Consider the following 44148-nt stretch of genomic DNA (forward strand, 5'->3'; position numbering starts at 1 on the left):
ATCCCGCATATGAGAAGATCTCGCGTCGCTTCCTGGAGAACCCGGATCAGTTCGCGGACGCCTTCGCCCGTGCCTGGTTCAAGCTCACCCATCGCGACATGGGTCCGATCCAGCGCTATCTCGGCCCGCTGGTGCCGAAGGAGACGCTGATCTGGCAGGATCCGATCCCGGCCGTGAACCACGAGCTGGTCAGTGAGCAGGACATCGCGGCCCTCAAGTCGAAGATCCTGGCCTCGGGCCTGACGGTGCCGGAGTTGGTCTCGACGGCCTGGGCCTCGGCCTCGACGTTCCGCGGCTCGGACAAGCGCGGCGGCGCCAACGGTGCGCGCATCCGCCTTGCTCCGCAGAAGGACTGGGAGGTCAACGAGCCGGCTCAGCTCGCCAAGGTGCTCGGCAAGCTCGAAGCGATCCAGAAGGACTTCAACGCCTCATCCGGCGCCAAGAAGGTCTCGCTCGCCGACCTGATCGTGCTCGGCGGCACCGCCGCCGTCGAGAAGGCTGCCAAGGATGCCGGCGTCGACGTCAAGGTCGGCTTCACGCCGGGCCGCATGGATGCTTCGCAGGAGCAGACCGATGCGGCCTCCTTCGCCCCGCTGGAGCCGCGAGCCGATGGCTTCCGCAACTACATCGGCAAGCGGCATCAGTTCATGCAGCCCGAAGAGGCCCTCGTCGACCGCGCCCAGCTGCTGCGGCTGACCGGTCCGGAGATGACGGTGCTGGTCGGTGGCCTGCGTGTGCTCGGCGCCAATGCCGGCGGGTTGAAGCACGGCGTCTTCACCTCGAAGGTGGGAACGCTAAGCAACGACTATTTCGTCAACCTGCTCGACATGAGCACGCAGTGGGCACCGCCCGGTGCGGACGGCGTCTACGAAGGCCGCGACCGCAAGACCAACACCGTCAAGTGGACCGCAACGCGCGTCGATCTGATCTTCGGCTCGCACTCGCAGCTTCGCGCCTTCGCCGAGGTCTATGCCACCTCGGACTCCAAGGAGAAGTTCGTGAAGGACTTTGCGAAAGCCTGGACCAAGGTGATGAACCTCGACCGCTACGACATCGCGGCGCGATCCTGATCGGGGGCCCGCAAACAAAAGGGCGGCCGAGAGGCCGCCCTTTTTTCATCATCCCGGATCGGCGTTACACGTCGAGTGTGCCGGCCTTCGCGGCAGCGTAGCGCTCGCCCACCGCCTTCCAGTTCACCGTATTCCACCATGCCTTGAGATAATCGGCGCGCCGGTTCTGGTAGTTCAGATAGTAGGCGTGCTCCCAGACGTCGTTGCCGAGCAGGGCCCGCTTGCCGTCCATCATCGGATTGTCCTGATTGGGCCTCGTCTCGATTGCGAGCTTGCCGTCCTTGCTGACGGTCACGAACACCCAGCCCGAGCCGAATACGCGCCCGCCGGCAGCGTTGAAGTCGGCCTGAAACTTTTCCATGCCCCCGAGGTCGCTGTCGATCGCGGCGAGCAGGGCACCTTCCGGCTTGCCGCCGTTCGGTCCCATGATCTGCCAGAACATCGTGTGGTTGGCGTGGCCGCCCATGTTGTTGCGGACGCCGGTGCGGATCGCGTCGGGAATGGCCCCGAGATTGCCCAGCACCTCGCCGACCGGCTTTCCCGCGATCTGCGGATTGTCCTTGGCGAAATTGTTCAGGTTGGTGATGAACGCCTGATGATGGCGGTCGTGGTGGATTTCCATCGTCTTGGCATCGATATGCGGTTCCAGCGCATTCGCCGGATAGGCCAAAGGATCGAGCTTGAACGGCCCTGTGGCCGCCGCGCCGGCTTGCGCAAACGCCATGCGCGGGGCAGCGGCAGCCGCGACGAGGCCGGTTGCAGTGAACATGAGGCGGCGCCGGGATATGGACGTCATTTGGTTCTCCTGTCTTGGGACGATCCGCTGATGAAGCGTACGGCGGTCCGATAGCTACGCAAGACCAACCATTCCGGGTTTCGATCGCGGTCACTCCGACGCTGCGGCGGAAGCGCGCATGGCCCGCGATGATGCAGGCGGCATGGCAAAGAAAAAGGGCGGCCTCTCGGCCGCCCTTCGCGTTTCCGGACTGTCGCGAGGCCTTACTCGCCGGCGGCTTCGCGCGGGGCCTTCTCGCCCTCGCCGCCCTTGTCCTTGCCTTCGAGGTCTTCGCCCGTGGTCTGGTCGACCACCTTCATCGACAGGCGGGTCTTGCCGCGATCGTCGAAGCCGAGCAGCTTGACCTTGACCTTGTCGCCTTCCTTGACGACGTCGGAGGTCTTCTGCACGCGGTTGGCCGCGAGCTGGCTGATGTGGACGAGACCATCCTTGGAACCGAAGAAGTTCACGAAGGCGCCGAACTCCATCACCTTGACGACAGTGCCGTCATAGATCTGGCCGACTTCCGGATCGGACGCGATCGACTTGATCCACTTGATCGCCGCCTTCATCGCCTCGCCGTCGCTGGAGGCGACCTTCACGGTGCCGTCATCCTCGATGTTGACCTTGGCGCCGGTCTTCTCGACGATCTCGCGGATCACCTTGCCGCCGGTGCCGATCACCTCGCGGATCTTGTCGGTGGCGATCTTGAAGGTCTCGATGCGCGGCGCATATTCGCCGAGCTCGGCGCGGGCCGCGGTGAGGGCCTTGGCCATCTCGCCGAGGATATGGATGCGGCCGTCCTTGGCCTGAGCCAGCGCGACCTTCATGATCTCTTCGGTGATGCCCTCGATCTTGATGTCCATCTGGAGCGAGGTGATGCCCGCTTCCGTGCCGGCGACCTTGAAGTCCATGTCGCCGAGATGGTCCTCGTCGCCGAGGATGTCCGAGAGAACCGCAAAGCGCTTGTCTTCGAGGATCAGGCCCATCGCGATGCCCGCGGTCGGCCGCTTCAGCGGCACGCCCGCATCCATTAGCGCCAGCGAGGCGCCGCAGACCGAAGCCATCGAGGACGAGCCGTTGGACTCGGTGATCTCCGAGACCACGCGCGTGGTGTAGGGGAATTCATGGTGCGGCGGCAGCACCGGACGAATCGCGCGCCAGGCCAGCTTGCCGTGGCCGATCTCGCGGCGCTTGGTGCCGCCGAGGCGGCCGGTCTCGCCGACCGAATAGGGCGGGAAGTTGTAGTGCAGCAGGAACGTTTCCTTGTAGGTTCCGGACAGCGCGTCGATGTACTGCTCGTCCTCGCCGGTGCCGAGCGTGGTCACGACCATCGCCTGGGTCTCGCCGCGGGTGAACAGCGCCGAGCCGTGGGCGCGGGGCAGCACGCCGACCTCGGCGACGATGTTGCGCACCGTCTTGCTGTCGCGGCCGTCGATGCGCTTGCCGGTGTCGAGAATATTCCAGCGAACGATCTTGGCCTCGAGCTCCTTGAACACGCCGGCGACACGGAGCTTGTCGTATTTCGGCTCCTGGCCCTCCGGGAAGTAGTGGGCCATCACCTTTTCCTTGGCGACGCCGACGGCGGCATAACGCTCCTGCTTGATCGGAATCGCATAGGCGGCGCGCAGCTCCTGCTCGACCAGGCCGAGCATCTCCTTCTCGAGCGCGGCGTTGTCGATGACGGTGACTTCGCGCGGCTCCTTGGCGGCCTTCTCGGCGAGCTCGATGATCGCGTTGATGACAGGCTGGAAGTGGCGGTGACCAAACATCACCGCGCCGAGCATGATGTCTTCGTTCAGTTCCTTGGCTTCCGATTCCACCATCAGCACGGCGTCGGCAGTGCCGGCGACGACGAGGTCGAGCTGGGTGTCGACCATCTCGTCGAGCGTCGGATTGAGAATGAACTCGTCGTTGGCGAAGCCGACGCGGGCCGCGCCGATCGGGCCCTTGAACGGCACGCCGGACAGCGTCAGCGCCGCGGAGGCCGCGACCATCGCCACGACGTCGGGATCGTTCTCCATGTCGTGCGACAGCACGGTGACGATCACCTGGGTCTCGTTACGCCAGCCGTCGACGAACAGCGGGCGGATCGGTCGGTCGATCAGGCGGGAGACCAGCGTCTCCTTCTCGGTCGGACGGCCCTCGCGCTTGAAATAGCCGCCGGGAATGCGGCCCGCAGCGTAGGCCTTTTCCTGGTAATCGACGGTCAGCGGCAGGAAGTCGACGCCCTCGCGCGGCGCCTTCGCCGCGACGACGGTGGCGAGCACCACGGTCTCGCCATAGGTGGCGACGACGGCGCCGTCGGCCTGGCGGGCGATCTTGCCGGTTTCGAGCTTGAGTGGGCGTCCGCCCCAGTCGATTTCGACTGAATGCTTATTGAACATAGAGGTCTTCTTTCATGGGTTCTCGAAAGAAGGGACGGCTCTCGAAAAACAAAAACCATGCGCAAGATTGCGGGACGCTGATCGGAGCGGATGATCAGCGTCCTGCGATCCTGCCATGGTTTTTGGATGTCGGATGGCGTCCATCCTTTCGGGTCATACGGGCGCCTTGCCCGTTGTGCCCAGCCGCCGGATTGCTGCTGGACTGTCAGTCGGCACGACTGCGAACACCGAACCGCGGTCTTCGCCGTTCATGCCCGGATGCCGGCCGCCAACGACCTGCATCCGACGTGCGCGCAACCTCGATCAAAAAGCTTAAAACAAGCGCTTTCGTTCGAAACCACGCGCGAAAACGCGCGCCGGTGGCGCGCGCAGGAACTCTTAACGACGAATATTGTGCTTCTCGAGCAGCGCCTTGTACCGCGCCTCGTCCTTCTTCTTGAGGTAGTCGAGGAGCGAGCGGCGGGTCGAGACCAGCTTCAAGAGGCCACGACGCGAATGGTTGTCCTTCACGTGGGTCTTGAAATGGTTGGTGAGGTTGTTGATGCGTTCCGACAGGATCGCGACCTGAACCTCGGGCGAGCCGGTGTCGCCGGCCTTGGTGGCATTCGTCTTGATGACTTCCGCTTTGCGTTCTGCGGCAATCGACATCGTCAATTTCTCTCGTTGCGACCGGGGCTGGCAGTCAGGCCGGTCAGGTTGAACACACGCTTGGGGATGATTTCGCCATTGCCAACTTCGGCAAGCGCCAAAAGACGGCCTGCCACCGTGACATAGACTGTGCCGCTACAAGTGGGCGCATCCCGTCCGCGCAACAAAACGGCCTGGCCCCGATGGAGCCTTGCCGCATCAGCCCGAGTGACGGCCAGTGCCGGGATGTCGTCCAGCGCGGTCTCAACGGGCAAAAGCGCGTCGGCGAGGCTGCCCTCGCCGGACGCGGCTCTATCGCACAAAGACTCCAACTGATCCAGCGGAATCATGTCGTTTTCGCCAAATGGGCCGACCAGGGTCCGCCTCAGCGCGCAGATATGGCCGTAAGTGCCGAGAATCCGGCCCATATCGCGGGCGAGCGCCCGCACATAGGTGCCCTTGCCGCACTCGGCCTCGAACACGGCCCGGTCGTTATCTGGTTGATCGACAAGGGTTAAATGGTGAATCTCGACCGGGCGGGGCGCCAGTTCCACGATCTCGCCGTCGCGGGCGAGGTCATAGGCGCGCTCGCCCTGGACCTTGATCGCCGAATAGCGCGGCGGGATCTGCTCGATCACCCCGGTGAAGCGGGGCAGCAAAGCCAGGATGGCCTCCCGGCTCGGGCGCTGGTCCGAGGTCGCGGTCACTCGGCCCTCGATGTCGTCGGTGTCGCGCTCCTCGCCCCAGCAGACCGTGAAGCGGTAGCGCTTGCGGCCGTCCATCACGAAGGGGACGGTCTTGGTGGCTTCCCCGAGCGCGATCGGCAAGCCCCCCGAGGCGAGCGGATCGAGCGTGCCGGCGTGTCCGGCGCGCTTGGCGTTGAACAGGCGCTTGAGCACGGCGACCGCCTGCGTCGAGGTCATGCCGATCGGCTTGTCGAGCACGACCCAGCCATGGACGTCGCGGCGGTCGCGGCGGACCTGGTTGCCCTTCTGCTGCTTGGCCCGCGGATCGTTGTTGACGCGGCGCGGCTCCTGATGCGGCTGCGAATTGCCGCCCATCTCCGCGAAATCGTTGGTCTGCGCGTCGCGCTGATCGGTGTCGTTGCCGCCGATCGTGCCGTGAGCGGGGTCCATGGTCATTGCTCTTCTTCCCGATCCGAATGCGGATCCTGTTCCAAATCCTTCTGCACCGCAGGCGTTCGCAAAAGCTTCTCGATCCGTTCCGCTTCGTCGAATCGTTCGTCGACGCGGAAGCGAATGTCAGGTGCAAATTTCAGGTTAACGCGCCGCGCGACCTCGCCGCGCAAGAACTTCTTGTTGCGCTCGAGCGCAGCGATGACGATCTCGGTGTCGCGGCCACCGAGCGGCATCACGTAGACCGTCGCGAGCTTCAGGTCGGGCGACATCCGCACCTCCGGCACGGTGATGATGTGACCTTCGAGGTCGGCATCATGCACATTGCCTTGCGCCAGAATATCGGCCATCGCGTGGCGAACCTGCTCGCCGACGCGCAGCTGACGCTGCGAGCCGCCGGGCGCGGAACTCTTCTTCTGATGATGCCGTGGCATTTTTTCGAAAATCACCTCGTCATGCCCGCATCTGGGACACGGGCATTGTCATTTGTCCTGTTGAAACGAAGAGGGGGTGGATGGCCGGAAAAAACCGGCCATCGCACTCCCGCAATCTCAGTTCAAAAAGATCCGAACGCTTCGGTAAGATTTGGACTTACAGGGAGCGCTGGATCGTCTCCACGCGATAACACTCGATCACGTCACCGGCACGCATGTCGTGGTAGTTCTCGAAGGCCATGCCGCATTCCTGGCCGGATTGGACTTCCTTCACTTCGTCCTTGAAGCGCTTCAGCGTCGACAGCTTGCCTTCGTGCACGACGACGTTGTCGCGGATCAGGCGCACATTGGCGCCGCGTTCCACGGTGCCGTCGGTGACGCGGCAGCCGGCGACCTTGCCGACCTTGGAGATGTTGAAGATCTCCAGGATCTCGGCATTGCCCAGCATGGTTTCGCGCAAGGTCGGCGCGAGCAGACCGCTCATCGCCTTCTTCACGTCGTCCACGAGGTCGTAGATGATGTTGTAGTAGCGGATCTCGATGCCGTTGCGCTTGGCGGCCGCAGCGGCCTCCTTGTTGGCGCGAACCGAGAAGCCGATGATCGCGGCGTTGAAGCCTTCGGCCAGCGTCACGTCGGATTCCGAGATGCCGCCGACGCCGGCATGCAGGATGCGGGCGGCGACCTCGTCGGTGCCGAGCTTCTCCAGCGAGCCGAGGATGGCTTCCAGCGAGCCCTGCACGTCGGCCTTGACGATCAGCGGGAATTCCTTGCGGCCCGCCGTCTTCAATTGCGACATCATCTGCTCGAGCGAGCCGCGCATGCCGGAGATCGAGGCTGCCGCGTTCTCGCGCTTCTGGTGCGCGCGGTAGCTGGTGACCTGGCGGGCGCGGGCTTCGTTCTCGACCACCGCGAGACGATCGCCGGCCTCAGGCGGGCCGTTGAAGCCGAGCACCTCGACCGGCACCGAGGGGCCGGCCTCCTGCACGGTCTCGCCCTGATCGGAGATCAGCGCGCGGACGCGGCCCATTTCGGCACCGGCGACGATGATGTCGCCGACGCGAAGAGTGCCGCGCTGGACCAGCACGGTCGCGACCGGACCACGGCCGCGATCGAGCTTGGCCTCGATCACGGTGCCTTCGGCCGGACGCTCCGAATTGGTCTTGAGGTCGAGGATTTCGGCCTGCAGCGCGATCATCTCGAGCAGCTTGTCGAGATTGGTCTTGTTCTTGGCGGACACCTCGACGTCGACGACTTCGCCGCCGAAAGATTCCACCTGCACCTCGTGCTGGAGCAGCTCGGTGCGCACGCGCTCGGGCTTGGCATCGGGCTTGTCGATCTTGTTGATGGCAACGATGATCGGCACGCCGGCCGCCTTGGCGTGATTGATGGCTTCGACCGTCTGCGGCATCACGCCGTCATCGGCCGCGACCACCAGCACGACGATGTCGGTCACCTTGGCGCCGCGGGCGCGCATCGCGGTGAACGCTGCGTGGCCGGGCGTGTCGATGAAGGTGATCTTCTTGCCGGTTTCAGGCGATGTCACCTGATAGGCGCCGATGTGCTGGGTGATGCCGCCGGCTTCGCCGGAGACCACGTTGGCGTGACGGAGCGCGTCGAGCAGCGAGGTCTTGCCGTGGTCGACGTGACCCATGACGGTCACCACGGGCGAACGGGTCTCGGTGTCGGTCGAATCGTCGGTAGCGTCGAACAGACCTTCTTCAACGTCGGAGGCGGCAACGCGCTTGACGGTGTGGCCGAGCTCTTCGGCAATCAGCTGCGCGGTGTCGGCGTCGATCACGTCGGTGATCTTGTGCATCGCGCCCTGCTTCATCAGCATGCGGATGACGTCGACCGCGCGCTCGGACATGCGGTTGGCGAGTTCCTGGATGGTGATCGCTTCCGGAATGACCACTTCGCGGATGAGCTTTTCCTTGGGCTCGTTCGAAGCGTGGCCCTTCAGGCGCTGGGTGCGGCGGCGGAACGAGGCGATCGAGCGCTCGCGCACCTCATCGGCATTGAGCGCGGTGACGACGGTCAGGCGGCCGCGCTCCTTCTGCGGGCCGGGCTTGTGGGTGGGCTTGGGGGCCACCACGGGACGCGCGGCGCCGCCGGGACCGCGGCGGATCTGGCGCGGCGCCTCGTCGTCGTCAGCTTCGGCCGCAACGGCGGGGCCGCGGCCAGCCGGTCCACCCGGACGCTGCGCGGTCGTGGTTGCAGGGCGCGCCGTCGTGGTTCCAGGACGCGCTGTGGTGGTGGTTCCAGGCCGGGACGCAGGCGCACCGGGGCGCGGTGCGGAGGCGGCCGGTACCGCGGCGGCGGGACGCGGTGCGGACGGCTGCTCGCCTTCGCCAAAACGCTTCTTGGCCTCGGTCTCGGCCTTCCGCTTGGCTTCGTCCTCGTGACGGTGGCGCTCTTCCTCGGCCTTGCGGCGGGATTCGGCGGCTTCGCGCTCGGCGCGCTCGGCAGCCTCACGGGCGGCGCGGCGCTGGGCCTCTTCCTCGGCCTGGCGGCGTTCCTCGACCTCGCGCAGCTTGGCATCGGCCAGCGCACTGGCACGGGCCGAACGCTCATCCTCGGTGAGGGTGCGAAGCACCACGCCGGAACCGGCGTTGCGCGGCGGGGGCGGAGCCGGACGCGGCGGCGCGGCGGGTGCGGCCGGCGCCGGCTTTGCCGTCACCTCGGGCGCGTGCGGCTCGGGTCCATCGCCAATGCGGCGCTTGCCGCGCTTCTCGACCACGACCTGCTTGCTGCGGCCATGGCTGAAGCTCTGGCGCACGGTGCCCGTTTCGACGCGCGGCTTGAGCGATAGCGTCTTGCTCGGAACGCTCAGCTTCTTGTCGCCAGGGGTCTTGGTATCAACCATTCAGCAGTCCTAATCCTGATTTATCAGTGTTGTGCGTTGCCGCACCATCCAATCGGGTCGTCGTTGTCTCTCAGAAATCCTGGCCGGGTTTTTCGGCAGTCTTGTCGTCGTCCGCCATCCGGTATCGGACCAGGATCTGGCTACGTGACAGGAATGACTTGCTCGCCGGGCCCGCGAGCAGGGCAGCATGTATCACATTTGACCGGGTCAGTGCCAAATCCAATTCTACCGATTTCAGAGCGGTGACGACGGGAATCTGCGCCTTAGCACCGCGATTCCCGGCATTCTGACGCGCCAGCATGTCCAATTTGCGGATTCCGTCCGCGGCCCCGTCGCTGGCATGGATCAGGACCTCGACCGTTCCTTCCCGGAGGGCGCTCTCGACCTTGCCGAAGCCGGCCACGACCTGACCCGCCTTGGCGGCGATCCCAAGGGCTTCGGTCACGCTCCGGACCAGGAGCGCCTCGATGTCGGTGGGAAGCGTCTGAGGGATGCGCAGCTCGCGCTTGAAGGCCTTGCTAAATTGGTGACGCCGCACCGCTTCCGCAACCGTCTTGCGGGAGGCGGTGAGCCACATCCCGCGTCCGGGCAGCTTGCGCTTGAGATCGGGAACTATTTGTCCGTCAGGCGATGCAACGAAGCGGATCAGCTCGTCGATCGGCCGGACCTCGCGGCTGACCGCGCACATGCGCATGGTCGCGGACCTTTCGGTCCGCGGGCCATGGTCAAGTTCGAGGTCGGAATCTGCAAGCATCCGGGCGACATTCTCCTTTGCCCTTAAGCCGGTTGATCTTCGGTCGCCTCGGCCTCCTCGGTGGGCTTGGCGAGATCGGCTTCGGTGATCCAGCCGGCCTTGACGCGGGCCTGCATGATCATCGCTTCGGCGTCGTCACGGGAGATGTCGATGCCGTCGAGCGCGCCGGCGTGCTTGGTCGGCTCGCTGCCTTCCTTGCGCTCGGTCCAGCCGACCAGATCGTCGGTGGCGCAGCCGGCGAGGTCCTCGACGCTCTTGATGTCGTTCTCGCCGAACTTCACCAGCATCTTCGAGGTCACGCCGGGCACGTCCTTGAGCGCGTCCTCGACGCCGAGCTCCTTGCGCCTCGCCTCGAGCTCGGCTTCCTGCTGCTCCAGATATTCGCGGGCGCGATTCTGCAGCTCCTGCGCGGTCTCCTCGTCGAAGCCCTCGATGCCGGCGAGCTCCTTGACGTCCACCATCGCGAGCTCCTCGACCGAGGTGAAGCCCTCGGACGCCAGCAGCTGGCCGACCACTTCGTCGACGTTAAGCGATTCCATGAAGACCCGGGTCGAGTTCTCGAAGTCGGCCTGGCGGCGCTCCGATTCCTCCTGCTCGGTCAGGATGTCGATATCCCAGCCGGTGAGCTGCGAGGCCAGGCGCACGTTCTGGCCGCGGCGGCCGATCGCGAGCGAGAGCTGGTTGTTGGTGTCGGGCACCACGACCTCGATGCGCTCGCGGTCCTCGTCGATCACGACCTTGGAGACTTCCGCCGGCGCCAGCGCGTTGACCACGAAGGTCGCGATGTCGGGCGACCATGGAATGATGTCGATCTTCTCGCCCTGCAGCTCGTTGACCACGGCCTGCACGCGCGAGCCGCGCATGCCGACGCAGGCGCCGACCGGATCGACCGAGGAATCGCGGGAAATCACGCCGATTTTCGCGCGCGAGCCCGGATCGCGGGCCACCGCCTTGATCTCGACGATGCCGTCATAGATCTCCGGCACTTCCTGCGCGAACAGCTTCGCCATGAACTGGGGATGGGTGCGGGAGAGGAAGATCTGCGGGCCTCTCGTCTCGCGGCGGACGTCGAAGATGTAGGCGCGAACGCGGTCGCCGTTGCGGAACACCTCGCGCGGCAGCATCTCGTCGCGGCGGATGATGGCTTCGCCGCGGCCGAGATCGACGATCACGCTGCCATATTCGACGCGCTTGACGACGCCATTGACGATGTCGCCGATGCGGTCCTTGAATTCCTGGTACTGCCGGTCGCGCTCGGCCTCGCGCACCTTCTGCACGATGACCTGCTTGGCCGATTGCGCGGCGATGCGGCCATATTCCAGCGGCGGCAGGGTGTCGGCGATGGTGTCGCCGACCTGGGCGCCGGGATTGGCGCGCTGCGCGTCCACCAGCGAGATCTGGTTGGAGTGATTCTCGACCTTGTCGACCACCAGCATGTGGCGCGACAGCCGCAGCTCGCCCTTCTTCGGGTCGATCTCGGCATGAACGTCAGTCTCGCTGCCGTAACGTGCGCGCGCCGCCTTGGCGATGGCGTCCTCCATCGCCGCGATGACGATGCCGCGGTCGATCGACTTTTCGCGTGCGACGGCGTCGGCGATCTGAAGCAATTCGAGTCGGTTGGCGCTGACTGCCATGGCTAGTCTCCTTGGTCAGGCTCGATCTCGCCGCGCCGCGCGCGTTCGGCGGCAAGGCGATGTTTCTTCGTGTTGGTCGGGGCCGGCTTCTTCTTCGGCTTGGTGTTCTTGGTGGTCTTCTCGCTGATCCTGGCGTGCGGCGCCTGCGGCGGCTCGAGACCGAGATTGCGCCGCATCTCGCGCGCCTCGGCCTTGCCGCGGCGCATGGATTCGGCGATCAGCTCGTCGGTCAGCACCAGCCGGGCATCGCCGATATCCTCCATGGTCAGGAGAACGTCGGCATCGTCGCCAGCCTTGGCATCGTCGCGATGCAGATGCACGCGGTCGCCCTCGACGGCGCCGAGCGTGCCGCGGAAGCGCTTGCGCCCCTCATGCGCGACCGCCATCTCGATCTTCACCAGGTGCCCGGAATAGCGCTCGAAATCGGAGCGGCGCACCAGCGGGCGGTCGATTCCCGGCGAGGAGATCTCGAGCCGATAGGCGCGGTCGATGGGATCGGCGACGTCGAGCACGGGCGACAGCGCCCGCGAGATCGCCTCGCAATCCTCGATCTGCATCGAGCCGTCCGGCCGCTCGGCCATGATCTGCACGGTGCAGCCGGCCTCGCCGGAAATGCGGATCCGGACCAGGCGGTAGCCCATGCCCTGCAGCACGGGAGCTGCCACCGCGGACACCCGTGCCGCGACGCCGGGCTCGACCACGAGCCGCGGCTCGGCCAGCAATTCGGCATCCGTGGAACCAGGGTTCGGTTCGGTCATGTCCAGGGTCAGAGCGCTCGATGGTTAAGGCTTGGTTACGATGTCAAAGCCCGCTTCGGAACTTTCCCGACGACGCGTCGGGCGCATCTCCCGCCGAGCCGCGTTCAGGTAATAAAAAAGAGCGGGTCCTTGCGGGCCCACTCTCACTACGCGGATCGTATGAGAAGATGAATTGGCGCTGATATAGCGCTTTCTTAACCCCCGGACAAGGCCCATTGCAGCGGGAACGGGGCCTTTTTGCGCCCGTCGGACCCTGCGCAACGCTTCCTTCATCAAGCAGGCCTAGATTCCCCGATTGTGGGGCGGCTTGGACCAAGGGCGCACCCGCGGCGTGCCCCGTTCGAGTTGCGTTTTCATGACCGTTGCCACGTCGCTCATTCCTGGACTGGACGATATCGTCAAGCGCGGCGACCCGAGGCGTCGTGGCGAGATCGCGCGCGCCATTTCCCAGCTGTTCTTCCAGGACGCGGAAAAGCTCCGCCCTGAACTGATCGATCTCTTCGACAATCTCCTGGTCGATCTCGTCCCGCATGCCGAGCTGGCCTCGCGCGCCGATCTGGCCGAGCGTTTCTCGCGCCTGAACAACGCGCCGCCGCACCTCGTCAATCAGCTCGCGCGCGAAAACGAGATCGCGGTCGCCGGCCCCGTGCTGCGCCGCTCGCCAGTGCTCGACGACGCGGCTCTGGTCGAGATCGCGCGGTTGAAGGGCCAGGGTCATCTGTTGGCGATGACTGAGCGTCCAGCTTTGTCTCCCGCCGTCACCGACGTGCTGGTCGAGCGCGGCGATCGCGACGTGGTGCGCCGTGCCGCCGCCAATGCCGGTGCGGTGTTCTCGCCGGGCAGCTATTCCGAGATGATCAAGCGCGCGGCGCAGGACGGCGTGCTGACGCTGAAGATCGGCCAGCGCAACGACCTTTCCGGCGAGCACCTGAAGCAGCTGCTCGATGGCACGCTCGACGTCATCCGCCGCCGCCTCTCCACCGTGGTCAATCCCGCGCGCCAGGTCGAGATCAAGCGCGCGATGGCGGCGATCGAGGAGGCCGCATTGCCGCCGGGTCCGCGCCGCGACTACTCCGCGGCACAGCACACCGTGCTGACCTTGCGGCGCGAGGGCCATCTCGGCGAGAGCGCGCTGCTCGGCTTCGCCAAGGCGCACAAATACGAGGAATCGGTCGCCGCGCTGTCGGCGATGTCGGGCGTTCGCCTCCAGGTCCTCGACCGCCTGATCGCAGGCGACCGCTACGATCCGCTTCTGATCCTCGGCCGCGTGCTGAGCCTCGGCTGGCCCACGGTGCGCGCGCTCATCCTGCTCTGGTACGGCTCGAACCGCACGCCGGCCGATGCCGATATCGAGGCCGCGCGTCTGAACTTCACACGCCTGATGCCGGCCACCGCCGAACGCGTCGTGAATTTCTGGCGCAACCGGCAGACGATCTAGCGTCCCACTCCGTCATTGCGAGCGAAGCGAAGCAATCCAGAACTCGTTCCGCGAAAACGCTCTGGATTGCTTCGTCGCCAGCGCAAATTGCCTTGCAATTTGTCGCGGGCTCCTCGCAATGATGGCTAACCCACCCGCCTGAACCGCAGATAAGCCGCCTTGCGTCCCTCGCGCGCGGCCTTTCGGCCGTAGCGCGTCATGGTGTAGCCCGGCCATGGAAGCCGGAAATCGTCGGCGCGTTCGGCCAGCCAGACGAAGTCCTGCGAGCGCGCAAGATGCGACAGTGTCCAGGCGCAGTAATCGTCGATGTCGCAGACGAAGCGGAATTCGCCGCCTCGCTTGAGCACGCGCGCCATCGCCGCGATGGTGCGGTCCTGGACGAAGCGCCGCTTCCAGTGTCGCCGCTTCGGCCAGGGATCGGGATGGATCAGGTCGATCCGCGACAGCGACTCCTTGGGCAGCCAGGCCAAGAGCTCGGCGGCATCGCCCGCGAACAGGCGGATGTTGCCGATGTTGGCCGCCTCGATCTGCGCGAGGATCTTGGCCATGCCGTTGACATAGGGCTCGCAGCCGATGAAGCCGGTGGCAGGAAAGTTTTGTGCCTCGGCCGCGAGATGCTCGCCGCCGCCGAAGCCGATCTCGAGCCTGACGTCGTCGGCTGCGGGATCGAAGATGTCGCGGGCGTCCGCCGGCGCCTCACCGTCGATATCGAGGGCAAGATGCGGCAGCAGCTGCTCGATCAAGCCGGCCTGGTGTTGCCTCAGCTTGTGGCCCTTGCGGCGCCCGAAGAAGGCGCGCTCGCTGTCGTCGCGGTCGGGGCTTGATTTACGTTCGCTCATCGCAGCGTCTGATAAAGCCGATGGAGCAGCCGCGCGCGTGGGGCCAGCGAGGAGACATAGAGCTGCTCATAATGGGTGTGTGCACCCTTGCCGTCGACGCCGAGCCCGTCGAGCGTTGCGGTGAAGGGAGCGGTGAAATTGCCGTCCGAGCCGCCGCCGGTGTGGGTGTCGATCAGCTCGAAGCCGATCTCGCCGGCGAGCGTCTTGGCATGCTCGTACAGCGAAGCTCCCGCATTGCTCTTCTCGTAAGGCGGCCGGTTGAGCTCGCCCGTGACCGTGACGGTGACGCCATCGGTCTTCGAGGTCAAAGAGAGAATCTTGCCGACGAACTCGTCCGCGTCCTTGAGGCTCACGACGCGCAGATCGACTTCGGCATAGGCCTCCTCGGGCGTGACGTTGGGGCGCGTGCCGCCGCGCACCACGCCGACATTGACGGTCACGCCGCGCGCAACATCGTTCATTCCTTCCAGCGCCAGGATGACGTTGCCGAGTTCGCGAACGGCGCTGCGGCCGTCTTCGGGCCGCGAGCCGGCATGCGCGGGCACGCCCTTGATGAATACCCGGAAGCGTCCGACGCCCTTGCGCCCGGTGACGATCTTGCCGCCGTCGCGCGCCGGCTCGGTCACCAGCACGTATTTGGCGTTGCGCCCTTCCTGCTCGATCAGCGCACGCGAGGTCGGGCTGCCGATCTCCTCGTCGGAGGTGAACAGATGCGTGATGCCGAGCGGCGAGCGATCGCCCGTCGCGCAAAGCGCGCGGAAGGCGTGGTGGGCGATGTAGGCGCCGCCCTTCATGTCGTAGATGCCCGGACCGAACGCGACGTCGCCTTCGACCTTGAACGGCAGGCGCTCGATGAAGCCGATGGGATGGACGGTATCGAGATGGCTCAGCACCAGGATGCCCGGCTGATCCTGCCCCCAATTCGTGCGCGCCACGAGATGATCGCCGCAGCCGTCCGTGCCGGCGATGCGCTCGAGCGTGACGGGCAGGTCGCCGTATTGCTCCGCGACCACGGAGACCAGCTTGTTGACCTGTTCAGGTGCTTCCGTCGGCGTCTCGATCTCCACCCAGCGGCGGATGCCATCGAGAATAGTTTGTGAATCGAACCAATTGGAGCCGGTCATGGACGCATCTGTGCCTTTGAATCGCATCATCGAAGCGGACGCGCATCAAAGCGCGGTCGTAAATGACGACATAGGCCAGATTTGATGCAGTCTCAAATCGCGGGGGACATGAGCTTCAACGCTTGTCCGGACCTTCGCGGGCCGCAATCTGCTCGACGAGATCGACGATCGAGCGGCGCATCTTCGAATCAGTGATTCGCGTGAACGCCTTGGTCAAAGCGAGCCCTTCGGAGGTGGCGAGAAAGTCCGAGACGTAAGAGGGCGAGGCGCCTTCGCTGAAGCCATCCGGACCCGGCACGCCGCTCGGGCCGCCCTCGAACAGGAAGGACACCGGCACCTGCAGAATCTCCGCGATCTGCTGGATGCGGCTTGCGCCGACCCGGTTGGTGCCCTTCTCGTACTTCTGAATCTGCTGGAAAGTCAGGCCCAAAGCTTCACCGAGCTTCTCCTGGCTCATGCCCAACATGATGCGGCGCATGCGCACGCGACTGCCGACATATTTGTCAACAGGGTTGGGCGCTTTCGACATTTCCTCAGCCCTCCAAACACCACCTTCGGCGCAATGATCAAGCATGCCTCGGGTGCAGCACCGTCAAAATCAAACCCTGTTATTGGGAAACATTGCGGAGAAATTTAGCAATGCACCGCCATCTTTCGCAGCCGGTGCAGAATGGGGAGCCCGCGTGCAGTCTGTCAACCGTGGGACTACGGTTGTCAAAGGATTCCGGCCGCTGCGGCGGCGGTGCGATCAGGGCTGGCGTTTGCCTATTCGTCGGCGGACCGCCAGCAGCACGGCCACCGCGACGAGCATGATTGCGGGCACATCACCCACCCGTGCATAAACGGTCGGTGGGATCGCGGCCGGCAGGTTTGCGTCCAAAATGCCTTCGAGGCCGAGACCGAGGCTCGCGACCGTGCGGCCGACCGGATCGATCACTGCGGAGATGCCGGTATTGGCCGAGCGGACCAGCGGCAATCCGAGCTCGATCGCGCGCATCCGCGACTGCTCCAGGTGCTGGTAGGGACCGGTCGAGATGCCGAACCAGCCGTCATTGGTCAGGTTCACGATCCAGCCCGGACGTTCGTTGCGTGCAGCCACTTCGTCGGGAAAGATCGCCTCGTAGCAGATCAGCGGCAACGCGGGCGGCGCGCCGGCAACGGGGAGCGCATGCCGCACGGTGCCTGGAATGAAGCCGCCGCGCACACGCGTCAGTTGCTCGAAACCGAGCTTCTCCATCAACGACTGGTACGGAAGAAATTCTCCGAACGGTACCAGATGCAGCTTGTCGTAGACGGCGAGCACGCTGCCGTCGTGGTCGATCACGTAGATCGAGTTGTAGGCGCGCGTGATCGGCGTGCCCCGCGGCACATCGGGCGCGCGGACCGATCCCGTGACCAGCACCGTGCCCTTCGGTAACAGATCGGCGATTTGCGCCATCGCGTCGGCTTCGCGGGTCAGGAAGAACGGAAAGGCGGATTCCGGCCAGATCAGGATGGTGGCATCGCGCACGCCGGTCGATTGCGGGCCGGAGGCGCGGTCCGACAGCGCAAGGTACTTCTTCATCACCTCCGGCTTGGCGGCATAGTTGAATTTCTCGTCCTGCTGCAGGTTGGGCTGCATCAGGCGCAGCTTGGCGCCGGATACGATCGTGGTCGGATGCAGCGACAGGCGGATTGCGCCAAAGATGCTCATGACGAGCAGGAGCGCGACGGCCGCGGCCGGCACCCGCCATTGCAGGCGCCGATCCGGCGTGCGGTCGATCAGCGTCGCCGGGCTCGCGAAGATCGCAATCGTCAGGAACGTCATGCCCCACAGGCCGATCAGCGAGGCCGTCTGCGCCAGCGGCAATGGCTCGGACAGCGCATAGCCGAACGTGTTCCAGGGGAAGCCGGTCAGCGCATGGCCGCGCAGCCATTCGCTGATGGTGAGGCTCGCTGCGAGCGCCAGCACGCGCGTGGCGTTCTTGCTCCAGAGCAGGCGCGCCAGCGCAAAGCCGATCGCCGTGAAGATCGAAAGATAGGCCGGCAGGCCCAGCACCGCGAACGGCGTCAGCCAGGCGAATGTGTCGGCTTCGACGAAGAAGGCGTAGCCGATCCAGTAGAGGCCGGGCACGAAATAGCCGAGCCCGAACCAATAGCCGGTCAGGGCGGCGGCGGGCACGCCGCCATAGCGGCCGGCCCCGGCGCCGTCGATCAGCCAGACCAGCACCGGGAAGGTGACGAACAGCACCGGAAAGAGGTTGAACGGTGCCAGCGCCAGCACCGACAGCGCTCCGGCCGCCATGGCGACGACTGCGCGCTGCCATCCCCAGGTGAGGATGATGGCGAGCGCAATTTGCCGAAGGCGCTGCGATGGGCTCACTGCGAGGCGGCCCCGTCGCGCGGCGGCGATGTCGGCGTGTCGCTGGCCGGCGCTTGTCCGCTCTCCGGCGTGGCTTCACGCCGCCGGCTCTCGCGCTGGGTGCGGGGCGCCGGGCGTTCCTTCCGCGTCGCGATGCGCAGCCGCTTGACGCGGCGCGGATCGGCATCGAGCACCTCGACCTCGTAATTGCCGGGGCCCGAGATCACCTCGCCGCGCACCGGCAGGCGCCCGACGAAGCTGACGAGATAGCCGCCCAGCGTCTCCACCTCCTCGCCGGCCTCGCCGGTGACGAAATCCTCGCCGATCACAGAGCGGACGTCGTCGAGGCTGGCGCGGGCGTCGGCAATGAAGGCGTTGTCGGGCAGGCGCACGATCGAGGGCGGCTCGTCGCTATCGTGCTCGTCGTCGATCTCGCCGACGATCTGCTCGACGATGTCCTCGATCGAGACCAGCCCGTCGCTGCCGCCATATTCGTCGACCACCAGCGCCAGATGGATGCGCGAGGCCTGCATCTGCGCGAGCAGGTCGATCGCCCGCATCGACGGCGGCACGTAGAGCAGCTTGCGGATGATGTGTGCCTCGTGAAGCGGCAGCGCGAGATCGACCGCGCGCAAATCGAGCCCGGCCGGCAGCGGCTTCTTGCGCTTGGTCTTGGTGGCTTCCGACACGCGGGCGCGCGCGGTCATGAAGGCGAGCAAATCGCGGATGTGGACGATGCCGACGGGATCGTCGAGCGTCTCGTTGAAGACGACGAGGCGCGAATGGCCGGCGCTCTCGAAGCGGTCCATCAATTCCCCGAGCGGAATGTCGCGCTTCACCGCGACGATGTCGGCGCGATGCACCATGACGTCGGCGATGCGGCGCTCGTGCAGGCTGAGGATGTTGCGCAGCATGGTGCGCTCGACCGCGGAGAAGCCGGTGTCGTCGGGCGTCGAGGCGTCGAGCACGACCTGGAGGTCGTCGCGCACCGACCCCGCCTTCCAGCCGAACAGCGTGCGGATGGCGCGCAGCAGCCAGCTTTCGGCGCTCGGGCGCAGCACCTCGCCCGGCGTCACCACAACCGGCAGATTGGCCGTGGTGCGGGGATTGTCGTGGGTAGGCTCGGAATCCGGCATCTCAGTGCGTCCCCGGGCGGTCGGCATACGGATCGGGGATGCCGAGATGGGCGAGGATCTCGGTTTCGAGCGCTTCCATCTCCTCGGCGTCGCCCTCGTTCTCGTGGTCGTAGCCGATCAGGTGCAGGAAGCCGTGCACGGCGAGGTGGCTCAGATGATGGTCGAACGGCTTGTGCTCCTCGTCCGCCTCGCGCCGCATGGTCTCGTAGGCGATCGCGATATCGCCGAGCATGCGCGGAGCATCGCCCGGCTTCCACGCGCCCTCCGGCTGCAGCGCCGGGAACGACAGCACGTTGGTCGGCTTGTCGATGCCGCGCCAGTTGCTGTTGAGCGTGCGGATGCCGGCATCATCGGTCAGCATCACGGCCACTTCGGCGTCGGCAACATCTTCGTCGACGCTCTCCGCGGCCGCCGCCAGTGCGCGCTGGATCACGGCTTCGGAATCGGGCTCGCGCTGCCAGCAATCGGCGACGACGAGGACCTCGGTCATGGGAAGGTTGGAATGGGACATTGTGTTGTCTCGGACGAAGGGCGCGGTGCTCGCACCCTCTTTGGTCCGGTGCTGCCTCGTCAGGATTGACCGGTGGCCGGCCGCTGCGGCGGCCCTTCATAGGCGGCGACGATCCGCGCCACGAGCTCGTGGCGGATCACGTCCTCCGCCTTGAAATGAACCTGGGCGATGCCCTCGACGCCGCTCAGGAGGCGGGTCGCCTCGGCCAGGCCCGAGGTCTGGCCGTTCGGCAGGTCGATCTGGGAGGGATCGCCCGTCACGATCATGCGGCTGTTCTCGCCGAGACGCGTCAGGAACATCTTCATCTGCATCGACGTGGTGTTCTGGGCCTCGTCCAGGATGATGGCGGCGTTGGTCAGGGTGCGGCCGCGCATGAAGGCGAGCGGCGCGATCTCGATCTCGCCGGTCTGCAGCGCGCGCTCGACGATGCGCGCATCCATGAGGTCGTAGAGCGCATCATAGATCGGCCGCAGATAAGGATCGACCTTCTCGCGGAGATCGCCGGGCAGAAAGCCGAGCCGCTCGCCGGCTTCCACCGCCGGGCGCGACAGGATGATCTTGTCGACCTCCTTGCGCTCGAACAGCTGCGCGGCATGCGCGACGGCGAGCCAGGTCTTGCCGGTGCCGGCGGGGCCGATGCCGAACACCAGTTCGTGCCGCTTCAGCGCGCGGATGTAGGAATCCTGCGCCGCCGTGCGTGCCCGCACCGGACGCTTGCGCAAGTTGATGCTGTCGAAGGTCGATTTGGCCGATTTGGCGTCGAACTCGAACAGCGAGCCCTGCGCGATCACGGCGCGGATCGCGCCCTCGACCTCGCCCTGGTCGAGATCGTGCCCCTTCGCGGCCTGCGCGTAGAGCATCTCCAGCACGCGGCGCGCAGCGTCGCAGCCGTCGCGGGTGCCGCCGATTGTGATGTGGTTGCCCTTGGAATCGACGATGACGCCGAGCCGCCGCTCGATCTGCGCCAGGTGCTGGCCGTAGGGGCCGACCAGCGCGGAAGCGGCGCGGTTGTCGTCGAAGTCGATGACGACCTGGGTCTCGGGCGGAACTTGCATGTCGCGGTCAAATTTGCGGCTGGGAGCGAACGAAGACGAATCCGATGCGCTTTTGGGCAAGGGTTCAGGCTCCACTGGCTTGCGATAAAGCGGGCTCGCGCGCCTTGCGCGGCATCACGAGCTCGCCGAGAAAACTGTAGCGCTCGAGGCTGTCGATTCTGACAGGCAGGATCTGTCCGATGATGTCGGGCGCGGCCATTACGTGGGCGGGCTGGAGGTAGGCGGTGCGGCCCACGATCTGGCCCTCCTTGCGCGCCGGACGCTCGAACAGCACGTCGACCGTTGAGCCAATCGCGGCCTTGTTGAAGGCCGATTGCTGGCTGTCGATCAGTTCCTGGAGCCGCTCCAATCGCTGGTCCATCTCGGCGGGGGACACCGTCTCCTGCATGTCCGCGGCCGGCGTTCCCGGCCGGGCGGAGTATTTGAACGAATAGGCCGCAGCGTAGCCGATTTGCGTGACAAGCGCGAGGGTGGCGAGAAAATCTTGCTCGCTCTCGCCGGGGAAGCCGACGATGAAATCCGATGAAAAAGCAATGTCTTGGCGTGCGGTACGAAAACGGTCGATGACCCGCCGGTAATCATCGGCGGTATGTTTGCGGTTCATGGCCGCCAAAATGCGGTCCGAGCCCGACTGCACCGGCAGGTGCACGAACGGCATCAGGGCACCGAGGTCGCGATGGGCCGCGATCAGGCTGTCGTCGACATCGCGGGGGTGGCTGGTCGAATAGCGCAGCCGCGCGATGCCGGGAATCGTCGCCAGATGTTCGAGCAGCCGGCCGAGCGGCCAGGTTTTTCCATCCGGCCCCTCGCCGTGATAGGCGTTGACGTTCTGCCCGATCAGCGTGAGCTCGCGCACGCCGTTGTCGGCGAGCCGCGTCACGTCCTCGACGATCTTCGCCACCGGGCGCGAGACTTCGGCGCCGCGCGTATAGGGCACGACGCAGAAGGTGCAGAACTTGTCGCAGCCTTCCTGCACCGTGACGAAGGCGGAAATGCCGCGCGCGCGGATCGCGTCCGGCTTCGGCTGGGCCAGGAAGCCGAACTTGTCCGCGGCGGGAAATTCGGTCTCGATCGCGCGGCCTTCGCCCTCGGCGCGCTTCAACAGCTCCGGCAGATGATGATAGCTCTGCGGTCCCACCACGACGTCGACGACAGGTGCCCGGCGCACGATCTCCTCGCCCTCGGCCTGTGCCACGCAGCCCGCCACCGCGATCTGCATCGCGCGGCCTGCACGCGCGGCCTCGTCCTTGGCGACGCGTAGCCGGCCGAGCTCGGAATAGACCTTCTCCGAGGCCTTCTCGCGGATATGGCAGGTGTTGAGGATGACGAGGTCGGCATCCTCCGCGCTCGCCGTCTCCACGAATCCTTCCGGGGCCAGCGTGTCCACTATGCGCTGGGCATCGTAGACGTTCATCTGGCAGCCATATGATTTGATGTGCAGCTTGCGCGGCGGCGTCATGGAACCCGAAATGGAGCTGGAGGACGGCCTTCAGATATAGGCTGCAGGGCCGAAAATCCAGCGAATGGAGCCATTTCCGCCTGTCATTCCGGGGCGCGACGCAGTTGCGAACCCGGAATCCAGAGTTTTACTGCGAGATTCCGGGTTCACGCGCGTCGCGCGTGCCCCGGAATGACGGTTCGAGGCAACATCAGCCCGCCAGAGCGTCCGCCGCGACCCGCCGGACCAGCTCGGGCAGCTGATGCATGTCGGCAAAGAGCAGGTCGGCGCCGGCCAGGCGCAAAGTTTCGGCATAGCCGTCGCGGCAATGGCTGCCCCCGTAAAAGCCGAAAACCGTCATGCCGGCGGCGCGGGCGCCGGCGATGCCGGCCAGACTGTCCTCGATCACGACGCAGCGCTCGGGCGGCACGCCCATTTGGCTCGCCGCGAACAGGAACAGGTCTGGCGCCGGCTTGCCGTTCTTCACCTGCGAGGCCGAGAAGATGTTTGGCGCGAGGCGCTCGTAGAGCCCGGTGCTCCCGAGGCTCACGCGCATCCGCTGATGCGAGCCGCTCGAGGCGACGCAGACGGCTTGCGTGACGACATCCAGCACGTCGTGGATGCCGCGGATCGCTTCGAGGTCGGCTTCGAATGCGCGAAACAGCTCGTCCTGGAGATCGCCGTGATAGGCCTCGGGCAGCTTGTGGCCGAGCTCGGTCTCGATCTCGAGATTGGCCTGCTTTGTCGAGCGGCCGAGGAAGCGCGCGAACACCTGCTCCGACGTGATCGGATAGCCGTGGCGCGTCAGCACGTCCGCATGCGCCCGGCAGGAGATCACCTCGCTGTCCACGAGCACGCCGTCGCAATCGAAGATGATGAGATCGATGGGCACTAAACTCAATTCGTCGGCTTGTCGTCGTCGAGCGGGACGCAATAGAGCTCGAGCCGGTGATCGACCAGGCGATAGCCGAGCTTGCGGGCGATCTCGGCCTGCAGCTTCTCGATCTCCTCGGAGGTGAACTCGATCACCTTGCCGTCGCGCAGATTGATGAGGTGGTCGTGATGGCTGTCGCGCATCTGCTCGTAACGCGCCCGGCCCTCGCGGAAATCGTGGCGTTCGATGATGCCGGCGTCCTCGAACAGCTTCACGGTGCGATAGACCGTCGAGATCGAGATCTTGTCGTCGACCGCAACGCAGCGCCGGTACAGTTCCTCGACATCGGGATGATCGATCGCTTCGGCCAGCACGCGGGCGATGACGCGGCGCTGCTCGGTCATGCGCATGCCCGTTGCGGCGCAGCGCGCCTCGATCTCGGATGTCTTGGACGCAGAAGAATGTTTCAGTGTGGTCATAGCGTTGTCTGCCTGGGCGGGCGCTTTCTGCCGCCGATGTTACGACAAGTCACGCCGCATCAGAAGGGCGTTCAATTGTTCCCCGTTGGGCTGCTTATAGTAGCGATCGCGGCGTCCGACCACCACGAATCCGGCTCGATCGTAAAGCCGCCGCGCCGGCTGGTTGTTCTCCTCCACTTCCAGAAATATGGTGCGTACGCCGCGCCCGGCGAGGTGGCCGAGATGGGTCATCAGCAGCGTGCGGGAGAGGCCGCGGCCGCGATAAGCCCCGTCCACCGCGATCGAGAGAATCTCCGCTTCGTCCGCGCCGATCCGCGACACCGCAAAGCCGATCGTCTTGCGGCCGAGCCGCAAGCGATGCACCAGCGTGTTGCGCTCGCTCATCATGCTCTCGAACTCGCCTTCGCCCCAGCCGTGCGCGAAGGAGGCGCCGTGCAGCTGCGCGAGGCGCGCGGCATCGCGCATGGTCGTGGGCTCGACGGCGGCGGTGCCGCCGCGCCACCACTCCGACAGCCATCCCATCATGAGGTCGCGGCTTGTGCTGCGAGCGGCGTCGATGCCGCCGGCTTGGCGTCGGGCGCTTTCAGATAGAACGGCCGCGCCGGATTGGTATCGGGATTGGCCGCCGCGCCGAGCCAGGCGACCCAGCTGATGTCGGGCGCGGGCTGCGCGTCGACCGCGACGGGTTGCGGTCCGTCCTTCGGCCAGCGACCTGCGAGGATCCCGGCGGCATTGCCGACCAGATGCGGCGCACTGAATTGCGAGGCCGCGATCGCCGCGTCGATGGAGGCGACAGCCGGCCGCACCAGCTGGCTGCCGTCGCCGGCGACGATCTGGAAATAGACGTGATCGTGCCGCGCATCGATCGCAGAGATCACCGGCGCCGTTCCGCTCTTGGCGACGACCCCAGCGGCATAGGCCGACAGCGTCGTCAGCCCGACCGCCGGCCGTTTCGCCGCAAGCGCAAGGCCCCGCGCCGCCGAGATGCCGACGCGCAGGCCGGTGAAGCTGCCGGGCCCGACGGTGACGGCGATGCGGTCGAGCGAGGTGAAGGAAAGGCCGGCCGATTGCATCACGCGCGCGATCATCGGCATCAGCGCCTCGGCATGGCCGCGCTTCATCAGCTGCGATTCCCGTGCGAGGAGCTCGCCGGCGTCGGTGTCGAGAACGGCGGCCGCGCAGGCTTCAAGCGCAGTATCGATGGCAAGGATCAGCATGATGGAGCAAATGGCGAGTGGCGAATGGAGAACACTCTAGCGAACCAGGCGCCTCTCCGCCATTCGTCAGGCAGGATTTGCACTTCCGATATGCCCTATTGCGCAAGGAGGGCTATCGCATTTGAGAGTTTTTCCCTGCGGCCATCCTTCGAGACGCCCGCTGGGGCGGGCTCCTCAGGATGAGGGCGGAGTGCGCGGCAACAGTTTCAAGGAGCACTGACGCTGACTAGCCTCATCCTGAGGAGGCGCGTAAGCGCCGTCTCGAAGGACGAGGCGTGCGCACGCCCGCTGCCACAAATCATATGCGATAGCCCCGCATTTCGCAGGGTGGGCAGGATTATCCCTCGCGTGCGTTCCTGAATTCCTTGGTCGCCTTGTCCAGCACGAACAGCGACCCCTCCGCCACGCCGAAATAGGCGCCGTGGGTCTGCATCCGGCCGCTCTCCACGGCCTTGCGGACGAACGGGAAGGTCATCAGGTTTTCCAGGCTGCGGAACACGGCGGCCTTCTCGATGCGCTCGACGAATTGCGCCATGGTCTCGTGCTCGCGCTGCTCCACAACCTCGCCCGGCTTGATGAACATCTGCATCCAGCGGCCGATGAAATCGCCGGGCGTGAGCGGCTCGATCTTGTCGATGAAGGCACGGATGCCGCCGCATTGGGCGTGGCCGAGCACCACGATGTGCTTCACCTTCAGCACTGTCACCGCAAACTCCAGCGCTGCCGAGACGCCGTGCGCGCCTTCGTCAGGCTGATAAGTCGGCACCAGATTGGCGATGTTGCGGACGACGAAGAGCTCGCCCGGCCCCGCGTCGAAGATCACCTCGGGGGAGACCCGGGAGTCACAGCAGCCGATCACCATGGTCTCAGGCGACTGCCCTTTGACCGAGAGCTCACGATAGCGGTTCTGCTCGGTCGGCAGCCGCTGGGTGGCGAAGGCCTTGTAGCCTTCCAGCAAGTGCGTCGGGAATGTCGTCATGGCCCATGCCTAATCACATACCGTCAAGACCGACAAGCCTTTCGAATGGGCAGGCCAAATGCTATCGCCTGGGGGACGACAGACCAGGAAGGAACGCCAGCATGACCCGCCCGCGCCGCAGCCATCTGTTCATGCCCGGCTCCAACCCGCGCGCGCTGGAAAAGGCGCGCAATCTCGCCGCCGACGGCCTGATCCTCGATCTCGAGGATTCCGTCGCCCCGGAGGCCAAGGCGGCGGCGCGCGACGGCATTGCGGCGGCGATCGCCGCCAAGGGTTTTGGCAGGCGCGAGGTCCTGATCCGGACCAACGGCCTCGATACGCCCTGGTGGCCAGATGACGCCGCCATGGCCGCCAAGGCCTCGCCGGACGGCATCCTGGTTCCAAAAGTTTCAAGCGTCGAGGATCTCGACGCCATCGGCCGCAAGCTGGCCGAGCTCGGCGCCGCGCCGACCGTCAAGGTCTGGGCCATGATCGAGACCGCGCGCGCCGTGCTGCATGCCGAGGAACTGGCCGCCGCCGGCCGCGATCCTTCGCGCCGTCTCTCGGGCTTCGTGTTCGGCCCGAACGACATCTCGCGCGAGACGCGGATCCGGATGCTGCCGGGCCGCGCCGCGATGATCCCGATGATCACCCATTGCATCCTGGCGAGCCGCGCGCACGGCCTCGAGATCCTCGACGGCCCCTACAGCGACATCGCAAATTCCGACGGTTTCGCCACCGAATGCGCGCAAGGCCGCGACCTCGGCTTCGACGGCAAGACGCTGATCCACCCCTCCCAGATCGACGCTTGCAACGCCATCTTCACCCCGCCGGAGGAGGAAGTCGCCCGCGCGCGAAAAATCATCGCGGCGTTCGAACTGCCGGAGAACGCATCGCGCGGCGCGATCCGCCTGGATGGTGCGATGGTGGAACGCCTGCACGCCGACATGGCCCGGCGCACGATCGCGATTGCGGACGCGATCGCTGCGATGGGGAAGGGCTGAGGCGCGAGATCCACTTCTCCACGCGCCGCAGGTTTTGCACTCTATCGTCCCGCCCGCGAAACGGCTTTGAATTCACCGCCTGCTCCGTGGGAGGCGGCGATGGCGCTTTGCCGGAACCGCGCATCGGCAGGCTGCGGCGCCGCCAATTCCTGGCAATACATTCGATCGATCGTGCGCTGCATGAGCGCATAGCAATCGCATGCGATCCTATCGAGCCGCGACCGATGGATCTCGACAAACCCGCGCCGCTCGGACGGGATGGCGCCGGCCTCGCGTAGCTTGCTCATCGTCAAAGTCACCGTCGTCCGCCGGACCCCAACCAGTTGCGCCAGCGCCTCCTGCGTCACCGGAAGCAGGTCCTCGGGAACGCGGTCGTGAAGCTGCAGGAGCCACCGCGCCATGCGGCCATCCACCCGGTGCAGCGCGTTGCAAGCGGCGACATGCTGGAGCTGCAGCAACACGGCGCGGGCGTGGACCTGCACGACATTCCTGATCGCTGCGCTTTGCGCATGGGCAGCGCGAAATTTGGCGGCGGAAATCACCGATGCAGTGCCGGCTGTGCGGGCAATCGCGGTCACGGATGAAGGCGAGGGGCCGAGCACGGAGAACGAGGCCAAAGCGCCTTCGCGTCCCATCAAGCTGGTCGCGACCGTTTGCCCGTCCGGCATATCGAGCATGAAGGCGATCGCGCCGCTATGGGGAAAATAGACGGGGTCGAGTTCGTCGCCCGATCGCACCAGGACGGCATCGGGTTCGAACGAGACCTTCTGGAAGTGCGGCGTCAGCAAAGCGAGATCCGCCGGCGGCAGCGCCGCCAATAGCCGATTCCCGATGCCCTTGCGGTGGGCAGTCACGGTGTCCTCTGTTGAACGAGCACCCAACGAACGACGGGAAGCATCTGTTTCATTCGCCATGATTATCCGAAATGCGGATTGCGGAACGGCAGCGATCCAAACAGAGCTAATAATCGAGATCAAGCACGGATATTTGCGGTGAGCTTTCCCCGCATCCTCGCCGCGCAAACAGTCATACTATTTACGCCCGTTGCCATCCGACGATGCGCACAAGCGAAAGCTCTGCTGTACGCTGCCATCAGCGGTCCGGCAGATGGTCGGGTCTTTCTCGGTGACGGTAGCGGTGACGAAATCGCGGATGCGATCGCGGTGATGCGGAAGGGCTGAGGGCTCGCACACTCCGTCGCCTCGCGACGGAGTGCGCCAATGCCGCAGCACTCAGATCGTCTGGCCGCCAGACACCTCGATGCGCTGGGCCGTAACCCAGCGATTCTCCGGACCGAGCAGGCTCGCGACCATCGGCCCGATGTCGTCGGGCACACCGACGCGGCCAAGCGCGGTCATTTGCGCGAACTGCTTGTTCAAATCCGGCACGTCGCGGACGGCGCCGCCGAGGAAGTCGGTCTCGATCGCGCCCGGCGCTACGACGTTGGCGGTGATGCCGCGTTCGCCGAATTCTTTTGCCATGTAGACGGTCAGAACCTCGATGGCGCCCTTGGCGGCGGCATAGGCCGAGAAGCCGGGGAAAGACACGCGCGTCAGCCCGCTCGAGAAGTTGACGATCCGGCCATTGTCGCCAAGCAGCGGCAGCAAGGCCTGCGTCAGAAAGAACGGCCCTTTGACATGGGTGTCGAAGAGTGCGTCGAACTGCTGCTCCGTCGTCTCGGCTATGGCGGCCATTTCGCCCTGGCCGGCATTGTTGACGAGATGATCGAACTTGTCGGCGTGCCAATGCTCCGCCAGCGCCGACGCGACTTTTGCGGCGAACGCCGGAAAGGTCGATACGGAGGTGACGTCGAGCTGGAGCGCGACCGCTTTTCGGCCGAGCGCCTCGATCTCGGTGACGACCTCGCGGGCGGCGGCGGCGCCGCTGCGATAGGTCACGATGACGTCGCCGCCGTGACGCGCGATGGCGATTGCGGTATTGCGGCCAAGGCCCCGGCTGGCGCCGGTGACGAGCGAAATGGTGGGCATTTGAGGCTTCCTCGTGAAGTTTCGGTGGGGCCTTTCTGCCTGTGATCGAGCATCCGGTGTTGCCGGATGCTCCGATCGTCTTGCCCAATCCTCCAGGAATGCGGCCGGCGGCAGCCTTGCCTGAAACTCCCGTCTTCTTGCCCGATCGCCCCTCGGCAATTGCCGGCATGCTTGGCGCGGCCTAGATTGGGCCCGTGACCGAAACGCTGCTCCAGATCGCCAGCCGTTACGCCGCAGCTCACGCCGACGGCAAAGGCCTTGCGTGCACGCCTTTCGCCGGCATCTCGATCATTCGTGAGACCGCGCCGAGCGCGCTCCAATTTGCGATCTCCAAGCCGCTGGTCGCTTTGGTGCTGCAAGGTGCCAAGCGTGTTGCGGTCGGCGCCACGTCGTTCGACCTGGGTGCGGGCGATTCGCTGGTGATCTCGAGCGACGTGCCGACGGTCAGCCAGATCACGCGCGCCACAGCCGCGGTGCCCTATTTGTCGCTCGTCGTCGAGCTCGATCCCATCGTCATCGAGGGGCTGGTCGTCGAGATGGGGGCCGCGCCTTATGTTCCGTCGCAGCCGCTTCGGGTCGAGCCAGCGGAGCGGGATGTGAGCGATGCGGCGCTGCGGTTGTTGCGCCTGATCGATCGGCCCTCCTCCGCCTCAATTCTCCAGAGCCAAGTGCTGCGGGAGCTGCATTATTGGCTACTGGCCGGTCGGCACGGTGGTGCCATCAGGGCGCTCGGTATGGCCGACAGCCATGCGCAGCGGATCGGCCGTGCGGTTGCGATCATTCGCGCCGACTATGCCAAGCCTTTGCGTGTCGACCGGCTCGCCAAGGCCGCGAGGATGAGCCACTCGGCCTTTCACCTGCACTTTCGCAGCATCACCTCGCTGACCCCGCTTCAGTTCCAGAAGCAGCTGCGCCTGATCGAGGCGCGCCGCACCATGCTGGCCGATGGCGCGAGCATCGCGACCGCCTCTCATCGGGTCGGCTACGAAAGCGTCACGCAGTTCACGCGGGAATATTGCCGATTGTTCGGCATGCCGCCTGGGCGCGACATGCGCGAGGCGAAGCGGCGCGTCGAATCGGCGGCTTGAAGAGTTCTCACATGGCGACGATCGACAGGATCTACATCCTCGACGGAGGCATTGCTGAGGTCGAAGACGGTTCGATCTATTCTCCCGGCATCAATGTCGGCATTCCCATGACATTGAGCTGCAATGCCTATCTCATTCGTCACCGCGGCGAGTGGCTGATCTGGGATACGGGAATAGCGGATGAGCTGGCGAAGCATCCGGAAGGACGGATCATCGCACACGGCATACGCGGCATCGTGCGTCGTCCTATCGCGGACCAATTGGATGAAATCGGGGTGCGGCCCCGCGATATCGGCACGATCCTCCTCTCTCACGCGCATTTCGATCATATCGGAAATGTCGACCTGTTCGAAAACGCAAGATGGATCGCTCAACGGGCCGAGTTCGAAGCCATGTTCGGACCTGACCCCGACCAGTTCGGCTACTCACTGCCGCACTACGAGGCGTTGCAGGAGCGGCCTTTCGAGATTGTCGATGGCGACCACGACCTATTTGGCGACGGCGCGGTGCGCATGATCTTCACGCCCGGCCATACTCCCGGGCATTGCTCGCTGCTGGTGAAGCTGCCGCGGCGCGGCGCCGTGCTGCTGAGCGGTGACGTCGCGCACAACCGGGAGAACCTCCGGCACATGCGCGTGCCGTCGTTCAATGCCGACCCGCAGGCGACGGTTGCGTCGATGGCCAAGGTGGTCGAGCTGCTACGCGTCGAGAACGCCGAAATCTGGATCAATCACGATACGGCGCAAAGCCAAGGAATGGCTTACGCGCCGAAATGGATCGAGTAGCGCAATGCCTCACCGCGGCACGAGGTCGGCACGCTCGAGCGTCTCCAGGGTCGAGGCGTTGGCGCAATAGCCGTGGTAATTCTCCGCGGCGGTGCCCTCAGTGAGGTCGCGGTCGCACTGTCCCTTGTGATTGCAGAGCGAGCAGACCCGCTCGAGGTCGCGGAGCAGCAGCGGCTGCGCGCGGCCGAGCGCCTCAGTGCTGATGCCGAGCTGTTCGAGCATCTTCGGCAGCTCGTCGGCGGCGTGCCGGCCATGACGGACCAGCTCCTCCAGATCGTCCGGCGCGATCCTGAGATCATTGGCGATCCGGTCGAAATCGGCGCGGTCGAGCTGCCGCATTTCGTTGATCTCGCGGCGGTGCTTCACCCAGTTCGCGAAGGACTCGATGAGATCCTGGACGATGGGGTAGGGCCTGGTTGCGGTGCTCATGGAAAGCTCCATTCGGACGGTCGGAATTGGAGCGAGATAAGCACAATGATGCAGAAGCGCGTTGCGCTGGATCAAACAGGAAAGAGCGGGGTTGCCAACCTCTCCCGCTTGCGGGAGAGGTCGCGCCGAAGGCGCGGGTGAGGGCTCTTTCCTCTGGGGGATTGTCCCATTGCGGAGATACCCTCTCCCCGACCCTCTCCCGCAAGCGGGAGAGGGAGCGCACCTCCTGCGCAGCAGCTACCTGAATCGCTCCGCCGCCCACGCATACAGGCTGCCGGGAATTGGCTTCTCGCCGCCGCGTCCCTTCGGCGAGATGTGCAGGCCGATGATGGCGGGGTCGGTGACCAGGCCAAGATAGCTCGAGGGATCGAAGAACAGCTTTGGCTCGGCATGCACGGCATAGAACGATTGCTTCGGCAATGCGTTCTGCAGCTCGCCGGTGCGGCGCGCGAGCGCGGTGAGTGCCGCGGGCCCGTAGATCGCGACGCGAATATCGGCGAGCCGGTTCGAGCCGCCGCGCAGGCGGCGCATCATGAAGGTGATGCGATGGCGCACGGACAGCCAGTTCGGCGTCAGCTCCTCCTGCTCCATCAGCTCTTCGAAGGCGGCAACGATGCCGTGCGCGGGCGGCAGATAGAGCACGGAATTGCCGAGCTGGCGCGGCCGCTCCCAGGCGAAGTAGGGTTTTGCCGGATCGATCTCGACCGGCCTCAACAGCAGCACGTCGGCATCCAGCCAGAGGCCGAGGCCCTTCGCCATCAGCTTCATGCGGAAGAAGTCGCTGAATTGCAGAATGGTCCAGTCGCGCCAGCTGCCGTCCGGCTGCGGCGGGCGCAGGCGTTCGGAGAACGCATGCGGCAGGATCGCCTCGGCCTCGGCATTCGCGACGCCGGCCGGCAATCCGGGAATAGTGTCGAAGCTGTAGACCGTGACCTTGTGGCCGGCAGCCAATTGCGAGCGCAGACAGGTCTGGCGCAGCGCGTCCATCGGGCCATGCCAGAAGGTGACGATCTCGGGCAGCATGGGCAAATCTATACGGGACAATCCAGGCAACGAAAAAGCCCCGGCGCTTGCGGCACCGGGGCTCAACAAAAACTTGCGATCAGGCCCAGGCGCGCTCGCGCTTGAGCTTGTCCTCGTAGGAGTCGATCGAGGCCTTCTTCTCCATGGTGAGGCCGATGTCGTCGAGGCCGTTGATCAGGCAGTGCTTGCGGAACGGGTCGATCTCGAACTTGACCTTGCCGCCGTCGGGGCCGCGGATCTCCTGATTCGGCAGGTCGATCGTCAGCGTCGCATTGGCGCCGCGCTCGGCGTCGTCGAACAGCTTGTCGAGGTCCTCTTGGGTGACGCGGATGGGCAGAATGCCGTTCTTGAAGCAATTGTTGTAGAAGATGTCGCCGAACGAGGTCGAGATCACGCAGCGGATGCCGAAGTCGAGCAGCGCCCAGGGCGCGTGCTCGCGGCTCGAGCCGCAGCCGAAATTGTCGCCGGCGACCAGCACCTTCGCGTTGCGATAGGCCGGCTGGTTGAGCACGAAGTCCGGATTCTCGCTGCCGTCGTCCTTGTAGCGCTGCTCGGAGAAGAGCCCCTTGCCAAGGCCGGTGCGCTTGATGGTCTTGAGGTACTGCTTCGGAATGATCATGTCGGTGTCGACATTGATGATCTTCAGCGGCGCCGCGACGCCTTCCAGCGTGGTGAACTTGTCCATGGTTGCGCTTTCCCGCACGTGGTTCAGGGAACCGGCTATTTATCGCGATCGGGCCGGAAATCCTAGGCCGAATTCGGCAGGGCTAGTCTGCCGTAGGGGGTTTGAAGCCGAACTGGCGCGGCATCGGGATTTCACCTCTCCCCGGTGGGGAGAGGTGGACCGAGAGCGTCCTACTCCGCCTTAGCCTCAATCGCGGCCATATCGTCGTCCGACAGACCAAAATGGTGGCCGATCTCGTGGATCAGGACATGGCGGACGATGTGGCCGAGACTTTCGTCGTGCTCGGCCCAATAATCCAGGATCGGGCGGCGGTAGAGCCAGACCATGTTGGGCAGCCGTGCCACGTCGCCAGAGCTCTGCTGGGGCAGGCCGACGCCCTGGAACAGGCCGAGCAGGTCGAACTCGCTCTCGCATTCCATCTCGTCCAGGACCTCCTCGGTCGGGAAGTCCTCGACGCGGACGATCACGCCCTCGCAAAGCTTGCGAAATTCCGCCGGCAGGCGCTCGAACACGTCGTGAGCCATCGCTTCCATTTCGGCCAGCGAAGGGGCTTTCAATTCCGTCCACATGAGCACCTCTTAGCGCGGGTTTCCCGCTGATGCATCTGGCTTTATAAGCGCGGCGAGGTTGACGGGCGCCGCCAAAACGGGGAGCGTGGGGCGATCGATGGGACGGTTCAGGGTGGGCGGAAAAATGCGAGCGAAAACAGCGCTGACTCTACTGTGCATGGGGTTGTTTTCGCAGTCTTGCGTCGGCGCCGAGGCGCAGGCCGCCAGTTCCGAAATCCGGATGGCCCAACTGGTCTCGCCGGACGATGTCCCCCCGCCGCGCAAGCGGCCGCGCCTGCGCATCACGCCCTATTACAGCCCGGACGGCGTCTATCCCCGCTACAATCCCGGCCCCGACGCGGTCCGGGTCTGCAATGCCACCTATGTGCAGGAGTACCGGCCAAGCGGCACGGTGATCGTGCCGCGCGTGAGCTGCTACTGGCGCCGGGGCTGACTTCGCGGCGACCTCGTGAGGGTGTGATGGCGAGATGGATCGCATGGGCCTTTGCCGTCGCGCTGGCCACTGGGCTGCCTCGCGCGTCCGCCGCGCCAAGGGCGACGGTCCCGGAGGCGTCTGCGGGGATTGCGGTTTTCGATGTACGACGACACGCGCGGACCTATGACATGGCGCGGCCTGCCGTACGCCGCGATCCGCGCTACTACGCGCGCCCTGTCTACTATCGTCCCTATCCCTACGGCGTGCCGGCACCGTTTGTGTTCACCTACGGCCCCTTCTGGTAAGGCGCCGCTTTGGCGGCCGGCTTTGCGATCGCGCGAGGCACGGCGTCGCATCGCGGCGCCGCGGGTCGTTCATTCATGGCGCGTTCACATCGCTGTCCGCAACTTGATCCCGGCAGCGACCGCAATTGAACGGCCATGGCGCGGCCGAGACGTCGCAGCTCTGCTGTCCGGATTCAGGGAGGATTCCATGCTGAGGATGTTTGGCCGCCGGGCTGTCCCGATGCGCCTGCTCGGGCTTGCGGCCGCCGCGACGCTGATGCTGTCGGCCGGCAGCACGCGTCGTGCTGAAGCGCTCACCTTGATCAATCCGGCGACGTCGCCGATGACGAAGGCCGCGACCGACGATCTCGTCACGCAGGTTCGCCGTGGCGGGCACGGTGGACATGGCGGCGGGCATTTTCACGGCGGCGGTTTTCGCGGCGGCGGCGGGCATATCGGCCGCGGTTTCCACAGCGGTGGCGTCCGCGCCGCGCCGGCCTTTCACCACAGACATGTCGGCATCCATCGCCATGGCGGCTTTCGCCACGGCGGATATGGCGGGGTCCACCGGCACTGGGGCCATCACCGCCCCCATTTCCGGCATCGTCACTTCTACCGGCCCTATTATGTCGGCGGCTACTATCCTTCCTACTCTTATCCGCGCCGCTGCCGGATCATCTGGACCTATTACGGCCCGCGCCGCGTCTGCCACTGGCCGCGGTGGCACTATCCGTACCGCTATTGGTGACGTGAGTGGATTGCTGGCTCTGCATTCGTCATGGCCGGGCATAGCCGTCCGAAGGACGGCGTCGCTTCCGCTCGCCTATGTCCCGGCCATCCACGTTCTTGGGGCTTGTGCAGAGAGTTCGTGGATGCCCGGGACGAGCCCGGGCATGACGGAGAGACTGGTTAGAGCCAATCCTTCAGCTTCCACGACGAAGCTTTCCACCGCATCAGATTGCAGGGACCAGCTTAGCGCCAGTCCCTGACGTCGACGAAGTGGCCCGCGATCGCCGCCGCTGCCGCCATCGCCGGCGACACCAGATGGGTGCGACCCTTGAAACCCTGGCGGCCTTCGAAATTGCGGTTTGAGGTCGAGGCGCAGCGCTCTTCCGGCTTCAGCTTGTCCGGGTTCATGGCAAGGCACATCGAGCAGCCCGGCTCGCGCCATTCGAAGCCGGCCTTGATGAAGATCTTGTCCAGACCCTCGGCTTCGGCTTGCTCCTTCACGATGCCGGAGCCCGGCACGACCATGGCGTTGACGTTCGCCGAGACGGTCTTGCCTTCCGCGATCTTCGCCGCCGCGCGCAAATCCTCGATGCGTCCGTTGGTGCAGGAGCCGATGAAGACGCGATCGAGCTTGATGTCCGTGATCTTCGTTCCCGCGGTCAGGCCCATATATTTCAGCGCGCGATGCTTGGAGATGCGCTTGGCCTCATCCGCGATCATGTCGGGATCGGGCACGATACCGGTGACAGAAATCACGTCTTCAGGCGAGGTGCCCCAAGTCACGATCGGCGGCAGCTTTGCGGCATCGAGGCGCAGCTCGTGGTCGAAATGCGCGCCGTCATCGGAACGCAACTTCTCCCAGTAGCGCATCGCCGCGTCCCAGGCCGCGCCCTTCGGAGCCTTCGGACGATCACGCAGGAAGTCGAACGCCTTCTGGTCGGGCGCAACGAGGCCAGCGCGCGCGCCGCCTTCGATCGACATGTTGCAGACCGTCATGCGGCCTTCCATCGAGAGCGCACGGATCGCTTCGCCGGCATATTCCAGCACGTAGCCGGTGCCGCCGGCGGTGCCGATCTCGCCGATGATGGCCAGGATGATGTCCTTGCCCGTCACGCCATCCGGCAATTTGCCGTCGACGGTGACGCGCATGTTCTTGGCCTTCTTCTGGATCAGCGTCTGCGTCGCCAGCACGTGCTCGACCTCGCTGGTGCCGATGCCGTGCGCGAGCGCGCCGAACGCGCCATGCGTCGAGGTGTGGCTGTCACCGCAGACGATGGTGGTGCCGGGCAGCGTAAAGCCCTGCTCGGGGCCGATGACGTGGACGATGCCCTGGCGCTTGTCGAACTCGTTGTAATATTCGATGCCGAACTCCTTGGCGTTTTCGGCCAGCGCCTTGATCTGCTCGATGCTTTCAGGGTCGGGATTCGGCTTGGTGCGGTCGGTGGTCGGCACGTTGTGGTCGACGACGGCGAGCGTCTTCTCGGGCGCATGGACCTTGCGCCCCGTGGCGCGCAGGCCTTCGAACGCCTGCGGCGAGGTCACCTCGTGCACCAGATGGCGGTCGATGTAGAGCAGGCAGGTGCCGTCCTCGGCTTCGTGCACCAGATGGTCGTTCCAGATCTTGTCGTACAGGGTGGTCGGCTTGGACATGAGCTCGAGCTCCAAAGAATGTGTGTCAGCGATGAGCGCGGCAGACCGCGCGGGCAACAAAATCGTCAGCGCAGCTTTTAGGCTGCGCGGCTAAGCTCTGACGTTGCCGAGGTCGCGAAGCGTCCGAAGAACCGGCCAGGCAGCCGCGAGCGATCGTCGATGACGATGCGCTGGATGGGGGCGAAGCTGGTCAGATCTGGAAACATTCTAGGAATATATAGCAGGCCGAATTGGAAGCGCGAGTGCTTTGACGCGCACGGCTGACGCAACAAAAAAGCGCGGAGCCGAGCCCCGCGCTTTCGAAAGACCTGCCTGGTGGCGAAAGCTTACTCGCCGACGGCAGCAGCGCGGTCCTGCTTCTCGACGATGCGGGCCGACTTGCCGCGAAGATTGCGGAGATAATAGAGCTTGGCGCGACGCACCTTGCCGCGGCGCACCACCTTGATCGAGTCGATCATCGGGGAGAGCAGCGGGAACACGCGCTCGACGCCCTCGCCATAGGAGATCTTGCGCACGGTGAAGCTCTCGTTGAGGCCACCGCCGGAACGGCCGATGCAGACGCCCTCATAGGCCTGCACGCGGGTGCGGTCGCCTTCGACGACCTTCACGTTGACGATCACGGTGTCGCCGGGGGCGAATTCCGGGATGTCCTTGCCGGCCGACAGCTTGTCGAATTGCTCCTGCTCGAGCTGCTTGATCAGGTTCATGGGTAAATCTCCATCGGCGCGCCCAGCCCTGGAAACGGGGGGCTGCGCAAAATTCGTCTATCCAGCCATTGCGGATTTGGCCGCTCCTATAAGGCAAGCCGGAGCGTTTGTCACCCGTCTGTCTTGGTTTTTGGCGTTTTTTGGCCGCTCCCCCGATTCGCGGCCTTTTCCCACAAATCCGGGCGCCGGGCGGCCGTCAGGGCCTCGGATTTGGCCCGCCGCCAGGCGGCCACCTTGGCGTGGTCGCCGGAGGTGAGGACAGCAGGGATCGGAACCCCCTCGAACAGCTGCGGGCGGGTGTATTGGGGGTACTCCAGCAGGCCGTCCGAAAAGCTTTCCTCGGTTCCGGAGGCTTCCTTGCCCATCACCCCCGGCAGCAGCCGGACGCAGGCGTCGATCAGGGCTAAAGCTGCGATTTCGCCCCCGGACAGCACGTAATCGCCGATCGAGACCTCCTCCAGGCCGCGCGCGTCGATCACCCGCTGGTCCACCCCCTCGAACCGCCCGCAGACGATCAGGGGGCCGGGGCCTCGGGCGAGCTCGGTGACGCGCGCCTGGGTCAATGGCCGACCCCGGGGGCTCATCAGCAGGCGCGGCCGCGCTTTTGACAGGTCTTGCCCGATTTCGGCAGCATCGATCGCCGCGGCCAGAACGTCCGCCCGCAGCACCATGCCCGGGCCGCCGCCGGCAGGCGTGTCGTCGACGCTGCGATGGCGGTCGGTAGCGGAGGCCCGGATGTCGCGCGCCTCGATCTGCCACAGCCCGGACGCGAGCGCCCGGCCGGCGAGGCTCACGCCGAGCGGCCCCGGAAACATCTCCGGAAACAGCGTCAGCACCGTCGCGCGCCAGGGTGAGGGATTGGTCATTGCATCCTAATCTCGTCGTCCCGGGGCGCGCGAAGCGCGAGCCCGGGACCCATAACCACCGCAGCCCGTTTTGCGATAGCTGGAGCGATCAGCTTAGCGAAAAATTCCGGCCTGTGGTTATGGGTCCCCGCCCCCGTGCGCTTTGCGCACTAGGCGGGACGACCCGTGGATGGAGCGTCGCCCTCGTCGTCCCCCTCGATCTCCTGCGGCAACGCGATCACGACGCGGCCGCCTTTGAGGTCGACTTCCGGCACCACCGCGTTGGAGAACGGCAGCAGCATCGTCGGGCCCTTGGGCGGCGCGATCTCGATGATGTCGCCGGCGCCGAAATTATGGATCGCGAGCACCCGACCGAGCGCATCGCCATCAGTTGTGATCGCGGCAAGCCCGATCAGATCGGTGTGGTAATATTCGTCCTCGTCCGTCGCGGGCAGTTTTTCGCGCGGGACGTAGAGCTCGATGCCGTTGAGGCGCTCGGCCTCATCGCGGGTCGCGACGCCCTTGAATGTCGCGACCAGATGATCTTTGGCCTCGCGCACCTGCGCGATTTCGAACTGGCGCCTGCCGTCCTTGGTCGACAGCGGACCGTAGCGGCGGACGGCAAAGGGATCCTCGGTGAAGGTCCACAGCTTGACCGCACCGCGCACACCATGCGCGGCGCCGATCCGCGCGACGCAGACCAGCGCCGACATGATCCGGCCTTACGCCTTGGCGGCGGCTTCGGCCTGCGCCTTGCGCTCCTTGCGCGGCACGGCCTTCTCAGGGTTGTTGCGCGCTTCGCGCTTCTTGACGCCGGCGGCATCGAGGAAACGCGCGACGCGGTCCGACGGCTGCGCGCCCTTGGCGAGCCAGGCCTTCACCTTGTCCATGTCGAGCTTGAGGCGGGTCTCGTTGTCCTTCGGCAGCAGCGGATTGAAATGGCCGAGACGCTCGATGAAGCGGCCATCGCGCGGAAAGCGCGAATCGGCGACGACGACGTGATAGACGGGACGCTTCTTGGTGCCTGCACGGGCGAGGCGGATAACGACGGACATTCAGTTCTCCTTGAAAGTGTGGTTTTGCAAAGTACGTTTTGTTCGGTCGATTGGTATTCCGCGCCGCGCGAGATGCTGATGATCCTGTGCGACGAATTCCTCATTTCTTCTTGCCGGGGAAACCGCCGAGGCCCGGCAGCGTCGGCTTGCCGCTCAGCCCGGTCAATCCGGGAAGGTTGGGCAGGCCGGTGCGAAGGCCCGGCGGCAGATCCTTCGGCAGATTCGGCAGGCCTTGTCCGCCGCCCGCGCCTTGCATCTTCTCCTGCAGCGCCTTCATCTCTTCCGGCGAGGGCATCTTCATGCCGCCGCCGAAGCCCATCGCCTGTGCGATGCCGGCGAGCGGGCCGCGCTTGCCCGATCCCATGGCCTTCATCACGTCGGCCATGTTCCGGTGCATCTTCAGCAGCTTGTTGACGTGCTCGACGCTCTGGCCGCTGCCGGCCGCGATGCGCTTCTTGCGGCTGGCCTTCAAGAGGTCCGGATGACGCCGCTCCTCGCGCGTCATGGAATCGATGATTGCGACCTGACGCTTCAGGATCTTGTCGTCGATGCCGGCGGCCGCGATCTGGTTCTTCATCTTGGAGATGCCGGGCATCATGCCCATCAGCCCGCTGATGCCGCCCATGTTGGCCATCTGCAGCAGCTGCTCGCGCATGTCGTTGAGGTCGAACTGACCCTTGCGCATGCGCTCGGCGGTGCGTGCGGCCTTCTCGGCGTCGATATTGGCGGCGGCGCGCTCGACCAGCGACACCACGTCGCCCATGCCGAGGATGCGGCCGGCGATACGATCCGGGTGGAAGTCTTCCAGCGCGTCGGTCTTTTCGCCGGTGCCGATCAGCTTGATCGGCTTGCCGGTGACGGCGCGCATCGACAGCGCGGCGCCGCCGCGGCCGTCGCCGTCAACGCGTGTGAGCACGATGCCGGTGAGGCCGACGCGCTGATCGAACGAGCGCGCCAGGTTCACGGCGTCCTGGCCGGTGAGCGAATCCGCAACCAGCAGCACTTCATGCGGATTGGCCGCGGCTTTGATCGCGGCCGCCTCTGCCATCATCTCTTCGTCGAGCGTGGTGCGGCCGGCGGTGTCGAGCAGCACGATGTCGTAGCCGCCGAGCTTGCCGGCTTCCAGCGCGCGTTTGGCGATCTGCGGCGGCTGCTGGCCGGCAACGATCGGCAAAGTGGGAATGTCGAGGTCGCGGCCGAGCACGGCCAGCTGCTCCATCGCCGCCGGACGGTAGACGTCGAGCGAGGCCATCAAGACCTTGCGCTTGTCGCGCTGGACCAGGCGGCGGGCGAGCTTGGCGGTGGTGGTGGTCTTACCGGAGCCCTGCAGGCCGACCATCATGATCGGCACCGGCGGCACGGAATTGACGTCGATGGTCTGGCCTTCGGCGCCCAGCGTGTTGACCAGCTCGTCATGGACGATCTTCACCACCATCTGGCCGGGGGTGACCGACTTGACGACTGTGGCGCCGATCGCCTGTTCGCGCACGCGCTCGGTGAAGCTGCGCACGACTTCCAGCGCGACGTCGGCCTCCAGCAGCGCGCGGCGCACCTCGCGCATCGCGGCGTCGACGTCCTTTTCGGTCAGCGCACCGCGCCCCGTCAGACGATCGAGAATGCCACCAAGCCGTTCCGACAGATTGTCGAACAATGCCGTTGTCCTGTTGCTGTCTTCCCGATGGGAAGAGCGCTCCGTAACTCACCGCTGTCATGCCCCGCGAAGGCGGGGCATCCAGTACGCCGCAGCACCTCAGTTCAAGCCGAGCCGCCTCTGGGATACTGGATCGCCCGATCAAGTCGGGCGATGACACCTTCCTGGATAAGCATCTTCCAAACACCTTTGCGCCCGAGGGCGCACAGCGCTGTCGGGCGTTGACCTCCGGCCTCGAGGCCGGTCGGCGGGTCGAAAAGAAAGCCTTTCCGAGAAAGTGGCCGGGTTAAACGCCGCTCCCGCTCAAATGTCAAGGAAACTTAGGGTGTCGGCCCGCCCTTGGTAAGCCAAGGTTTTGAAAACGTGATCTTTTTGTCGCAGGTTCCTTTTCCGCCAGCCCCGCCCATATAGGCGGTGATGTCTTACCCCTCCAACCATCCCTAGAAGCCCGCCGTGCCGATCACCCGCCGCCGCCTTTTCGGACTATTCGCCGGAACCGGTGCGCTGGTCGGCGTCCCCTCCCTCTGGATGTCCAGCATGAAAACCTATGACGGCCCCGCCTCCGATCATTTCGACGGCCTGACCTTCTTCGATCCGGACGGGGCGCCGCCGAAATCGCTGCGCGAGGTGCTGCGCTGGCAGCTCGGCGGCAAGCGGCAGCGGGCGACTTGGCCGGATTGGGCGCCCAGTCCCCATGCCGACACCCCGCCGGCGCGCGTTGACGGCGACAAGGTGCGGCTCTCCTTCGTCGGTCATGCCAGCTGGCTGATCCAGGCCGGCGGCCTCAACATCCTGGTCGATCCGGTCTGGTCGGAGCGGGTCTCGCCGGTCGCCTTCGCCGGGCCGAAGCGGCACAACGACCCCGGCATCGCCTTCGAGAAGCTGCCGAAGATCGACGTCGTGCTGGTCTCGCACGGCCATTACGACCATCTCGACATCGCGACGCTGTCGCGGCTCACCAAGAATTTCGCCCCGCGCGTCGTCACCCCGCTCGGCAACGACGTCACCATGCGCAGCTGGGATTCCACGATCAAGGTGGAAGCGTTCGACTGGCACGACCGCGTCGAGCTCGGCGAAGGCGTCGCGGTGCATCTGGTGCCGACAAGGCACTGGACCGCGCGCGGCCTGTTCGACCGCAACAAGGCGCTGTGGGCGAGCTTTGTCCTGGAGACGCCGGCCGGGAAGATCTACGTGGTCTGCGATTCCGGCTACGGCGATGGCCGCCATTTCCGCCGCGTCGCCGAGAAGCACGGCAAGCTGCGCCTGGCGATCCTCCCGATCGGCGCCTACGAGCCGCGCTGGTTCATGCGCGACCAGCACATGAACCCGGAAGATGCGGTGAAGGCGCTGGCCGATTGCGGCGCGGAAGCCGCGCTCGGGCATCACCACGGCACGTTCCAGCTGACCGACGAAGCGATCGACGCGCCGGCGACAGCGCTGGTCGAGGCGCTGGATGCCGCGAAGATTCCGCAGGAAAGATTCGTGGCGATGCTGCCGGGGCAGGTGGTGGAGATTTAGGTGGTGTATCCATAAACCCGGCGGCTTGATGCGACGAAAGCAATGTCCGCTTTGCTCCCATTGCGGCAGGTGCGTGCGGTTCTGCGCCGTTGAACCAGAAAGCCCATGACGCAACAAAGCACCATGGATTTCTTTTGGTCGGAAGACCTTTATTAATCGATGGATGGAGCCGGCCTGTGGGATTTTTGCTGAGAATTGTGCTTGCAACCGCTCTCGTGAACCTTGCTCCGGCCGCCGCCCAGGCGAGGAACGCCGTCGCTTCTCCTGCCTTGCAGAAGGAATTCGATGGCTTCATCGAGAAGTTTCGCGCGGCGCTGAAGGCAAACGATTCCGCCGCCGTCGCCGGTATGACACGGTTGCCGTTCATGAACGACAACGCAATTCGCGACGCCGCGCAATTTGGCGCCAAGACCTATCGGACCTCGTTCACGGCGAAAAATCGCGCGTGTATCCAGCGCGGCAAGGCCGTCTACGATCGCGATGACTATAAGAACGACAGTTACTTCGTCTTTTGCGGCGAGCTCATCTTCGTCTTTACCAAGACGCCGACGGGGTTTCTTTTTACTGATATCAGCGTGAATGATTGATCGGGCAACAATGCCATCCCCTGCCGCCGGACGTATGATCGGGTCGCCGGCCCATTGGTGTTGCGGCGATGCGCCTCTTACGAAAGCGGCTACTGCCCCGGCTTGATCGCCCAGCTCACATTCACCGTCACCGTCAGCGTCTCTTCGCCCGGCGCAACTGCGGCCTGCGGGGCTGCGGCCATCCGTTCGGCCATGCGGCCCTTGAACAGCGGCACCGGGCCGCCGCCCTCGGTGACGCTGAGCGGCGCGCCCAGCGTCACACCGGCAGCCTTCGCGTAAATCTCCGCCTTGCGCCGCGCATCGGCAACGGCCTGCTCGCGCGCATCATCGAGCAGCTTTGACGCCTGCGTCACCTCGAACGAGATATTGCCGATGTCGTTGGCGCCGGCGCTGACCAGCGTGTCGATGATGCCGGCCACCTTGGTCACGTCGCGGATCTTGACGGTGACGCGGTTGCTGGCGCGGAAGCCGACCACCGGCGAGGCGCCGGTGGATTTGTTCTGGCCGTATTGCGGCTGCAGCGACAGCCGCGAGGTCTGGTAGTCCTTCTCGGCGATCCCGGCGCCCTTCAGCGCCAGCAGCACCTTGCCCATCGCGGCATTGTTGGCATCGGAGGCCTCTTTCGCCGTCTTGGCGTCGTTGGCGACGCCTGCATCGATTTGCGCGAGATCGGGCGCCGCGGATACGGAGGCTTCGCCGCTCACCGAGATCGCGGAGGGAAAATCCTCGGCGCGCGCGGGCGCGGCGAGCAGCGTGGTGGCGAGGACGGCGGCAAGTAGGGCAGGCTTTTTCATCAGTCTCACTTCAGTGGCACGAAAACATTGATCACGAGCTTGTCCTCGGACGTCTTTAGGGGATCGGTGAGGTACTCCTCGATGAAGGTGTCCTTGGCTTCCAGCCTCTTGTCGTCGAGATGATTGGTGATCGCCTCATACGTATTGTCCATGTTGTCGTAGGAGCCGCGATGGACGAATTTCAGCGCCTTGCCTTCAGGCGATTTGCCGATGCTCATGTCCTTGGACAGGTTCTTCGGGTCCTGATCGACCGGGATCTGGGCAAGAAAGGTGAAGCCGGTATCGTCCGTCGAGGTGTAGACGATCATCGAATTGCCCGATGGCTTGATGCCCTGCTTGTCGAGCAGCGTGTTCAACGCCTTGAAGGCGTCGATCAGCGTGTCGAAGGCGGAGTCCCAATTGGCGGTGCCCTTGACCATCACGACCTTCTTCGGCTCGAGCGTGGTCTCGAGGCCAAAGGGATCGGCGGTCTGAACCGGGGCGGGGGTCGCGGC

45 protein-coding genes (1 of these 45 cut by a window edge) are annotated in these 44148 nt (G+C 65.3%); 9 read left to right on the forward strand and 36 right to left on the reverse strand.

All coding sequences use genetic code 11. From position 1 onward, the window contains the following. Window positions 1-1070, forward strand: partial view of a catalase/peroxidase HPI gene (gene katG / locus I6F24_RS31610; RefSeq protein ID WP_036009010.1) — the final stretch only. It extends 1105 nt beyond the left edge of the window; only the last 1070 of its 2175 coding nucleotides appear in the window; its start codon lies off the left edge, out of view; the stop codon is at window positions 1068-1070. A gap of 64 nt (window positions 1071-1134) precedes the next feature. On the opposite strand, the gene I6F24_RS31615 is transcribed toward katG, so the two are convergent. From I6F24_RS31615 to rimP, 9 genes are all read right to left on the reverse strand, one after another. After that, window positions 1135-1866 carry a superoxide dismutase gene (locus I6F24_RS31615; protein WP_036024489.1) on the reverse strand — a complete coding sequence of 244 codons (732 nt, stop codon included), beginning with the start codon at window positions 1864-1866 and terminating at the stop codon, window positions 1135-1137. A gap of 203 nt (window positions 1867-2069) precedes the next feature. After that, window positions 2070-4232, reverse strand: a complete 2163-nt coding sequence (gene pnp, locus I6F24_RS31620; RefSeq protein ID WP_036024490.1) for a polyribonucleotide nucleotidyltransferase — start codon at window positions 4230-4232, stop codon at window positions 2070-2072. 378 nt (window positions 4233-4610) lie between these two features. Then, window positions 4611-4880, reverse strand: a complete 270-nt coding sequence (gene rpsO / locus I6F24_RS31625; protein ID WP_008540131.1) for a 30S ribosomal protein S15 — start codon at window positions 4878-4880, stop codon at window positions 4611-4613. Between the two features lie 2 nt (window positions 4881-4882). Continuing rightward, window positions 4883-6001 carry a tRNA pseudouridine(55) synthase TruB gene (gene truB / locus I6F24_RS31630; RefSeq protein ID WP_036024493.1) on the reverse strand — a complete coding sequence of 373 codons (1119 nt, stop codon included), beginning with the start codon at window positions 5999-6001 and terminating at the stop codon, window positions 4883-4885. Further along, window positions 5998-6429 carry a 30S ribosome-binding factor RbfA gene (gene rbfA, locus I6F24_RS31635; RefSeq protein ID WP_036008998.1) on the reverse strand — a complete coding sequence of 144 codons (432 nt, stop codon included), beginning with the start codon at window positions 6427-6429 and terminating at the stop codon, window positions 5998-6000. Before rbfA ends, truB begins: the two co-directional genes overlap by 4 nt. A 157-nt stretch (window positions 6430-6586) precedes the next feature. Then, window positions 6587-9292, reverse strand: a complete 2706-nt coding sequence (infB, locus tag I6F24_RS31640; RefSeq protein WP_074447575.1) for a translation initiation factor IF-2 — start codon at window positions 9290-9292, stop codon at window positions 6587-6589. Between the two features lie 70 nt (window positions 9293-9362). After that, on the reverse strand, window positions 9363-10046 hold the full coding sequence (locus I6F24_RS31645; RefSeq protein ID WP_025032907.1) for an RNA-binding protein: 684 nt from the start codon (window positions 10044-10046) through the stop codon (window positions 9363-9365). Window positions 10047-10069: 23 nt separating this feature from the next. Next, window positions 10070-11680, reverse strand: a complete 1611-nt coding sequence (nusA, locus tag I6F24_RS31650; RefSeq protein ID WP_036024506.1) for a transcription termination factor NusA — start codon at window positions 11678-11680, stop codon at window positions 10070-10072. A 2-nt stretch (window positions 11681-11682) separates the two neighbouring features. Then, window positions 11683-12438 (reverse strand): ribosome maturation factor RimP, encoded by a 756-nt coding sequence (gene rimP, locus I6F24_RS31655; protein WP_036024509.1) that lies wholly within the window; start codon window positions 12436-12438, stop codon window positions 11683-11685. A gap of 355 nt (window positions 12439-12793) precedes the next feature. Between rimP and I6F24_RS31660 the strand changes: the two genes are divergently transcribed. Beyond that, complete coding sequence (locus tag I6F24_RS31660; RefSeq protein ID WP_036024512.1) at window positions 12794-13876, forward strand: DUF2336 domain-containing protein; 1083 nt, start codon at window positions 12794-12796, stop codon at window positions 13874-13876. Window positions 13877-14001: 125 nt separating this feature from the next. On the opposite strand, the gene trmB is transcribed toward I6F24_RS31660, so the two are convergent. From trmB to I6F24_RS31725, 13 genes are all read right to left on the reverse strand, one after another. Next, the gene (trmB, locus tag I6F24_RS31665; protein ID WP_036024514.1) at window positions 14002-14715 is read right to left on the reverse strand and encodes a tRNA (guanosine(46)-N7)-methyltransferase TrmB; all 714 of its coding nucleotides are present in this window, start codon (window positions 14713-14715) and stop codon (window positions 14002-14004) included. Further along, a complete protein-coding gene (locus I6F24_RS31670) occupies window positions 14712-15869 on the reverse strand; it encodes a M20 family metallopeptidase (protein WP_036024516.1) in 1158 nt (385 codons plus the stop codon). The genes trmB and I6F24_RS31670 overlap by 4 nt, the downstream gene beginning before the upstream one ends. 85 nt (window positions 15870-15954) lie before the next feature. Next, on the reverse strand, window positions 15955-16368 hold the full coding sequence (locus I6F24_RS31675) for a helix-turn-helix transcriptional regulator (RefSeq protein ID WP_018319423.1): 414 nt from the start codon (window positions 16366-16368) through the stop codon (window positions 15955-15957). Window positions 16369-16587: 219 nt separating this feature from the next. Continuing rightward, the gene (gene lnt / locus I6F24_RS31680) at window positions 16588-18201 is read right to left on the reverse strand and encodes an apolipoprotein N-acyltransferase (protein ID WP_225151999.1); all 1614 of its coding nucleotides are present in this window, start codon (window positions 18199-18201) and stop codon (window positions 16588-16590) included. Continuing rightward, complete coding sequence (locus I6F24_RS31685; RefSeq protein WP_036008986.1) at window positions 18198-19316, reverse strand: hemolysin family protein; 1119 nt, start codon at window positions 19314-19316, stop codon at window positions 18198-18200. The genes lnt and I6F24_RS31685 overlap by 4 nt, the downstream gene beginning before the upstream one ends. A 1-nt stretch (window position 19317) precedes the next feature. After that, window positions 19318-19827 (reverse strand): rRNA maturation RNase YbeY, encoded by a 510-nt coding sequence (ybeY, locus tag I6F24_RS31690; RefSeq protein ID WP_036008983.1) that lies wholly within the window; start codon window positions 19825-19827, stop codon window positions 19318-19320. Between the two features lie 59 nt (window positions 19828-19886). Then, window positions 19887-20882, reverse strand: a complete 996-nt coding sequence (locus I6F24_RS31695; RefSeq protein WP_036008958.1) for a PhoH family protein — start codon at window positions 20880-20882, stop codon at window positions 19887-19889. Window positions 20883-20946: 64 nt separating this feature from the next. Further along, window positions 20947-22341 (reverse strand): tRNA (N6-isopentenyl adenosine(37)-C2)-methylthiotransferase MiaB, encoded by a 1395-nt coding sequence (gene miaB, locus I6F24_RS31700; protein WP_225152001.1) that lies wholly within the window; start codon window positions 22339-22341, stop codon window positions 20947-20949. 190 nt (window positions 22342-22531) lie between these two features. Continuing rightward, a complete protein-coding gene (locus I6F24_RS31705; protein WP_225152003.1) occupies window positions 22532-23212 on the reverse strand; it encodes an HAD family hydrolase in 681 nt (226 codons plus the stop codon). 5 nt (window positions 23213-23217) lie between these two features. Continuing rightward, window positions 23218-23673, reverse strand: a complete 456-nt coding sequence (locus tag I6F24_RS31710) for a Fur family transcriptional regulator (protein WP_036008950.1) — start codon at window positions 23671-23673, stop codon at window positions 23218-23220. A 39-nt stretch (window positions 23674-23712) separates the two neighbouring features. Next, entirely contained in the window at window positions 23713-24198 is a 486-nt protein-coding gene (rimI, locus tag I6F24_RS31715) for a ribosomal protein S18-alanine N-acetyltransferase (RefSeq protein WP_225152005.1), read from the reverse strand. Beyond that, window positions 24195-24890 (reverse strand): tRNA (adenosine(37)-N6)-threonylcarbamoyltransferase complex dimerization subunit type 1 TsaB, encoded by a 696-nt coding sequence (gene tsaB / locus I6F24_RS31720; protein WP_225152007.1) that lies wholly within the window; start codon window positions 24888-24890, stop codon window positions 24195-24197. The genes rimI and tsaB overlap by 4 nt, the downstream gene beginning before the upstream one ends. A 337-nt stretch (window positions 24891-25227) precedes the next feature. Beyond that, a complete protein-coding gene (locus tag I6F24_RS31725; protein ID WP_036008941.1) occupies window positions 25228-25869 on the reverse strand; it encodes a carbonic anhydrase in 642 nt (213 codons plus the stop codon). 101 nt (window positions 25870-25970) lie between these two features. On the opposite strand from I6F24_RS31725, the gene I6F24_RS31730 reads away from it, so the two are divergent. Further along, window positions 25971-26852, forward strand: a complete 882-nt coding sequence (locus I6F24_RS31730; RefSeq protein WP_036008938.1) for a CoA ester lyase — start codon at window positions 25971-25973, stop codon at window positions 26850-26852. Window positions 26853-26893: 41 nt separating this feature from the next. On the opposite strand, the gene I6F24_RS31735 is transcribed toward I6F24_RS31730, so the two are convergent. Both I6F24_RS31735 and I6F24_RS31740 read right to left on the reverse strand, forming a co-directional pair. Then, complete coding sequence (locus I6F24_RS31735) at window positions 26894-27706, reverse strand: Crp/Fnr family transcriptional regulator (RefSeq protein ID WP_225156553.1); 813 nt, start codon at window positions 27704-27706, stop codon at window positions 26894-26896. A gap of 378 nt (window positions 27707-28084) precedes the next feature. After that, a complete protein-coding gene (locus tag I6F24_RS31740) occupies window positions 28085-28840 on the reverse strand; it encodes an SDR family oxidoreductase (protein ID WP_036008930.1) in 756 nt (251 codons plus the stop codon). Window positions 28841-29034: 194 nt separating this feature from the next. On the opposite strand from I6F24_RS31740, the gene I6F24_RS31745 reads away from it, so the two are divergent. Further along, the gene (locus I6F24_RS31745; RefSeq protein ID WP_225152011.1) at window positions 29035-29928 is read left to right on the forward strand and encodes an AraC family transcriptional regulator; all 894 of its coding nucleotides are present in this window, start codon (window positions 29035-29037) and stop codon (window positions 29926-29928) included. A gap of 11 nt (window positions 29929-29939) precedes the next feature. Further along, window positions 29940-30713 (forward strand): N-acyl homoserine lactonase family protein, encoded by a 774-nt coding sequence (locus I6F24_RS31750; RefSeq protein WP_225152013.1) that lies wholly within the window; start codon window positions 29940-29942, stop codon window positions 30711-30713. Window positions 30714-30722: 9 nt separating this feature from the next. Here I6F24_RS31750 and I6F24_RS31755 read toward each other — a convergent pair whose 3' ends face one another. From I6F24_RS31755 to I6F24_RS31770, 4 genes are all read right to left on the reverse strand, one after another. Further along, complete coding sequence (locus I6F24_RS31755; RefSeq protein WP_109145541.1) at window positions 30723-31142, reverse strand: hypothetical protein; 420 nt, start codon at window positions 31140-31142, stop codon at window positions 30723-30725. 237 nt (window positions 31143-31379) lie between these two features. Further along, window positions 31380-32165 carry a hypothetical protein gene (locus I6F24_RS31760; RefSeq protein WP_225152016.1) on the reverse strand — a complete coding sequence of 262 codons (786 nt, stop codon included), beginning with the start codon at window positions 32163-32165 and terminating at the stop codon, window positions 31380-31382. Window positions 32166-32244: 79 nt separating this feature from the next. Next, the gene (gene leuD, locus I6F24_RS31765; RefSeq protein ID WP_057026583.1) at window positions 32245-32850 is read right to left on the reverse strand and encodes a 3-isopropylmalate dehydratase small subunit; all 606 of its coding nucleotides are present in this window, start codon (window positions 32848-32850) and stop codon (window positions 32245-32247) included. A gap of 170 nt (window positions 32851-33020) precedes the next feature. Then, a complete protein-coding gene (locus tag I6F24_RS31770; protein ID WP_036024544.1) occupies window positions 33021-33419 on the reverse strand; it encodes a metallopeptidase family protein in 399 nt (132 codons plus the stop codon). Between the two features lie 157 nt (window positions 33420-33576). Between I6F24_RS31770 and I6F24_RS31775 the strand changes: the two genes are divergently transcribed. Together I6F24_RS31775 and I6F24_RS31785 are read left to right on the forward strand one after the other, a co-directional pair. Next, complete coding sequence (locus I6F24_RS31775) at window positions 33577-33852, forward strand: hypothetical protein (RefSeq protein WP_036024546.1); 276 nt, start codon at window positions 33577-33579, stop codon at window positions 33850-33852. Between the two features lie 474 nt (window positions 33853-34326). Continuing rightward, window positions 34327-34866 carry a hypothetical protein gene (locus tag I6F24_RS31785; protein ID WP_036024552.1) on the forward strand — a complete coding sequence of 180 codons (540 nt, stop codon included), beginning with the start codon at window positions 34327-34329 and terminating at the stop codon, window positions 34864-34866. 224 nt (window positions 34867-35090) lie between these two features. Here the strand turns inward: I6F24_RS31785 and leuC are convergent, their stop codons facing one another. From leuC to ffh, 6 genes are all read right to left on the reverse strand, one after another. Continuing rightward, on the reverse strand, window positions 35091-36497 hold the full coding sequence (gene leuC, locus I6F24_RS31790) for a 3-isopropylmalate dehydratase large subunit (protein ID WP_225152018.1): 1407 nt from the start codon (window positions 36495-36497) through the stop codon (window positions 35091-35093). A gap of 326 nt (window positions 36498-36823) precedes the next feature. Then, the gene (gene rplS / locus I6F24_RS31795; protein ID WP_036008895.1) at window positions 36824-37204 is read right to left on the reverse strand and encodes a 50S ribosomal protein L19; all 381 of its coding nucleotides are present in this window, start codon (window positions 37202-37204) and stop codon (window positions 36824-36826) included. A gap of 110 nt (window positions 37205-37314) precedes the next feature. Further along, entirely contained in the window at window positions 37315-38070 is a 756-nt protein-coding gene (trmD, locus tag I6F24_RS31800) for a tRNA (guanosine(37)-N1)-methyltransferase TrmD (RefSeq protein ID WP_225128095.1), read from the reverse strand. A gap of 149 nt (window positions 38071-38219) precedes the next feature. Continuing rightward, the gene (gene rimM, locus I6F24_RS31805) at window positions 38220-38762 is read right to left on the reverse strand and encodes a ribosome maturation factor RimM (protein ID WP_225128096.1); all 543 of its coding nucleotides are present in this window, start codon (window positions 38760-38762) and stop codon (window positions 38220-38222) included. A gap of 9 nt (window positions 38763-38771) precedes the next feature. After that, window positions 38772-39104, reverse strand: a complete 333-nt coding sequence (gene rpsP, locus I6F24_RS31810; RefSeq protein ID WP_025032875.1) for a 30S ribosomal protein S16 — start codon at window positions 39102-39104, stop codon at window positions 38772-38774. A 100-nt stretch (window positions 39105-39204) separates the two neighbouring features. Beyond that, window positions 39205-40755, reverse strand: coding sequence for a signal recognition particle protein (gene ffh / locus I6F24_RS31815; RefSeq protein ID WP_225128097.1), 1551 nt, complete (start codon window positions 40753-40755; stop codon window positions 39205-39207). Window positions 40756-41208: 453 nt separating this feature from the next. Here ffh and I6F24_RS31820 point away from each other — a divergent pair, with 453 nt between their 5' ends. Next, complete coding sequence (locus I6F24_RS31820; protein ID WP_036024561.1) at window positions 41209-42273, forward strand: MBL fold metallo-hydrolase; 1065 nt, start codon at window positions 41209-41211, stop codon at window positions 42271-42273. Window positions 42274-42449: 176 nt separating this feature from the next. Then, complete coding sequence (locus tag I6F24_RS31825; protein WP_225113772.1) at window positions 42450-42860, forward strand: hypothetical protein; 411 nt, start codon at window positions 42450-42452, stop codon at window positions 42858-42860. Window positions 42861-42949: 89 nt separating this feature from the next. On the opposite strand, the gene I6F24_RS31830 is transcribed toward I6F24_RS31825, so the two are convergent. Together I6F24_RS31830 and I6F24_RS31835 are read right to left on the reverse strand one after the other, a co-directional pair. Beyond that, on the reverse strand, window positions 42950-43654 hold the full coding sequence (locus I6F24_RS31830) for an SIMPL domain-containing protein (protein ID WP_036024562.1): 705 nt from the start codon (window positions 43652-43654) through the stop codon (window positions 42950-42952). A gap of 5 nt (window positions 43655-43659) precedes the next feature. After that, the coding region (locus I6F24_RS31835) for a GyrI-like domain-containing protein (protein WP_225156551.1) at window positions 43660-44148 on the reverse strand (489 nt) is incomplete at its 5' end.

The organism is Bradyrhizobium sp. BRP23 (genome assembly GCF_020194135.1).
Lineage (GTDB): Bacteria > Pseudomonadota > Alphaproteobacteria > Rhizobiales > Xanthobacteraceae > Bradyrhizobium > Bradyrhizobium yuanmingense.

Coding starts and splice junctions, on each gene's coding strand:
- rpsP (WP_025032875.1), bottom strand. CDS start 39,104: ATGTCCGTCGTTATCCGCCTCGCCCGTGCAGGCACCAAGAAGCGTCCC.
- I6F24_RS31830 (WP_036024562.1), bottom strand. CDS start 43,654: ATGAAAAAGCCTGCCCTACTTGCCGCCGTCCTCGCCACCACGCTGCTC.
- I6F24_RS31770 (WP_036024544.1), bottom strand. CDS start 33,419: ATGTGGACGGAATTGAAAGCCCCTTCGCTGGCCGAAATGGAAGCGATG.
- rimM (WP_225128096.1), bottom strand. CDS start 38,762: ATGTCGGCGCTGGTCTGCGTCGCGCGGATCGGCGCCGCGCATGGTGTG.
- rimP (WP_036024509.1), bottom strand. CDS start 12,438: ATGACCGAACCGAACCCTGGTTCCACGGATGCCGAATTGCTGGCCGAG.
- miaB (WP_225152001.1), bottom strand. CDS start 22,341: ATGACGCCGCCGCGCAAGCTGCACATCAAATCATATGGCTGCCAGATG.
- rbfA (WP_036008998.1), bottom strand. CDS start 6,429: ATGCCACGGCATCATCAGAAGAAGAGTTCCGCGCCCGGCGGCTCGCAG.
- nusA (WP_036024506.1), bottom strand. CDS start 11,680: ATGGCAGTCAGCGCCAACCGACTCGAATTGCTTCAGATCGCCGACGCC.
- pnp (WP_036024490.1), bottom strand. CDS start 4,232: ATGTTCAATAAGCATTCAGTCGAAATCGACTGGGGCGGACGCCCACTC.
- I6F24_RS31660 (WP_036024512.1), top strand. CDS start 12,794: ATGACCGTTGCCACGTCGCTCATTCCTGGACTGGACGATATCGTCAAG.
- I6F24_RS31740 (WP_036008930.1), bottom strand. CDS start 28,840: ATGCCCACCATTTCGCTCGTCACCGGCGCCAGCCGGGGCCTTGGCCGC.
- I6F24_RS31760 (WP_225152016.1), bottom strand. CDS start 32,165: ATGCTGCCCGAGATCGTCACCTTCTGGCATGGCCCGATGGACGCGCTG.
- tsaB (WP_225152007.1), bottom strand. CDS start 24,890: ATGCTGATCCTTGCCATCGATACTGCGCTTGAAGCCTGCGCGGCCGCC.
- I6F24_RS31695 (WP_036008958.1), bottom strand. CDS start 20,882: ATGCAAGTTCCGCCCGAGACCCAGGTCGTCATCGACTTCGACGACAAC.
- trmB (WP_036024514.1), bottom strand. CDS start 14,715: ATGAGCGAACGTAAATCAAGCCCCGACCGCGACGACAGCGAGCGCGCC.
- I6F24_RS31615 (WP_036024489.1), bottom strand. CDS start 1,866: ATGACGTCCATATCCCGGCGCCGCCTCATGTTCACTGCAACCGGCCTC.
- I6F24_RS31670 (WP_036024516.1), bottom strand. CDS start 15,869: ATGATGCGATTCAAAGGCACAGATGCGTCCATGACCGGCTCCAATTGG.
- rpsO (WP_008540131.1), bottom strand. CDS start 4,880: ATGTCGATTGCCGCAGAACGCAAAGCGGAAGTCATCAAGACGAATGCC.
- rimI (WP_225152005.1), bottom strand. CDS start 24,198: ATGATGGGATGGCTGTCGGAGTGGTGGCGCGGCGGCACCGCCGCCGTC.
- I6F24_RS31685 (WP_036008986.1), bottom strand. CDS start 19,316: ATGCCGGATTCCGAGCCTACCCACGACAATCCCCGCACCACGGCCAAT.
- rplS (WP_036008895.1), bottom strand. CDS start 37,204: ATGAACCTGATCAAGCAGCTCGAGCAGGAGCAATTCGACAAGCTGTCG.
- infB (WP_074447575.1), bottom strand. CDS start 9,292: ATGGTTGATACCAAGACCCCTGGCGACAAGAAGCTGAGCGTTCCGAGC.
- I6F24_RS31755 (WP_109145541.1), bottom strand. CDS start 31,142: ATGAGCACCGCAACCAGGCCCTACCCCATCGTCCAGGATCTCATCGAG.
- truB (WP_036024493.1), bottom strand. CDS start 6,001: ATGACCATGGACCCCGCTCACGGCACGATCGGCGGCAACGACACCGAT.
- leuC (WP_225152018.1), bottom strand. CDS start 36,497: ATGTCCAAGCCGACCACCCTGTACGACAAGATCTGGAACGACCATCTG.
- I6F24_RS31750 (WP_225152013.1), top strand. CDS start 29,940: ATGGCGACGATCGACAGGATCTACATCCTCGACGGAGGCATTGCTGAG.
- ybeY (WP_036008983.1), bottom strand. CDS start 19,827: ATGTCCCATTCCAACCTTCCCATGACCGAGGTCCTCGTCGTCGCCGAT.
- I6F24_RS31645 (WP_025032907.1), bottom strand. CDS start 10,046: ATGCTTGCAGATTCCGACCTCGAACTTGACCATGGCCCGCGGACCGAA.
- I6F24_RS31710 (WP_036008950.1), bottom strand. CDS start 23,673: ATGACCACACTGAAACATTCTTCTGCGTCCAAGACATCCGAGATCGAG.
- I6F24_RS31730 (WP_036008938.1), top strand. CDS start 25,971: ATGACCCGCCCGCGCCGCAGCCATCTGTTCATGCCCGGCTCCAACCCG.
- I6F24_RS31775 (WP_036024546.1), top strand. CDS start 33,577: ATGGGGTTGTTTTCGCAGTCTTGCGTCGGCGCCGAGGCGCAGGCCGCC.
- I6F24_RS31725 (WP_036008941.1), bottom strand. CDS start 25,869: ATGACGACATTCCCGACGCACTTGCTGGAAGGCTACAAGGCCTTCGCC.
- I6F24_RS31675 (WP_018319423.1), bottom strand. CDS start 16,368: ATGTCGAAAGCGCCCAACCCTGTTGACAAATATGTCGGCAGTCGCGTG.
- leuD (WP_057026583.1), bottom strand. CDS start 32,850: ATGGACAAGTTCACCACGCTGGAAGGCGTCGCGGCGCCGCTGAAGATC.
- I6F24_RS31785 (WP_036024552.1), top strand. CDS start 34,327: ATGCTGAGGATGTTTGGCCGCCGGGCTGTCCCGATGCGCCTGCTCGGG.
- trmD (WP_225128095.1), bottom strand. CDS start 38,070: ATGACCAATCCCTCACCCTGGCGCGCGACGGTGCTGACGCTGTTTCCG.